Annotated in this window: 45 protein-coding genes and 2 pseudogenes; 18 read left to right on the plus strand and 29 right to left on the minus strand. The window is 39.7% G+C overall.

What is annotated here, in order from left to right:
- Both KI363_RS03290 and guaC read left to right on the plus strand, forming a co-directional pair.
- A partial coding sequence (locus tag KI363_RS03290; protein ID WP_212965569.1) for a transposase occupies positions 1-179 on the plus strand: 179 nt, incomplete at its 5' end.
- A 315-nt stretch (positions 180-494) separates the two neighbouring features.
- Positions 495-1,469: a GMP reductase gene (gene guaC / locus KI363_RS03295; RefSeq protein ID WP_158324264.1), complete on the plus strand. Its 975-nt coding sequence runs from the start codon at positions 495-497 to the stop codon at positions 1,467-1,469.
- A gap of 378 nt (positions 1,470-1,847) precedes the next feature.
- Here the strand turns inward: guaC and KI363_RS03300 are convergent, their stop codons facing one another.
- On the minus strand, positions 1,848-3,104 hold the full coding sequence (locus KI363_RS03300; RefSeq protein WP_158324263.1) for an MFS transporter: 1,257 nt from the start codon (positions 3,102-3,104) through the stop codon (positions 1,848-1,850).
- 430 nt (positions 3,105-3,534) lie between these two features.
- Positions 3,535-4,212 carry a ribose-5-phosphate isomerase RpiA gene (gene rpiA, locus KI363_RS03305; RefSeq protein ID WP_158324262.1) on the minus strand — a complete coding sequence of 226 codons (678 nt, stop codon included), beginning with the start codon at positions 4,210-4,212 and terminating at the stop codon, positions 3,535-3,537.
- Between the two features lie 212 nt (positions 4,213-4,424).
- On the opposite strand from rpiA, the gene KI363_RS03310 reads away from it, so the two are divergent.
- Genes KI363_RS03310 through KI363_RS03320 form a run of 3 tightly spaced genes read left to right on the plus strand, consistent with a single transcriptional unit; the run spans position 4,425 to position 6,913 of the window.
- Entirely contained in the window at positions 4,425-5,147 is a 723-nt protein-coding gene (locus KI363_RS03310; protein WP_212965500.1) for an ABC transporter ATP-binding protein, read from the plus strand.
- A complete protein-coding gene (locus KI363_RS03315) occupies positions 5,144-6,250 on the plus strand; it encodes an ABC transporter permease (RefSeq protein WP_212965501.1) in 1,107 nt (368 codons plus the stop codon). Before KI363_RS03310 ends, KI363_RS03315 begins: the two co-directional genes overlap by 4 nt.
- A 15-nt stretch (positions 6,251-6,265) precedes the next feature.
- Positions 6,266-6,913 (plus strand): TetR/AcrR family transcriptional regulator, encoded by a 648-nt coding sequence (locus KI363_RS03320; protein ID WP_158324259.1) that lies wholly within the window; start codon positions 6,266-6,268, stop codon positions 6,911-6,913.
- Positions 6,914-7,183: 270 nt separating this feature from the next.
- Here the strand turns inward: KI363_RS03320 and KI363_RS03325 are convergent.
- The 5 genes and pseudogenes from KI363_RS03325 to KI363_RS03345 all read right to left on the minus strand — a co-directional run bounded on the left by KI363_RS03325 (position 7,184) and on the right by KI363_RS03345 (position 13,903).
- Positions 7,184-9,057: pseudogene (locus KI363_RS03325) on the minus strand (PTS fructose transporter subunit IIABC).
- Positions 9,058-9,072: 15 nt separating this feature from the next.
- Positions 9,073-9,984 carry a 1-phosphofructokinase gene (pfkB, locus tag KI363_RS03330; RefSeq protein WP_158324257.1) on the minus strand — a complete coding sequence of 304 codons (912 nt, stop codon included), beginning with the start codon at positions 9,982-9,984 and terminating at the stop codon, positions 9,073-9,075.
- Positions 9,981-10,730: a DeoR/GlpR family DNA-binding transcription regulator gene (locus KI363_RS03335; protein WP_212965502.1), complete on the minus strand. Its 750-nt coding sequence runs from the start codon at positions 10,728-10,730 to the stop codon at positions 9,981-9,983. The genes pfkB and KI363_RS03335 overlap by 4 nt, the downstream gene beginning before the upstream one ends.
- Positions 10,731-11,766: 1,036 nt before the next feature.
- The gene (locus KI363_RS03340) at positions 11,767-12,531 is read right to left on the minus strand and encodes a Cof-type HAD-IIB family hydrolase (protein ID WP_158324255.1); all 765 of its coding nucleotides are present in this window, start codon (positions 12,529-12,531) and stop codon (positions 11,767-11,769) included.
- A 148-nt stretch (positions 12,532-12,679) separates the two neighbouring features.
- The gene (locus KI363_RS03345; RefSeq protein ID WP_212965503.1) at positions 12,680-13,903 is read right to left on the minus strand and encodes a PdaC/SigV domain-containing protein; all 1,224 of its coding nucleotides are present in this window, start codon (positions 13,901-13,903) and stop codon (positions 12,680-12,682) included.
- 197 nt (positions 13,904-14,100) lie between these two features.
- On the opposite strand from KI363_RS03345, the gene KI363_RS03350 reads away from it, so the two are divergent.
- A complete protein-coding gene (locus tag KI363_RS03350; RefSeq protein ID WP_212965504.1) occupies positions 14,101-14,832 on the plus strand; it encodes a hypothetical protein in 732 nt (243 codons plus the stop codon).
- Positions 14,833-15,063: 231 nt separating this feature from the next.
- Here the strand turns inward: KI363_RS03350 and def are convergent, their stop codons facing one another.
- Positions 15,064-15,642, minus strand: coding sequence for a peptide deformylase (gene def, locus KI363_RS03355; RefSeq protein ID WP_212965505.1), 579 nt, complete (start codon positions 15,640-15,642; stop codon positions 15,064-15,066).
- Positions 15,635-15,826 carry a helix-turn-helix transcriptional regulator gene (locus KI363_RS03360; RefSeq protein WP_158324251.1) on the minus strand — a complete coding sequence of 64 codons (192 nt, stop codon included), beginning with the start codon at positions 15,824-15,826 and terminating at the stop codon, positions 15,635-15,637. Before KI363_RS03360 ends, def begins: the two co-directional genes overlap by 8 nt.
- A gap of 280 nt (positions 15,827-16,106) precedes the next feature.
- Here KI363_RS03360 and KI363_RS03365 point away from each other — a divergent pair, with 280 nt between their 5' ends.
- A complete protein-coding gene (locus tag KI363_RS03365; RefSeq protein WP_212965506.1) occupies positions 16,107-16,586 on the plus strand; it encodes a DinB family protein in 480 nt (159 codons plus the stop codon).
- Between the two features lie 156 nt (positions 16,587-16,742).
- On the opposite strand, the gene KI363_RS03370 is transcribed toward KI363_RS03365, so the two are convergent.
- The 4 genes from KI363_RS03370 to KI363_RS03385 form a co-directional block, all read right to left on the minus strand.
- Positions 16,743-17,135, minus strand: coding sequence for a DUF3592 domain-containing protein (locus KI363_RS03370; protein WP_212965507.1), 393 nt, complete (start codon positions 17,133-17,135; stop codon positions 16,743-16,745).
- A gap of 228 nt (positions 17,136-17,363) precedes the next feature.
- On the minus strand, positions 17,364-18,404 hold the full coding sequence (locus KI363_RS03375; protein WP_246516733.1) for a zinc-dependent alcohol dehydrogenase family protein: 1,041 nt from the start codon (positions 18,402-18,404) through the stop codon (positions 17,364-17,366).
- 231 nt (positions 18,405-18,635) lie between these two features.
- Positions 18,636-20,018 carry a 23S rRNA (uracil(1939)-C(5))-methyltransferase RlmD gene (gene rlmD, locus KI363_RS03380; RefSeq protein ID WP_212965571.1) on the minus strand — a complete coding sequence of 461 codons (1,383 nt, stop codon included), beginning with the start codon at positions 20,016-20,018 and terminating at the stop codon, positions 18,636-18,638.
- 1,373 nt (positions 20,019-21,391) lie between these two features.
- Positions 21,392-22,276: a LysR family transcriptional regulator gene (locus KI363_RS03385; protein WP_158323317.1), complete on the minus strand. Its 885-nt coding sequence runs from the start codon at positions 22,274-22,276 to the stop codon at positions 21,392-21,394.
- A gap of 115 nt (positions 22,277-22,391) precedes the next feature.
- Here KI363_RS03385 and KI363_RS03390 point away from each other — a divergent pair, with 115 nt between their 5' ends.
- Positions 22,392-23,582 carry a coenzyme F420-0:L-glutamate ligase gene (locus KI363_RS03390; protein WP_158323316.1) on the plus strand — a complete coding sequence of 397 codons (1,191 nt, stop codon included), beginning with the start codon at positions 22,392-22,394 and terminating at the stop codon, positions 23,580-23,582.
- Positions 23,583-23,638: 56 nt separating this feature from the next.
- Here KI363_RS03390 and glgA read toward each other — a convergent pair whose 3' ends face one another.
- The 6 genes from glgA to cidR form a co-directional block, all read right to left on the minus strand.
- Positions 23,639-25,087: a glycogen synthase GlgA gene (glgA, locus tag KI363_RS03395; RefSeq protein WP_212965508.1), complete on the minus strand. Its 1,449-nt coding sequence runs from the start codon at positions 25,085-25,087 to the stop codon at positions 23,639-23,641.
- Positions 25,088-25,099: 12 nt separating this feature from the next.
- Entirely contained in the window at positions 25,100-26,203 is a 1,104-nt protein-coding gene (gene glgD / locus KI363_RS03400; protein ID WP_212965509.1) for a glucose-1-phosphate adenylyltransferase subunit GlgD, read from the minus strand.
- A gap of 21 nt (positions 26,204-26,224) precedes the next feature.
- Positions 26,225-27,379: a glucose-1-phosphate adenylyltransferase gene (locus tag KI363_RS03405; protein WP_212965572.1), complete on the minus strand. Its 1,155-nt coding sequence runs from the start codon at positions 27,377-27,379 to the stop codon at positions 26,225-26,227.
- Complete coding sequence (gene glgB, locus KI363_RS03410) at positions 27,369-29,306, minus strand: 1,4-alpha-glucan branching protein GlgB (RefSeq protein ID WP_212965573.1); 1,938 nt, start codon at positions 29,304-29,306, stop codon at positions 27,369-27,371. The genes KI363_RS03405 and glgB overlap by 11 nt, the downstream gene beginning before the upstream one ends.
- A gap of 467 nt (positions 29,307-29,773) precedes the next feature.
- On the minus strand, positions 29,774-30,796 hold the full coding sequence (locus tag KI363_RS03415; RefSeq protein WP_158323313.1) for a glycoside hydrolase family 15 protein: 1,023 nt from the start codon (positions 30,794-30,796) through the stop codon (positions 29,774-29,776).
- A 221-nt stretch (positions 30,797-31,017) separates the two neighbouring features.
- On the minus strand, positions 31,018-31,908 hold the full coding sequence (gene cidR, locus KI363_RS03420) for a cidABC operon transcriptional activator CidR (protein WP_158323312.1): 891 nt from the start codon (positions 31,906-31,908) through the stop codon (positions 31,018-31,020).
- A gap of 116 nt (positions 31,909-32,024) precedes the next feature.
- On the opposite strand from cidR, the gene KI363_RS03425 reads away from it, so the two are divergent.
- Entirely contained in the window at positions 32,025-32,429 is a 405-nt protein-coding gene (locus KI363_RS03425; protein WP_158323311.1) for a CidA/LrgA family protein, read from the plus strand.
- Positions 32,395-33,075, plus strand: coding sequence for an LrgB family protein (locus KI363_RS03430; RefSeq protein WP_212965510.1), 681 nt, complete (start codon positions 32,395-32,397; stop codon positions 33,073-33,075). Before KI363_RS03425 ends, KI363_RS03430 begins: the two co-directional genes overlap by 35 nt.
- A 141-nt stretch (positions 33,076-33,216) precedes the next feature.
- On the opposite strand, the pseudogene KI363_RS03435 reads toward KI363_RS03430, so the two are convergent.
- The 4 genes and pseudogenes from KI363_RS03435 to KI363_RS21945 all read right to left on the minus strand — a co-directional run.
- Positions 33,217-33,723, minus strand: a pseudogene (locus KI363_RS03435) (DUF3231 family protein); the annotation flags it as partial.
- Between the two features lie 193 nt (positions 33,724-33,916).
- Positions 33,917-34,471 (minus strand): GNAT family N-acetyltransferase, encoded by a 555-nt coding sequence (locus tag KI363_RS03440; protein ID WP_246516734.1) that lies wholly within the window; start codon positions 34,469-34,471, stop codon positions 33,917-33,919.
- Between the two features lie 209 nt (positions 34,472-34,680).
- Positions 34,681-35,352 carry an RNA-guided endonuclease TnpB family protein gene (locus KI363_RS21940; protein ID WP_246516735.1) on the minus strand — a complete coding sequence of 224 codons (672 nt, stop codon included), beginning with the start codon at positions 35,350-35,352 and terminating at the stop codon, positions 34,681-34,683.
- Between the two features lie 35 nt (positions 35,353-35,387).
- Entirely contained in the window at positions 35,388-35,972 is a 585-nt protein-coding gene (locus KI363_RS21945) for a hypothetical protein (RefSeq protein WP_246516736.1), read from the minus strand.
- A 429-nt stretch (positions 35,973-36,401) separates the two neighbouring features.
- Between KI363_RS21945 and KI363_RS03450 the strand changes: the two genes are divergently transcribed.
- From KI363_RS03450 to KI363_RS03460, 3 genes are all read left to right on the plus strand, one after another.
- Positions 36,402-37,448 carry a LytTR family transcriptional regulator DNA-binding domain-containing protein gene (locus tag KI363_RS03450; protein WP_212965513.1) on the plus strand — a complete coding sequence of 349 codons (1,047 nt, stop codon included), beginning with the start codon at positions 36,402-36,404 and terminating at the stop codon, positions 37,446-37,448.
- Between the two features lie 178 nt (positions 37,449-37,626).
- Positions 37,627-38,475: an ABC transporter ATP-binding protein gene (locus KI363_RS03455; RefSeq protein WP_158323304.1), complete on the plus strand. Its 849-nt coding sequence runs from the start codon at positions 37,627-37,629 to the stop codon at positions 38,473-38,475.
- Positions 38,472-39,179 carry an ABC transporter permease gene (locus tag KI363_RS03460; protein WP_212965514.1) on the plus strand — a complete coding sequence of 236 codons (708 nt, stop codon included), beginning with the start codon at positions 38,472-38,474 and terminating at the stop codon, positions 39,177-39,179. The genes KI363_RS03455 and KI363_RS03460 overlap by 4 nt, the downstream gene beginning before the upstream one ends.
- A 56-nt stretch (positions 39,180-39,235) precedes the next feature.
- On the opposite strand, the gene KI363_RS03465 is transcribed toward KI363_RS03460, so the two are convergent.
- Entirely contained in the window at positions 39,236-39,985 is a 750-nt protein-coding gene (locus KI363_RS03465) for a hypothetical protein (protein ID WP_212965515.1), read from the minus strand.
- A gap of 559 nt (positions 39,986-40,544) precedes the next feature.
- Here KI363_RS03465 and KI363_RS03470 point away from each other — a divergent pair.
- From KI363_RS03470 to KI363_RS03485, 4 genes are all read left to right on the plus strand, one after another.
- Complete coding sequence (locus KI363_RS03470; RefSeq protein ID WP_158323301.1) at positions 40,545-41,240, plus strand: response regulator transcription factor; 696 nt, start codon at positions 40,545-40,547, stop codon at positions 41,238-41,240.
- Positions 41,233-42,237, plus strand: coding sequence for a sensor histidine kinase (locus KI363_RS03475; protein WP_158323300.1), 1,005 nt, complete (start codon positions 41,233-41,235; stop codon positions 42,235-42,237). The genes KI363_RS03470 and KI363_RS03475 overlap by 8 nt, the downstream gene beginning before the upstream one ends.
- Positions 42,238-42,337: 100 nt before the next feature.
- Positions 42,338-43,099 carry an ABC transporter ATP-binding protein gene (locus KI363_RS03480; RefSeq protein ID WP_212965516.1) on the plus strand — a complete coding sequence of 254 codons (762 nt, stop codon included), beginning with the start codon at positions 42,338-42,340 and terminating at the stop codon, positions 43,097-43,099.
- Positions 43,089-45,035: an ABC transporter permease gene (locus KI363_RS03485; RefSeq protein ID WP_158323298.1), complete on the plus strand. Its 1,947-nt coding sequence runs from the start codon at positions 43,089-43,091 to the stop codon at positions 45,033-45,035. Before KI363_RS03480 ends, KI363_RS03485 begins: the two co-directional genes overlap by 11 nt.
- Positions 45,036-45,129: 94 nt before the next feature.
- On the opposite strand, the gene KI363_RS03490 is transcribed toward KI363_RS03485, so the two are convergent.
- The 3 genes from KI363_RS03490 to KI363_RS03500 form a co-directional block, all read right to left on the minus strand.
- Positions 45,130-48,336 (minus strand): DEAD/DEAH box helicase, encoded by a 3,207-nt coding sequence (locus KI363_RS03490; RefSeq protein ID WP_212965517.1) that lies wholly within the window; start codon positions 48,334-48,336, stop codon positions 45,130-45,132.
- A gap of 101 nt (positions 48,337-48,437) precedes the next feature.
- Positions 48,438-50,720 carry a helicase C-terminal domain-containing protein gene (locus tag KI363_RS03495; RefSeq protein ID WP_212965518.1) on the minus strand — a complete coding sequence of 761 codons (2,283 nt, stop codon included), beginning with the start codon at positions 50,718-50,720 and terminating at the stop codon, positions 48,438-48,440.
- A gap of 150 nt (positions 50,721-50,870) precedes the next feature.
- Positions 50,871-53,957 (minus strand): efflux RND transporter permease subunit, encoded by a 3,087-nt coding sequence (locus KI363_RS03500; protein ID WP_212965519.1) that lies wholly within the window; start codon positions 53,955-53,957, stop codon positions 50,871-50,873.
- A 96-nt stretch (positions 53,958-54,053) separates the two neighbouring features.
- Here KI363_RS03500 and KI363_RS03505 point away from each other — a divergent pair, with 96 nt between their 5' ends.
- Complete coding sequence (locus KI363_RS03505; RefSeq protein ID WP_212965520.1) at positions 54,054-54,908, plus strand: TetR/AcrR family transcriptional regulator; 855 nt, start codon at positions 54,054-54,056, stop codon at positions 54,906-54,908.
- 201 nt (positions 54,909-55,109) lie between these two features.
- On the opposite strand, the gene KI363_RS03510 is transcribed toward KI363_RS03505, so the two are convergent.
- Both KI363_RS03510 and KI363_RS03515 read right to left on the minus strand, forming a co-directional pair.
- The gene (locus tag KI363_RS03510) at positions 55,110-55,766 is read right to left on the minus strand and encodes a trimeric intracellular cation channel family protein (protein WP_212965521.1); all 657 of its coding nucleotides are present in this window, start codon (positions 55,764-55,766) and stop codon (positions 55,110-55,112) included.
- Positions 55,767-55,907: 141 nt separating this feature from the next.
- A complete protein-coding gene (locus tag KI363_RS03515; protein WP_212965522.1) occupies positions 55,908-57,368 on the minus strand; it encodes a VWA domain-containing protein in 1,461 nt (486 codons plus the stop codon).
- Positions 57,369-57,671: the final 303 nt, after the last annotated feature.

Consider the following 57,671-nt stretch of genomic DNA (forward strand, 5'->3'; position numbering starts at 1 on the left):
CGGTCAATAGTTTTAAAACCGTGACCTCCAGGTATATACGAAAAGAGTTCGAGGAATATCTTAAACCCTATTATTGGAAACCGTATTTTTGGAGTAAAAGCTACCTTCTGCTTACAACAGGGGGAGCGCCGATATCAGTAATAAAGGAATATATCAAAAATCAAGACCGCGAAGGCTAACCCCCACTAAATGCGGCGCATTTTGAAGGGACTGCACCTTCGCTTTTTTGTTCAAAAGGGCGCAGTATTTGGGTTCATCCCCCCCTTTCTAAATCGCATAAAAATTTCTTTAGACAAAAAGATCTGGCACCTTCCATTCGTTACTCCTAGTAGGGAGAAGTGCCAGACTTTTTAAGAAAACAGGAAGTGGCTATTTTTACCAAAGGCTTCTCCTTTAAGCCCTTTGACAACGAAGTAAAAATAATGTACATTATCATTGTACGAACATTTTTAACGAATTTTAAGTAATTATTCGTTTTTAGGGGTGTTTACTTGATGGAAACAATATTTGACTATGAAGATATTCAATTAATTCCGAGAAAATGTATTGTTCAAAGCCGTTCGGAATGTGATACAACTGTCACTTTAGGCAACCATAAATTTAAATTACCTGTTGTGCCTGCGAATATGCAGACGATTATTGATGAGGAGATTGCGTATTACCTAGCAGAAAACGGTTACTTTTATATCATGCATCGTTTTCAACCTGAAAAACGCACTGGTTTTATTAAGGATATGCATAAACGCGGATTCATTGCTTCCATCAGTGTAGGGGTCAAAGAGGAAGAATACTCTTTTATCCAACAATTAGCTGATGATCAGTTGATTCCTGAATTCATTACGATCGATATTGCTCACGGTCATTCGAATGCTGTCATCGAAATGATTCAACATATTAAAAAGTTATTGCCTCAAACCTTTGTGATTGCTGGGAATGTGGCGACACCTGAAGCTGTCCGTGATTTGGAAGAGGCTGGTGCAGATGCCACAAAGGTTGGGGTTGGACCAGGGAAAGTTTGTATCACAAAAATTAAGACGGGATTTGGTACAGCTGGTTGGCAATTAGCAGCGCTTAAATGGTGCGCGGAAGCAGCAAGTAAGCCGATTATTGCGGATGGCGGAATTCGCACACATGGTGATATTGCCAAATCCATTCACTTCGGTGCTTCTATGATCATGATTGGATCACTTTTTGCGGGACATGAAGAGTCCCCTGGTAGAACGATTATGCAAAACGGCAAACTGTATAAAGAATATTTTGGTTCCGCCTCTGAATTTCAAAAAGGCGAAAAGAAAAATGTGGAAGGGAAAAAGGTGTTAGTGGAGCATAAAGGACATTTGCAAGATACACTAACGGAGATGGAACAAGATCTCCAATCTGCCATTTCCTATGCGGGCGGAAATAATCTAAAAGCCCTTCGTGAAGTCGAACATGTTATTGTGAAAAATTCGATTTTTAATGGGGATTAAAGAAAGATGGCCAGGCGTATGAACTACGCCCGGCTTTTTTCATTGCTTAGGAATTTATAAAATCCTAGCTTGTGGATAAGCTGCTTATGTCGCGGTTGACATCCAACTCCAGCGCCTAGCGACTAGCAAATTTACGCCTTCTTCCTACGATAAGTCAACATCGGCTCCTTCGTCGCCGTGTTTCCTTTATCTCAGGCCAACAGGACGTTGGTCACAAAGGCGTTGCGACGTACAAGGATGTACTAGTGCAGACGAAGCGACAGGACGTCGCGATTGAGTCTGCCGCCAGGACGGCGCGTATTTAGCCTTTGAACCTTATGCTCCAAATTTGTATGTCGCTGAACAGGCGCTTGCGCTTTTGTTCTTATCTGCAAGCCATTAATCCACATGTATCGCAGTAGCCACTCCCTCTTGCTTTTCTTTTATAAGTACTCCACCAATTAATCCGAGCAAGGAGAAAATGACCGGAATCATAAATCCATACTGATAGCCGATATTACCAGGAAAGTGGTCTAGTATTTTTCCAAAAATACTCGGTAACAAGACTGCACTTAAAAACCCACCTGTATTAGCAAAGCCTGATACAACTCCTACAACCTTCATTGGAAAGGACTGACGCACAGTAGCAAAAGTTAAGGCACTAGCCCCATTTCCAAATCCTATTAACAAGAAAAGGATAATCAACAAATAAAATGGCGGCTTTCCTGCGAATAAAAACACGGTAACCCAGCTCAAAAAGATCATTAGATGTACAGTTACATAAGGGAATTTGACTGTCCCTAACCGATTCGAAAGCCAAGTTGAAACAGGTGCCCCAATAATTGCCCCCACAAGCCCAATCATAATCAATTGGCTAGCTTCTGATCGTGTCATATCATACATGTGGATTCCATAGGGCACTGCCCAGGACCCGATAAATCCCACATAGGTTCCAACCAAACCGAAATGGCATAAAAAAGTTGCCCAAGCTTGGCGGTCCGTCACTAGCCGGCGTAGTAAAACGATGGTACTTTCTGACTTCTCCAGAGTGGTTTTTTTCTTTTTCTCCTGCTTAAACAGCTGATTCGGCTTTTTCACTAAGACGTAATACAATATGAAGCCGCACAAACATAAAAGAATGCCAATGGTTAAAAAAGCCACTCTCCAACCAGTCAGGTCAATCCAAGCCGAAAAGGGAAAGGTCGCCATTAAAAAGCCCAAACTTCCAGACATTCCAGCAAAGCCTAGCAAACTAATAAATTCCTTCACTTTAAACCATTGGCTTAATATAAGCACTAAGTTCACCCAAATGGTCGCATCGCCAATGCCGACTAGTAGGCGAGCAACCAGCAAAAAGTATTCATTTGGCGCAAGACTATACATGACCGTGCCAGTCCCATTCAACAAAGCTCCTACAATCAAAAAAAGATTGGGACCATAACGATCTGACAATAACCCAATCGGAACTTGTAAACTAGCATATGCCAAAAATTGTACACTTGTTAGTAAGCCAATCGTCGATGCCGTCACCTTAAAATCGACCATCAATTGATCAGTAATTAACCCAGGTGCCGTCCGTTGGCTTACAATTAAAAAATACGCGAATAAGACTGTCGCAAACACAACCCACCGGTAACGACTATTTTGTTTTTCCATTGTTCTCTACCTCTAGTGAAAATTATTTCCTTGGATATCAATTAGAAATGGAAATGATTGGTATCCACCTTAAAGAATATGAATTTCTTATCATTTTTATCCAATAGATTTACTCTATAATCATACCACTTTCAAACAGATCATAAAGGAATGAAGCAACTTTTTCCACGAAAGGAATTTCATTGCTTTAGAAGGATCAGTAGAAAATATAAATGAACTAAAGAGAGAATTGTGTTTGATGACTTAAAAGATTTTTCGGCCAACACAACGCCATACTCCTTTTTGGAGGATTTTCTAAAAACGGGGAGGGCGTGCCTGCTCGCCGTGCTCCTTTTGGGGAATTTGCATAATTACGGGGAGGGCGCAGGCCTTCGCCATTGCCCCTTTCGCCCATTTATAATGTATTACTGGTCCATCCAATTGAGCCTCTTTATTTATTTTTACCTCTGGTCTCGATTTTCACTTCGTCTTGCCCGCCAATGATTACCTGATCAGCACAATTGAGGAAAAGACCATTCTCGACAATCCCTGTCACCTTTTGTAATTTCTCTGCTAAATTCTCTGGATTCTTAATCTTGTTCATATGTAAATCGACAATATAATGCCCGCCATCTGTTTGAAATGGAGAGCCATTGCTTATTCTCAAGACAGGATGACATCCTTCCTCCTCCATTTTTCGTACCACTTGTTTATAGCCAAAAGGGACCACTTCGATTGGAAGTGGGAATCCTCCTAACAATTCCACCATTTTACTTTCATCGACTACCCAAATAATTTTCCGAGAGGTACAGGCGACAATTTTTTCATACAATAAAGCCCCTCCTCCCCCTTTAATGCCTTGTAAATTCCGATCAACCTCATCAGCTCCATCTATGGTTAAATCAATTTCATCGACCTCATCCATAGACACTAAAGGAATATGCAGGGACTGTGCCAAGAGTGTCGTTTCCTGAGAAGTAGGTACACCTTGAATACGAAGTCCTTTTTTCACTAATTCACCTATTTTCTGGATCGTGTAAAATACAGTCGAGCCTGAACCTAAGCCGATCACCATTCCATCTTCAATAAACTCGACTGCTTTTTCACCTGCAAGTTGCTTTTTTAACATTTTCGCCCTCCTCCGCTTTAAAAGATCACTTCCATACCCTCCTGTAATAGTTTTCCCTCTTTTCAAATAAACGAACCGTTAACTAGAATATATACAATTATATACACTCTTGCCCTTGCTTTCCACGCTTTCCCGAATACTATTGACGAATCTCTTCTGAACTATTATGATAGTGAGTAATCACTCACTATTTTGCAAATGGAGGGAATCAAATGACAGCCACCATTGAGTTGAAAAGCATTAGCAAAAGTTTTGGCAAAAAGTTAGTTTTGAACGATATTGATTTAGCGATACAGTCTGGACAAATTTATGGTTTGATTGGGCCTTCAGGTTCCGGGAAAACAACATTGGTGAAATTAATTGTTGGTATGGACCAGCCTACTACTGGAGAAGTCCAGGTCTTAGGAATGGCCATCCCTAATTTAAAAGTATTACAAAAAATTGGCTATATGGCGCAAGCAGATGCCTTATATGCCGACTTAACAGGTGCAGAAAATTTATCCTTCTTTGCTTCCCTCTTTAAGTTAAAAAAAGATGTAAAGAAAAAGCGGATTGCCTATGCGGCTGATTTAGTGGATCTCTCTTCTCATTTGCATAAAAAAGTACAAAACTATTCGGGTGGCATGAAACGGCGATTATCTCTCGCTGTAGCCTTAATTCAAGATCCTGAGGTGCTTGTGTTAGATGAACCTACTGTGGGGATTGACCCTGAATTACGGCAATCGATTTGGGCAGAGATCGACCGACTAAAAAGAACAGGAAAAACCATTTTAGTGACAACCCATGTGATGGATGAAGCGGAAAAATGCGATCAACTTGCGATGATCAGGGACGGGCAAATCCTCACACGTGGTTCTCCACAGCAATTGAAACAACAATTTGGAATTTCGAGTTTGGAAGATGTATTTTTGCAAGCTGGGGGGAAAATGGCATGAGAATACTCGCAGTCGTGAAGCGAATTGTACAGCAAATGGTACGTGATAAACGGGCGTTAGCTTTAATGATGGTGGCTCCCTTGCTCATTCTTACCCTGCTTCACTATTTGTTCTCTAGTGACACCGCCATTCCTAGGCTTGGTGTTCTAAACGCCGATGCATCTGTCATCAACCAGCTAAAAGATCAAGACATCATCGTCCGAGAATATCAACAGCTAGAAAACAAGGAAAAGGTTATATTGGAAGATGATTTGGATGGACTATTGCAATTTGAGGAAGAAAAAATCAATCTGACTCTCACAAATGCGGAGCCTTCTTCCACAAAAGCGCTCCAAATGAAAATTCTCCAAACCGTTGCCGCAGAAAACGCGGAAAAACAAGCAGAAGATTTAACCGAGTTCATCAAGAATATTCAGACTCAATTGCCAAATACTCCTGCAAAAATAGGCCAATTGAAAGAACCGGACATGAATATTTCGTACATCTACGGTGATGAAGATACGACCTTTTTTGATCAATTAAGCCCGATTCTCGTTGGTTTCTTTGTGTTCTTTTTTGTCTTTCTTATTTCCGGGATTGCTTTGCTGCGGGAACGTACGACTGGAACACTAGACCGATTAATGGCTACCCCGATCCAAAGAAGAGATCTCGTGTTTGGCTACCTTTTAGGATATGGTATTTTTGCGATCATTCAAACCTTGATTGTTGTTTTTTACGCTGTTAAAGTGTTAGATATTATGCTTGTTGGTTCTTTAGGAAATGTGATTCTTATCAATTTATGTTTGGCGCTAGTAGCCTTAGCATTAGGTATTCTCTTATCTTCATTTGCCAACTCGGAATTTCAAATGATGCAATTTATTCCGATTGCGATTATCCCACAAGTCTTTTTTGCCGGGATTCTTCCAGTTGATCAAATGGCAGATTGGCTGCAAGTGATTGCCAAATGTATGCCAATGTATTATGGAGGAAATGCCTTGGTAGGTGTCATGTATAAAGGACTAGGCTTAAGCGAAATTCGCAATGATTTACTGATCCTTTTAGGATTTGCGTTTATCTTTATTGTTCTCAATATCATAGCTCTAAAAAAATACCGTAAAATTTAACAAGGGGAGTATACGATGTCTGAAGAAGAAAGGCTTGTCGAACAATTATTTGCCGGAGAAAAACTAACAGATAAACAAAAGAACATCATTTTAGCTGCGATTGAATCTTTTTCTGAAAAAGGCTATTCCGCTACCTCGACAAGTGAGATTGCGAAAAAGGCTGGGGTAGCGGAAGGAACCATTTTCCGACATTATAAAACAAAAAAGGAATTATTAATGTCGATTATTGGGCCGTTTATGACAAAATTGATTGCTCCCTATATTGTGAAGGATTTTCATAAAGTGCTGGATCAAAAATATGATCATGTCGAGGACTTTCTGCGGGCAACAATGGAAAATCGAAGAAATGTAGTCAAACGTCTGCTCCCAGTTATTAAAATTTTACTCCAAGAGATTCCTTTTCATCCCGAGCTGCGGGAGCAATTTCTGAATCAAATTGCGAAGGATACCTTTGACCGTGTTACAGAGTTAATTAAAGGCTACCAAGAAAAAGGGCAAATCATTGACATGCCACCTGCCAGTGTAGCAAGATTAGCTGTCACTTCTCTTCTTGGCTTTTTATTCTCTCGCTATGTACTCTTCCCTGAACTAGAATGGGATGATGAGGCCGAAACAGAGCGCACAATTCAATTTATATTACATGGATTGGGAAAAACTGAATAGCCTCTCTAATGTCTTGCAACTTTTACTGGATTATTCCTATCACAAGGGAATGGGCGTTAGAACATAGAAACAAGTATGGCTAAATGTGCAAATAGACTTTGAGGCATGTTTGTATCCCCCTATACAGAATATATTAGCCACCCCATTAAATTGTTTTCCGGATATTGAGAATACTCTTACTCGAAGGATCAGCAACGTCTTTCCTTACTTCTTTAAAAATAATTAAAAACACCGAGTCGCAGCTAGACTCGGTGTAAACATACATATTAATTATTTTACTGGCTTTTTCAATAATCCTAGAAGGATTGCAGAAACGATAGACCCGATTATAACGGCTAGAAGATACAGCATCCAGCTGCCACTTACAAGTGGGAAGACGAAAATCCCACCATGTGGTGCCTGCAGTCCAATATTAAACATCATGGAAAGACCTCCTGCCACAGCTGCTCCAATCGCGACGGATGGAATAACCCGAAGTGGGTCAGCTGCCGCAAAAGGAATCGCTCCTTCCGTGATAAAAGATAGACCCATTACAATATTCACAGGCCCGGCTTCACGCTCTTGTTGGTTAAATTTGTTTCTAAACAAAAACGTAGCTAGAGCAATGCCAAGTGGCGGTACCATTCCGCCAGCCATAATAGCAGCCATGGGCTCATAAACTCCACTAGCAATCAGTCCTGTACCAAACAAATAAGCGGCCTTATTAATTGGACCTCCCATATCAATAGCCATCATCAGTCCAAGGATAACTCCAAGAAGCACCGCATTCGCCGTACCTAAGCTAGAAAGCCAATTTGAAACCCATGTATTTAATGCACTTAAAGGAGTGTTCACAACAAAATGCATAATAAATCCAGTTGAAGCAATACCAAGTAAAGGAAATAATAAAATAGTTTTGATGCCTTCTAATGAAGATGGAAGACCAGCTAATAGCTTTCTGATGCCAACTACTATATAACCACCAAGAAAACCTGCAACTAATCCCCCTAAGAAACCAGCACCACTTGTTGCTGCCATCATTCCCCCAACCATTCCTGGGGCAAATCCCGGACGATCGGCAATACTCATGGCAATAAAGCCAGCAAGTACAGGAACCATGAGGGCAAATGCATTGCCACCACCGATTGTATTAAGAGCTTCTGCAATGACATTGTACGAAGGGTCTTTTGGATCGTGCGCATTATAGCCAAATAAAAAGCCGAGCGCGATTAAAATTCCTCCTCCAATGACAAATGGCAGCATGTTGGATACACCGCTCATCAAGTGCTTATAAATGGTAGCTCCTATACCACGAGAACCTGACTCTTTATGACCACGATCATCTTTATTGGAAGAACCTTTATATATTGGCGCCTCTTGTTTTAAAGCTCGCTCAATTAATTCTTGCGGTTTGCGAATGCCATCCGCTACCGGTACTTCAATGACATGCTTACCATTGAAACGAGCCATCTGTACTTGCGTGTCTGCTGCGACAATAACCGCTGTTGCTCGTTCAATTTCCTCCCTTGTTAAGACATTTTTAGCACCGCCGGAACCATTCGTTTCTACTTTAATGGCAATCCCCATTTCTTCAGCTTTTGCCTTTAAAGAATCTGCGGACATATACGTATGAGCAATTCCCGTTGGGCACGCCGTTACAGCTACTATAAAAGGTTCATTTTCGGCTACAGAGACTGTCTCTTCTTCCTCTTGCACATCATGCTCGTTAATGATCGCAAGAGCTTCTTCTTCTGTTTGTGCTTCTAAGAGTTGTTTCCGTACTTCTTCTTTTAAAAGAATCGTCGACAATTTGGACAATGCTTGCAGATGAGTATCATTCGCGCCCTCTGGTGCCGCAATCATGAAGAAAAGGTGCGCTGGCATTCCATCAAGGGATTCATATTCGATCCACTTACAGACCTACCAAAAGCAATAGCTGGGGCTTTAACCGCCGCTGTTTTTGCATGAGGAATGGCAATCCCCTCACCTATCCCCGTCGTACTTTGCTCTTCACGATGAAAAATAGCTTGCTTATATTCTGCACGATCATTTAGCTTGCCAGCAGCATCCAGTACTTGAACAAGTTCTTCAATCACATCGGCCTTTTGCGAGCTTTTGAGGTGCAAATGAATCGTGTTCTTGGTTAACAGTTCTGTTATTTTCATGCTTATTCTCCTATACTAGAATTTTTCTATTCTTACTTCTGGCAATAAACTCTCAATCTTTTCTCGGGTGCAAAGCCCAGTCGAAAAGGCTGTAGCGCTGCCTGCGGCTACACCATAGCGAAAAGCTTCCTCAAAGGAATGGGTCTTTTCGTACATAGCCATAAATCCAGCTACCATAGAATCTCCAGCTCCTACTGAACCTTTAACAACACCTTTAGGAACTGTTGACACGTAGACCTGATCTTGGTTCATAAAAACAGCACCCTCACCGGCTAGTGAGACAATGACATTTTCAGCTCCCATGTTTAACAGTTCTTTCCCATAAGGAATTACTTCTTCACAATTCGTAATCGTAACTTTAAATAAATCTCCAAGCTCATGGTGATTTGGTTTAATTAAAAATGGTTTATGAGGAAGCACATTCTTTAATAAGTCCCCTTCCGCATCCACAACGAATTGCGCCCCAGTCTTTCGGCAGATGCTCGCTAACTCCTCATACGTTGTAGTAGACAAAGAAGAGGGAATGCTTCCAGCTAAAATAAGCGTATCTTCATGCGTTAATTCGCGTATTTTATCTTTCAAGGCCAAATAGTTTTCAGTAGTGATTGTAGGTCCCTTAGCATTGATTTCTGTTTCCTGTTCAGTTTTCACTTTGACATTAATCCGTGTTTGTTCATTCACGCGGATAAAATCGGTTTGAATATCCAAGCTGTGTAAGAATGTTTCAATATAATCTCCAGTAAACCCTCCGACAAAGCCTAGTGCTTGATTCGGTGTTTCAAACGTTTTTAATACTTGGGAAACATTTATTCCTTTTCCACCTGGAAAAATAGCTTCATTTTTCGATCGATTTAATGCCCCTAACGTGATATCGTCCATCTCAACAATATAGTCAAGAGAGGGGTTTAACGTAACCGTGTAAATCATTCCGTAACCACCTTCAATTTTGTGATACGCGTAATTTTTCTTTCTAGATCTTCCTCTAAACAAGTTGTAATAATGGTGGCTTCAGAGAGATCCGTAATTTTCGAAAAAAAGATTTCAGAGAATTTAGAGGCATCTGCCAAAACAAAAGCTTCTCGGCTTAGTGAAATCGCTTGCTGTTTAATCATAGCTTCCTCTTGATCTGGCGTTGTAAAGCCATATTCCGAATGAATCCCATTTGTACCCATGAAGCATTTATCAAAGCGATATTGTCTCAAACCTTCCATAGCTCCTCGGCCAATTAAAGCATTTGTTTTTGGTTTACAAAAACCACCGATAAGAAAGGACTTAATGCCCCTGTTTAAAAGAGCCGGTATATGGTTTAAACCATTCGTTACCACTACAATATTTACTGGTAAAAAGGGAATGAGTTCGAAAATAGTTGAACCTGCATCTAAATAAATACTATCGCCTTCCTCGACAAGCGATGCAGCAAATCGAGCAATTAGCTGTTTATCGTGAACATTTTTGGTTGATTTTTCAGTTATGCTTGACTCAAATAGTTTTCCTTGTAGTTGGGAGGCGCCACCGTGAACTCGTTTTAAAAACTTTTTTTGCTCTAACAAGGTTAAATCCCGACGAACCGTAGACTCAGATGAATTTGTTAACTCAACAAGCTCTTGAAGTTTAACCGTCTTTTTTACTTTTAAAAGATTAAGGATGATTTGATGACGTTCCGACTCTAGCAAATGAATATGACCTCCTATAAGTACTAGTATCATTGTAAACGATACTTCATTCAAATTCAATCAAATTCAATCATAAACAATCAAAAAAACGAGGCTATCAGCGAATGATTTTTTCTGTGACAGCCCTTTTCTTTTTTTATATCAATATCCATACAAAAAAATCGTCCCCTCTAGTAAAATATAGGTAACCACACCAACATTTCAGAAAGGACGTGGATTGTTTGCGAGAATCGGACTCACCATTAAAATCCATATTGCGGGGAATAGTATTTATTCTCTACTTCCCTTTTCATTTGATCTTTCAAATTGCCAAATTTCTATGGATCTATGTCATTGCTACACCCTTGTTATGGATATGGGCTCAAATCCTACAACCTGTTCTCCAATTCCTTTGGAGAACCATTTTTCGCCCGATTTGGCACTATGTCATCCTCATTCCTTTCAACTGGTTGTGGCGCTCTTTTCTTCTTCCTATTTTTCAATTCATCTGGGAAAAAGTGCTTGTTCCTTTCTTGCGGATTTTATGGTTTAAGATTTTATATCCGTTTTTATACTATGTCTTTTATTTTCCTATTTATCTCTTATGGAAGTATGTGTTTTGCTGGTTTTATAAGGAGATTATGCTCCCTGTCCTCCATTATTGTAAAATTGTTACGAAGTGGTTATGGCTATACCTCATTTTTTATCCGATTCGCTGGTTTTGGAGAACCTTCATCTTGATCCCGATCCGCTGGATTTATCGAGAGTGGATAAAACCAATCAAAGACTGGTTGAAAAGTATATTTTAGCAGAGTCATCAAGATGAAATGGGAATATTTTTATAGACCATTAAGAAAAAAGACAGGGGTTTTTGCATAGCAACGCATCGCACAAGTTTCCTAGCGGTTAAGACGAGTGTGCACTTTTATATTGATACTTAGGAACCGTCAGTTCAATAAAAAAAACGCCGTTTTGGCGTTTTTTTTATTAAGAGTACTTTAAAAAACCGAAGACAAATATTTCCTATTTCTGCTCCATTAGCTAATCCAGATCCCATTTATACCATCTTCTCATTCAAAACCCAATAGCGAATGGCTTTTGCGACTCCGTCTGCTTCATTCGTGTCTGTTATCCAGTCAGCTGATTCTTTTACTAAATCTTGGGCATTGCCCATGGCGACACCACAACCAGCCTCTTGAATCATCGCTAAGTCATTTAAGCTATCGCCGACAGCAAGCACTTGATCCATCGAAATTCCGATGCGATCGCACACCTTTTTTAACGCATTTGCTTTGTTTATTCCGAGGGCATTCACCTCAATATTAAGTGGGCTTGAATTGCTAATTTCTATTTGTTTATTTTTTCTCAGCTCTGTTAAAATCGTTTCTCTTATTTCCTGATCATCTAAATCAAATCCAAATTTGAGCCATTCGCGTTTAGTAATTTCGTTTGGAAAACCTTCGCGAAACTCTGAATCAGGAGTCATCGCCCAAAAACGAGTACCATGTTGATGACATAACTCCCACATTGTCTGGACAAAATCTTGCTGAAGCGGGTTTCTTTCAATCAGGTTTCCAGAGGGATCCCAAATTTCTCCGCCATTAACAGCCACTAGATAGGAAGAAAGCTGCAAAGAATCCGCATAGTTTTTACAAGATTTAACGTGACGCCCTGTGCTGATAACCACCTGTACGCCCTTTTCTACTGCTTCCGCAATCGCCTTTCGATTTTCATTCGAAATTTCATGATGCCGATTTAATAATGTTCCATCCAAATCAAGTGCAATAAGTTTAAATGACCTACCTTTTTTTGTCGTCTCCATAATAAAACTCCCCTTCTCCCACATCATTCGCTATGTCTTGAGTTTACCATGTCGAATGGTCATTTCCAAAATTGTCTATCCGATGGTTAACAAGTTTCGCTAAAAGCCTTTTCCAATCTATGAGAGAACCGTGATGGCTTTCTATCTTTTATTCAAATGTAAAAGTCTCCATGATCTCAGGGACTTCTTCATTGACCATACGCGCGAATTCCTCTTCAAGTTCTTGTAATTCGCCGCCTTCCAATAATTCGGGTGGCATCTCCATAATCGAGTTCCACACATATGATTTCCCATTATGGTTGGCAATCAAGTTCATAGGACCAGTATCGTCTGCCGATTCGGTATTTATCACACTAATGCTAAAAATATTGCAGATTTCTTTTCCGTTATGCATGAATTGAAAATCATAACTCATTTCTGCTGCAACATTCCAATCTCCTTCTTTGACAACATACTTTCCTTCCCAAGATGCAGGAAGACGAAGAGCGAAATGGTGATCATCGTTTTGATAGACAATATCATTCTTTTTTTCTTCTGTTGCAGCATCAATTTTATCCCAACTTACCGCTACTCCCACAACACCCGCAGAATTGGGGAAGAGACTGTAAAATTGCTTATACAGAATAATGGCGTCTTCTGTTAAAGAAAAAGCATAATAGTTTGTAGTCGTTGGTTCTGTTTCTTTTTTCACATCTTCCTTATATGTAAATGTGACAGGGTCGGGACGATACTCCGCAAACAGATCACTATTAATTAGTTCTTCCGCTACTAATTTAGAGACATTTTGTAGAGTCGTACCTCTTTCACTTAATACATCTTCAAGGTTCATTAACCGATTGTTCTTTAGATCATAATTAAAGGCATAGCTCTGTTCCATCCCATGCACGCCCCCCATATAGATGTATACATCAAAATATATAGAGACAAAGTCATCAGTGACCACTGGTGCATTAAATGATACGTTATAGGAATATTTAATTTTTGTTCCTAAGCCTTCTTCTTCGTATGCTGGATCTTCTATGATCTCTTTCGCAGCTTCTTGGCTATTTTCAAACTGGGGTTGCATTTCTCCCGCAAGAAGCTTGTCTATTGGCTCATACCCAAAAGAGGGATATTCTATTTCAATTTCAAAGCTCTCTTCCTTCTTTTCAAGCTTAACTGTTTCATATTGACTTAAGTCAGGAAGTGGTTTCTCTGTCTCGCTTTCTTTCTCCCCTTTCGTTGCCGTTTCTTTCACCACTTCCTTCACCCTATCCTCATTCACCGTACCAACCTTTTCCTTCTCCGAAACAGTTTCCTTCTGATCTGCTGTTCCTTGTTGACTGCATCCAACTAATAATAATAGGAGAGCCAATATTGTAATGTTTTTCATGCTGTCAGTCCCCAATCTTATGTTTTCAATTCAATTATCGGTAAAAGAAAGGAAATATTAAAAATTACAATAGAAATAAACGCCTTCACATTCTATGAGTAGACTATGACAGCACTGACATCCTACCATTAAACTATGTACATTTTGTAAATATCATGTTAACTTATTCACATACTCAATATAAAAGAGGGGCCAAAATGATAAAGAAAACGCTCATATGGGGAACCGCCATTTTTCTCATAGCTATTTCTGTCTACCCGCTGTTTTTGATTTTACGTGAGTTTATGATCGATACGAAACTCTCTATGCAATATGACATCCATCATGCTTATATCGATGAGTTTGGTTTTGAAGATGTTATTAACACAAAGAAATTAACAATTGGTGATCAAACAATAAAAATAGTGGAGGAAAAGACAGGACTAAAAGCGCCACTAACTCCCTGGGATCGCGATGAAAATGTACCTCCTGGGGATATCGTAAAAATTCATATCTTCCTCCATAACGAGGAAATCACAACCCCAGAAGAAATTTGGCTTTCTAATCGCGATAGAGGGAGTCGCTATTTTTCTTGGCTAGATATTTTATCAATTCAAGATAAATTGACTGGAGAAAAGCAGCTTAAAATCATTCAACGCCTGACAAACGATGATCAGATGGACGATAGAAAGTGGAAAATTATTACAGTCCATTCGGACAATACAGTGGAGGAAGAACAGCTCAATTATGAACAAAGAAATAGATCCCCTTTAGATGTGAGACTCGTTAATTTCTCTGGCACAAGTTTAATGGCAATGGGGTATTATTCCGATATTTCCACAGGGATTCCTAATTTGCTGTTTCCCATTCTGTACCCTTTCGTGACTAGTTTAACAGGGGTAATCTTCCTGCTTATTGGAACCCGACTTTCTTTCAAAGCCAAATCTTAGAAAAAGATGCCCTTGCAAGAGCATCTTTTTTCCATTATTTCTTTAATTCCCAGGCGTAGATCGTGTCACCATAAGCTTGATAAGTTAGATAATATTGTTCCTCATTTGCGAACCCTTTACCAATGGGGAAAACAATATAGACTTACTGTTTATCATCGAGATTAAGGCTAACCGTATCGATCCACCATCCACGTATGGAATATTTCCGATTTCATTTTTAAAGAAAAATCGTTAAAAATATATACCTTTACTGTTTTCAGGAACTTGAAAAGGATTTTTCGGATTGATTCGATCATAAAACATAATGCCGTTTAAATGATCGATTTCATGTTGAACCACGATTGATGGATACCCACTAAGTTTTAATACAACCTCTTCTCCTGATAGGTTATATCCCTTCACTTTAATCCGCTCATACCTTGGAACTAAGCCTTTTATGGTACGATCAACGGAGAGACAGCCTTCCCCTTGTGGTAAATAAATCGTTGATACCGAATGGCTAATAATCTTTGGGTTTATCAGCGTGTACTCATGCTCTTGCCCCTTCTCATCCATTAAATAGGCGACAAACATTCGTTTATTTAAACCAATTTGATTAGCTGATAACCCGACACCAGCACGTAATTGATACTTATTCGCTAAAACAGGGTCCTGGCTATTTTTTAAAAAATTCATCATACAAATAAGCGTCTCTTGGTCTTCTTGTGAAGGCGGGATTTTTACCTGCTCAGTCGGTCGATGTAAGATCGGATTGCCTTCCCTGATAATGTCCTTCATTGTAAGTGTATAATGCGCATGAAATTTACTCATAAGTAAACAAATCATCTACCTTTACTTGTAAAATTTTGGATAACTTAAATGCCAATTCTAATGTCGGGTCATATTTATCATTCTCAATACAATTGATCGTTTGCCTCGCTACCCCACATTCGCTTGCAAGTTGCTGTTGGGTCATCCCCATTTTTTTGCGGATTGTTTTTATTTTATTCTTCATACGCATCCCCTATGTCAAAAAGATAAGACATTTTTATTTTAAAGCAATGCTGAAATACATGTCAATAACTTTGGACATTTTCTCAATTGCTTTATCTATCATCTTTTAATCACATGGGGCCTTGGACGAACCGGAATCATACAAGGACTCCTATCATTATGCCTATCAAGCAATTTGAAAAGGGCCTTTTCCATACACACCTTTTTTAATAAATAGAGGGATATAAGGAAAGAAAGGCGAATGTCATATAAAGTACGACTCTAAATTAGGGGGAGAATGCATGCAGAATAAAAAGGAATTGATCGCTGAATTTTCTGAATTTATCCCGTTTGTCCAATCATTAAAAGAGTTAGATGAGGAAAAATGGAATAGCCCGATTGCGGAAGGAAAATGGACGGTACGGGATGTGATTGCCCATATGATGCTTTGGGATAAGTATTTTCTGGAAGAGGCTATTCAAAAAATAACAAATCATCAGCCTTTGACAGCGAAACATCTTGATTTCGATGAATTCAACAGGAAAGCGGTTGATTATGCAAAGGAACAAGGCCAACAGGAAATCATTGACGCAGCCATTCAGTATCGTAATGAACTTCTTCGTCAACTCGACTCCATTTCTGAAGAAGATTTTGCAAAAGAGCACAAAGATGGGGATGGGAATCCATTTTCTGCTTATTACTATCTAATCGGTTTTATTCCCCACGATCAGCATCATATGGAGCAATTAGGGGCGTATTTCTCGATAGCAGAAAGTTATTAGGGATGTTGGGAATGAAAATCAAATGTCCATGAACATCAGGGATTATTCCATCATATTCCGAAACAAGCAAGTACCTTTCTTAGCCTGAAAGAACAGAACTTAAATGCACATGTGAGCTGCTTATTTCAGGTTGAGAAAGCTTTGGACTTATTTCTTTTAAATCATTAAGATCCATTCGAGTATAATAGACAGTAAACCAATTAAAAGCAAAAGGGTCGCCAGCCATTCCACCCGATGAAATCCCTTGATCGCTACTGTTTTTTTAGGTGCTTTAGGATTAAAGTAGACGCAGCAATACATCCCCAGATTTTTCTTGGGAATATTCTCACTCATCGTCGTCACTCCCTCCAAAGCAGTAACATAATAAACCTCTCCCTTATACTCTAATCTAATTCGATAATTGTACCCAACAAATCCATAAGCTCCCTTTGCACCCCGAACATAGCCAACAATTTCCCCTTCTACTGGTTTCCCTGTGATCATACACTTCAACTTTATAAAAATAAGGAGACCAGCTATAAAGATAAAAAACAACCCAATAAAAATCAAAATGTTTCCCCTTCCTATATAAAACCTAGTAAGCATACCTCTTCATCATGTTTCGTCACCGTCTACAATAATCGTTTACTATTTCATCAATAACGCAATAGAATAAGTGAAATAGCTTATCAAGTCCGTTAGAATGATTCGCTCTCCAGTCCAGGTCCACATTGGGGAAAGAGCCTTATAGCTCTTTCCCCAATAAACAATTGAAAAGGACATCCCTTTTGCCCATTATTATGAATATTGAATAATTCCCTTAATCACATTCTTCTGACGATAATCTCTCATTACACTAGGTAACTCTTCCAGTTTGAAGTAATGGCTTAGTAATGGTTTGATTTGTATTTTCCCTTTTTCAACTAATGCGATCGCTTGCTCATGCGTATATGGATTGATAAAAGAGCCTTTGATGCTTAGTTCCTTTGAGAAAATATCAAAAGGATGTATTTCCATTTTCGTGTCTGGTGCAGATACACCAAATAATAATATTTCCCCACCCTTTTTCGCCATTTTCACCGCCTGTTCCATGCTTTCCTTTCTACCTACACATTCAATCACAATCTCAAAGCCTTCTGTATTTTGATCAAGCTGTTCTGGAGTGACGGCTTCGTCTGCCCCTAACTGAAGGGCAAGTTTATGCTTTGTTTGATCAGGTTCGCTAACGATAATGGGAAATGCGCCATAAACTTTTGCCATTTGCAGCATCATTAAGCCGATATATCCGCCTCCGACAACTAAGACAGAAGTGCCCGGCTGAATATTTATTTGCGAAAAGCCATGTAATACGCATCCAAGCGGCTCAATCATGGCTCCTTCTTCAAAGGACATTTCATCTGAAATAGGATAACAATTCGCAGATGGAACCGCACAGTATTCTCCCATGCCTCCATCCCTTGTAACTCCAACTGCTTGCAAATTTTCACAGAGATGTTGGCGATTTCTTTGACAATACATACATTCTCCACAATAGATATTCGGATCGATCGATACACGATCTCCTCGTTTAAATTTTGTCACCCGTTCTCCAACTTCGACAACTTCGCCAGCCAATTCATGGCCTAAAACAATGGGATACTCTACCGCCGCAGATCCTGGTTGACCATGATAAATATGCTGGTCCGTTCCGCAAATGCCACACGCCTTTACTTTTACAATAATTTCGTCTTCTAGTGGAGAAGGAATGGAAAGTTCCTTGACTTCCAGTTCCAATTTGTTCGTTAATACGGCTGCTTTCATTGACAGTTCACCCACCATTATTTTTTTATTGCTGTACAATCTCTAAGCCTCTTTGTTATTTTTTTATTGATCAATTCTAATAATTTGCCTATATACACTTTAACAAATTCGGATCTTTAAAGATATTTGAATGAATAAAAGTACAAATAAAAAGTAGAAAATAGTGAGACCTCTGCTAGAAAAAATGTAGACTAAAAACCCCGGGTTCCTCTTCCCGGGGTGAGATTAAGCTAAACTGTAAAAACAAATTTGTTCAAAAGGTTTATTTAATTAGACACCCGTATACGTCAGCAACGCACAGCACTCCACATGATAAGTCTGCGGGAATAAGTCCACAGGTTGGACGGTTTCTAATTTATAGCCGAATGGCACGAGCTCTTTTATGTCTGTTGCGAATGTATCAGGATTACAAGATACATAGACGATTCTTTCCGGCTGAGAACGGCCAATACGGCGCATGACTTTTCCACCAGCTCCTGAACGTGGCGGGTCTAGTAACAATAATTCAGGTCTACCGAAACTCTCCAATACTTGATCAATTCCCTTTCGAGCATCCTTGGCTAGAAAGTATGTGTTAGATATACCATTATCTTCTGCATTTCGTTTCGCTGATTGGATCGACGTTTCCACAATTTCAATCCCTGCCAGTTTTTCAACTCGACTTGCAAAAGGTAAAGAAAAGGTACCTACCCCACAGAATAAATCAATCATTTTCTCTGTTGGTTTCGGTTGCCCCATCTCTAAAGCCAATTCCACCAATTTTTGTGCTTGGATCGGATTCGTTTGGAAGAAAGTATCAAACCAAAGACGGTAGCGATATCCGAGCATTTCATCATAGATAAAATCACGGCCAGTTAAGATATGCGTTTTTTCCGATTGTGTCCGATCTGCCCAATCTGTATTCTCCATCCATAGGAGACTCTTCACTTGAGGAAATTTTTGCTCAATACGTGCAACTAAATCCTTTACCGCTTGTTCTAAGTGTAAAAAAGGATCTTCCGTTGCGAAAAGGGCCAGCATCATTTCTCCTGTTGCATAAGATTGTCGCACCATCAAATGACGTAATAACCCTTCATGAGCATCTTTATCATAGCCTTTTAATTGATGTTCCTTGGCCCATTCTGCCACTTCCATCGTTGCTTCAACCATTTCTTTCCCTGCAATTAAACACGTTTCTAAAGAAATGATTTTACGGAAATTACCCTGTTCATGTAATCCCAAGTCCCCGTCGGGAGAAAAGGTAAACTCCATTTTATTGCGATAACGCCAAGGCTCCTCCATCCCAATTGCATCTCTCACTAAACTTGGATCAAACCCTTGTGCTTCCAATGCCTGTTTCACATTATTGGTTTTTTGTGTCAATTGACCCGTATATTGCCAATGCTGCCAAACACAACCTCCACAGCGGTCAAAATGGGGACAAGCTGGTTCGATTCTTTCCGGATGAACTTGGATAATTTCATCCGGAATGGCCTTCCTTCTCCTGCGATGGGGTTGATCCACGGTCACCCGCACCTTTTCACCTGGCAGCGTACGAGGGATGGTTAATTTTAATTTCTTCTTATTCCCATGTTCATTTTCTCGCCAAACGACTGCTTGTCCCGACCCTTTTCCATCTAATTGACGAATCTCTACTTCCCAAGTTTCTCCCATAATATCCTTCAACTCAGGGGTCCCTCCTCTTCGGAAAAGAACAAACGCCCCCAAAATAGGCGCTAGCTCGTCCAAGTTCTATTTATATTTTTAAGCATTACATTACGATTATAAAAGTTAGGGTATGCATTTTTTCATACTTTCTTATTATAACGGATTGTGGTAGAAGAGGAAATTATAAATGTATTTACATCAAATGGCAATTTATGTTCATTTATACAAAAAGGGATTATGGACGGATTGAACCAAGGAAATTTTCATGGATTTCTAGCTCATGTACAGCTCTTCGCGATCAGATAAAAGAGGATATAGAAAAATTTCCATCCATCTTGGGTTTTATGAATGCTTCTATATGACCGTTTTAATACTTTCCAAGATATCGTGTACCCAAACATGTTTTGGATCTATGTTTTGGTATTTGTTCCGTGATTTCGTACACCCAAACACGCTTTGGATCTATGTTTTCGCATCTCCACCATGATTTCGTACACCCAATCCCCCTTTGGATCTACGTTTTCGCATCTTCTCCGTGATTTCGTACACCCAAACACACTTTGGATCTACGTTTTCGCATCTCCCCCGTGATTTCGTACACCCAAACACGCTTTGGATCTACGTTTTCGCATCTCCTCCATGATTTCGTACACCCAAACTCGCTTTGGATCTACGTTTTAGTATCTCCTCCGTGATTTCGTACACCCAAACACACTTTGGATCTACGTTTTGGCATCTCCTTCATGATTTCGTACACCCAAACACACTTTGGATCTACGTTTTCGCATCTCCTTCATAATTTCGTACACCCAAACCCCCATTGGATATACATTTTCGTATCTCCTCCGTGATTTCGTACACCCAAACACGCTTTGGATCTATGTTTTCGCATCTCCTCCATGATTTCGTGCACCCAAACACGCTTTGGATCTACGTTTTCGCATCTCCACCGTGATTTCGTACACCCAAACACGCTTTGGATCTATGTTTTAGTATCTCCTCTGTGATTTCGTACACCCAAACACACTTTGGATCTATGTTTTCGCATCTCCTCTGTGATTTCGTATACCCAAACACACTTTGGATCTACGTTTTGGCATCTCCTTCATGATTTCGTACACCCAAACCCCCTTTGGATCTACGTTTTGGCATCTCCTCCGTGATTTCGTAGACCCAAACACGCTTTGGATCTATGTTTTGCTACTTTCCAACATTTTTGAGGTCTATGAATGCTTTTATATGACCGTTCCAATGATTCCTTAGCTTTTTCAGGCATTATAAACTCCCCTATATGACCATTCCCATGACTTTTCCTTATTTACGGGCATTTAACGGACTGGATTACAAGTCCTACGGTGAGAAATTAGGTATAAGAGCATTCATTTCCCCTCGATCACTTCCACAAACTTCGTCGAAGCTGGTGACAACGGCACACTTTTTAAAAAGCAGACGCCGACACTTCTTTTTGGAATGCTCTCGGATAATTCAATTTCATATAATAAGCCACTATCTAGATAATCCATGGAAAATTCCTTTGTAACACAGGCGATTCCTAGGTTTATTTTGGCAAATTCTAATAATAGATCATGGGAGCCTAATTCAAATTCGGGTTCAACTTGGATTCCTTTTGATCGTAAATAATCCTCCATATATTTCCTAGAATTTGATTTAGGTTCCAATAAGATTAGGGGATATTTTACGATTTCCTCTAAGTTAACTGGCCCCATTACATGCTTTTTATACTCCTGCCCACATACAAAGATATCATGAATATCCATACACGGGATTTGCTCTAAGCTCGGATCCTCAATCGGGAAATTACAAATGGCGACATCGACCCCACCTGATTTTAAAAGAGAACACATTTCCAAGGTCGTCCCATTGACGATTTTAAAGCTAATATTGGGATAGCGATTATGGAAGGTCTCTAAATAAGGAAGCAGAAAGTGTCGAGAAATCGTATCTCCTACCCCAATCTTTAATTCACCTGTTGTCAGATTTTTAAATTCGATTATTTTTTCCTCGCCTGTTTCAATTAGATTGATCGCCGATTGGACATACTCAAAGAGAATACTTCCCTCCTTTGTGAAAGATACTCCTTTCGGTGTACGATTAAATAAGCGGATTTCTAATTCACTTTCCAGCTGCTTCATGGCTTGACTAACAGCTGGTTGTGTCATATACAATTCCTTTGCTGCCTTGGAAAAGCTCTTATCTTTCCCTACCTGACAAAACACTTTATATAGATCTAATTTACTTATCATATAACCACCCCTTATAACCGTCATTCCATATATTAATTTTACTTATATCATTGTATTATTGTATATTACAAGTAGAAAGTATGATTATTAACTTTTATTTTAAGGAGCGGTCATATTGGAAAGAGTTGTTGGAACAATAGCCAGAGGTCTTCGTTGCCCGATCATTAATCAAGGGGATCAAATTGAAGACATTGTTGTCGATAGTGTATTAAAGGCTGCTGAGGTTGAAGGCTTTCAAATTCAAGATAAAGACATTGTTTCCATCACAGAATCAATCATTGCCCGAGCTCAAGGGAATTATGCAACAGTCGATCATATTGCAAAAGATGTTCAGGCAAAATTCGGTGATGAACCGATTGGCGTCATCTTCCCGATTTTAAGTCGAAATCGTTTTGCCAATTGTTTGCGCGGTATTGCGAAAGGCGCGAAAAAGATTATTTTAATGCTAAGTTATCCTTCTGACGAGGTGGGAAACCATCTAGTGGATATCGATCTGCTTGATGAAAAGGGTGTGAATCCATGGACAGATGTGTTAACGGAGGAACAATTCCGTAACCATTTTGGCTTTATCAAGCATACCTTTACAGGGGTCGATTATATTGAGTATTATAAGTCTCTGATTGAGGACTGTGGCACTTCCTGTGAAGTGATATTCTCCAACAATCCAAAGACCATTTTAAACTATACAAAAAATGTTCTCACATGTGATATTCATACAAGAGAAAGAACGAAAAGAATTTTGAAAGCAAATGGCGGAGAAAAAGTTTACAGCCTAGACAATATCCTTTCGAAATCTGTTGATGGTAGTGGCTTTAACGATGTTTATGGTCTTCTAGGTTCAAATAAATCAACAGAGGACAAGGTGAAACTTTTCCCGCGGGATTGTCAACCAATTGTCGACCAGATCCAACAGACGCTAAAAGAGAAGACCGGTAAAACAGTAGAAGTAATGGTATACGGGGATGGAGCTTTTAAAGATCCTGTCGGGAAAATATGGGAACTTGCCGATCCAGTCGTATCTCCAGCCTACACAAAGGGACTTGAAGGAACGCCAAATGAAGTAAAATTAAAGTATTTAGCGGATAACAACTTCGCCGATTTAAGAGGGGAAGAACTCCAGCAAGCAATCAACGAATTTATTGATAATAAAGGTGAAGACCTTATTGGTGCGATGGAAGCTCAAGGAACAACACCAAGAAAATTAACCGATTTGATTGGTTCTCTCTCTGACTTAACATCAGGAAGCGGTGATAAAGGCACACCGATCGTCTTTATCCAAGGGTATTTTGATAATTATACAAGTTAATAATAAGGACCGAGTAAAGGAAGCATATCTTACTCGGTCTTTTTTGCATTGATCTATTATCCCACCGGAACCCCTTGATGAGATAACAATCTCTCATATATTTCCCGATACTCCACAGCCGAAGCATTCCAACTAAAATCAAGCTTCATGGCCCTTTCCACTAACATTCCCCATCTTTTAGGCTGAAAGCGATATAGCCAAATGGCTCTTTCAATCGTATAGAGCATGTCATGGGCATTATAATTCGTAAATGAAAAGCCATACCCCTCATTCGTAAATTCATTGTACGGCATGACAGAGTCACGCAAGCCTCCTGTTTCCCGGACAATCGGCAAGGTGCCATAGCGTAAGGCTAAAAGTTGACCGATCCCACAAGGTTCAAATTGTGAGGGCATCAGGAAGAGATCAGAACTAGCATAAATTCTCCGCGCTAACCCCTCATCAAAATGATTTTGAAAGGAAACCTTTTCTGGGTACTGTGCGGCTAATTCCCTAAAGGCCTGTTCATATTTCTCTTCTCCTGTTCCGAGCAAGACAAACTGAACGCCGATGTTCATGATTTCATGAAAGACGTGGAGGACAAGATCCAAGCCTTTTTGCTCGACCAAGCGGGTGACCATGGAAATAACCGGAATTTCCTGATCTACAGATAAACCTAGATATTCTTGCAACCTTTCCTTATTTTCCCATTTTCCTTTTATTTCTTCATAATTTTCATCAATAAACGGGTCTGTCACTGGATTATAAAGATCTGCGTCGATCCCATTTAGGATCCCTTTCAGTTCATCCTTTCTTTTTCGTAAAAAACCATCAAGCTGTTCACCATAATAGGGATCTTGAATTTCCTGAGCATAAGTCGGACTCACGGTCGTGACAAGATCTGAATAAGCCAATCCAGCCTTTAAATAACTGACATTCCCATAAAATTCTAGACCATCCATATGAAAATACAATTCACTTAAATCCAATAAATTGGCTAAAACCGACTTTGGATACACTCCTTGATAACGTAAATTATGTATCGTGAAAATCGTGCGAATGTGCCGATAAAACGGGTGATGATGGTAGTGGGCCTTTAATAAAACACTAATAGGACCTGCTTGCCAATCGTGACAATGGATAATATCTGTTTCATCCTCTAAATGAGGCAAGGCCTCTAATACCGCTCTGGAATAAAAGGCAAAACGTTCCCCATCATCGAAAAATCCGTAGCTGCCATGCCGTTTAAAATAGTATTCATTATCTAAAAAATAGTAGTGAATCCCTTCAATGGTCATCCGCTCAATCCCACAATATTGTGATCGCCAGCCAACAGGTACTTCGATGCTTGTTATAAATTCCATCTGCTGTTTATATTCAAAGGGTAGATCCTCATATTTGGGTAAAATCACACTCACATTCACTTCTTGATCTCGCAAAGCCTTTGGTAATGCCCCAATGACATCACCAAGTCCGCCTGTTTTTATAAATGGCACACATTCTGAAGCCGCGAATAATACATTCATAAACGTCCTCCATTAAACGATTTCTGCCTTTTTAATTACCTTTGGCTCTACTTCCCCAACCAAAGCTTTGTTCTCACTAATTTTTGCGTGTTTATCCGCAATAATATTTTCTACATAAGCACCTTCTTCAATTGCCCCCTTTTGCATAATAATACTATTCCGGACAATCGCTCCTTTCTTCACGGCCACTCCGCGAAAAAGCACGCTATTTTCTACTGTTCCTTCAATTTCACAGCCATTGGCAATAAAGGAATTGGATACATTGGATGTCGCAGAATATTTAACAGGTGCCTCATGTTTGACTTTTGTGAATATATTCCATTGTTCATAAAAATAAGAGCGGATGACGTCTGGATTTAAAAATGCCATATTGCTTTCATAATAGCTTTCCATTGAGTGAATAAAGGGCATATGACCTTGAAAGGAGTACCCTTGGACATGAAGCTGATCAAGATTAGCCTTAATGCCATACTTTAGGAAATCATGTTCATTATTTTGATAGCATAACTCAATCATTTCGATAAATAATGACTTTTTCAGGATATAGGTTTCCAAACAAATCGGGTCCCCGCTACGCGGAACTGAATACATCTCAATATCCGCCAGACTCCCGTCCTCCCGTAATCGGCATTTATGATAGATTGGTTTTCGAATCGAGTCCCCGTCATAATGTTTGTATAGGACCGTTATATCTGCTTGGCTGTTTTCATGATGTAGAATCGCGTCCTGATAATCGATTTTACCAACATGATAACCCGGCGAAAGAACAATGACTTCTGCCGGCGAACGACGGAACATTTCAAGGTAATCATAGAAAGCCGGAATATCTCCGTTTGACTTTTGATCTGGATGAACGGGAGGCAGCAAAAACAAGCCACCATTATGCCTGTCTAAATCCCACTCTTTTCCCGAGCCCAGATGATCCATAATTGAACGGAATTTTCCATTCGTAAAAACAGCCACCTGCTTGATCCCTGCATGCGTAAAATTGGACAAAGTAAAGTCAATCAACCGATAGCGACCAGCGAATGGAACCGAAGCCAAACTGCGCTGTTCTGTTAATTCCTTTAAAAATGGCTTTTCATTTATTAAATTAATAACCCCTAAAACGTTCATCTCCAACTCCCTTTCCTTATATCACACGTTTTGAACTTTTGCTGAAACCATTTGGCAGCTCCCAAAAAGAGTAATTTCCTGCGACTGATTTTCGGGCCCAATGACAGCTCCATCTTCAATCACTGCCCCTTTTCCAATAATGGCTCGCTCGATCTTCACGTTTTTCCCAATTCTTACATTTGGCATAATCACGGAGTCCTTAATCAAGGAACCCGCTCCAATATAAGCATTGTACGATACGACCGAGTGCTCAACCGTTCCGTATATAATCGATCCCTCATTAATAAGGGACTGGCTTACTTTCGCTCCCTGAGCAATATATTGAGGGGGATGATTCGCATTCCCTGCATAGATGCGCCAGTTAGGATCATCTAATTCGAATCCAGTATCATCATCGAGAAAGTCCATATTGGCTTCCCATAAGCTTTGGACCGTCCCTACGTCTTTCCAATAACCGTTAAAACGATAGGCATATAGTTTTCTTTGATCCGCAAGCATTTTCGGGATAATGTCTTTTCCAAAATCATTTGATGATGTCTGATTCCGATGATCCTCAGTTAAATAATGTTTTAGCCATCCCCAGTTAAATAAATAAACCCCCATAGACGCGAGATTGCTCTGCGGAAAGGATGGTTTTTCTTCAAATTCAATAATTCTATCAGTTTGGTCTAGGTTCATAATGCCAAAGCGATGAGCTTCGTTCCAAGGTACTTGGATGACCGCGATCGATGCATCAGCTCCCTTTTTTATATGAGCTTGAAGGAGCTTGTTGTAATCCATTTTGTAAATATGGTCGCCAGATATGACAAGGACATACTCAGGATCATATTGATCAATAAAATGAGAATTATGGAAGACTGCATTGACCGTCCCTTTATACCAATGATCGCCATCTTGGCCTTTATAGGGAGGAAGAACAGAGACACCTCCAGAGCGGCAATCTAAATCCCACGCACTTCCCTCGCCAACATAATGGTTCAAGACATGGGGCTGATACTGTGTTAACACCCCAACCGTATCAATGCCAGAATGTGTACAGTTACTTAAAGTGAAATCAATAATACGGTATTTTCCACCGAAGGGAACAGCAGGTTTTGCGATTTCCCTCGTTAATCCTCCAAGTCGAGTCCCTTGTCCACCTGCAAGTAACATAGCTATCACTTTTTTAGACACTATAAAAACCACTCCTCCGTCGTTTTTTTGTTTGCTTCATTAAGATGATCATTCCTAGTGGGGGAACGGTAACTTTCATACTATATCGTTGGTTATGATATGGGTCCTGATCCACCTTTATCGCTTTTGGATTATGCTGATTGGAGCCTCCAAACACCGCTAAGTCACTATTGAAGACCTCTATATAACTACCACAGGATGGCACGCCAATCGTATAGTCCTCATAAACATTCGCACTGAAGTTACAGAGGACAATACAGTAATCCCCCTTTTTCTTCCCCTTCCTCATAAATGTGATCACACTTTGTGTAGCATCATCTGGATCAATCCATTCAAATCCTTCCTGTTCATGATCTAATCGCCATAAACAACTTGTTTTTTTATAAAAACGGCTTAACGTCTTAAAATACGTAGAGAACTTCTGGTGATATTCAAATTCAAACAGATTCCAGTCTAGCTGTTCTAAATCTTTCCATTCGTCAAATTGGGCAAATTCACTCCCCATAAATTGGAGTTTTTTCCCAGGATGTGTAAAGAAATACCCAAATAATAAGCGTAATTGCGCGAATCTCTGCCAATAATCCCCTGGCATTTTATTCAGTAATGAGCGTTTACCATGCACCACTTCATCATGCGAAAAAGCGAGAACAAAGTTTTCCGAGAATGCGTAAAAGAAGGAAAATGTTAGTAGATGATGATGAGCTGGACGCGCTGATATGTCCATCTTCATATAGCGGAGGACATCATTGGTCCATCCCATATTCCATTTGTAATTAAAACCAAGACCCCCAACATAGGTTGGAGCACTCACCAACGGATAATCTGTTGCCTCCTCTGCCATCATCAGAATCCCGGGGTATTGTTCAAAGACAACTTCGTTTAATTTTTTTATAAACGCAATCGCTTCAAGATTTTCTTCTCCTCCTAGATGATTTTTCAAAGGGATAGACCCCGCATTATCATGATTCAAATAAATCATCGACGAAACAGCATCAATTCGGAAACCATCTATATGAAAAACATTCAGCCAAAACATCGCATTCGAAATAAGAAAGCTCGTTACTTCCGGCTTACTAAAATCAAAATTATATGTCCCCCAATTTCTGCGTTCCGCTTGATCAGGGTGGATGGGTTCATATAGTGGGGTTCCATCAAAACGGCCAAGTCCGTGGGCATCTTTACAAAAATGAAGAGGAACCCAATCCATAATGACTCCTATTCCGTTTTGATGGCATTGATCAACAAAATACATAAAATCCTCTGGAATGCCGAAGCGACTGGTGACCGAGTAATACCCCGTAATTTGATAGCCCCATGAACGATCATATGGATGTTCCATTAGCGGCATGCACTCGATATGGGTATACCCATGCGCCTGCACGTATTCAATCAGCTCAGCTGCCAACTCACGATAGGAATAAAAACGGCCATCCTTTTTCTTTTTCCATGTTCCTAAATGCATTTCATAAACGAGCATGGGCTGATGATAATGATCTTTTTTCTTTCTTTGTTCCAACCATTTCTGATCTTTCCACTGATATGTATCCAATTGATAAATAATCGATGCCGTATTCGGTCTCCTTTCTGAATAAAATGCATAGGGATCAGCTTTCAGTATCATTTCATTGGTTGTTTTCTTGATTTCGTATTTGTACAGAAACCCCTCTTTTAATCCGGGAATAAATAATCCCCATATCCCTGAATGTTTGATCCTTTTCATGACTGCCTGAGAACCATCCCATTGGTTGAAGTCTCCCACAACGGACACCGATAGGGCATTGGGAGCCCAGACGGCAAAGCGCACACCCTTGACCCCATTTATGGTCACAACATGCGCCCCCAACATTTTATAAGATTCATAAAGCGTTCCCTCATGAAAAAGATAGCGCTCGTAATCACTTGGGAGCCATTCCTCTACACCACCTATCATTGCTTGCAATCTGACACCTCCACTATCCTATTTAACTTTTCCTGGAAATATTCCATATTTATTTTTATGGCGAAAAAGTCCTTCCACTTTAACGCAGGAGAGCTCAGGAAAATTAGGTTTTATTCTTTTGTAAATATGATTCCGTATTTTCTAAACAGAACCTACATAATCTATTTCGTTGCGAAAAATGCGAATCCTTCGATGAAAAATCACTAGTTTTGTCATTTGATTGGGGAAATGCGGCGTGTCTGTGATAAAAGCTATCGTTACCACTTTTGACTCTCTTTCCTAATTTTGGTCTCAATTAGCGCTTATCGTTACCACTTTTACTCTCTTTTCACAATTTTGGTCTCGATTAACGCTTATTCGTTACCGCTTCTTCTGATGAACAGATCATTTACGCACACAAATAACCCTGAATCTCTTTTGTAAGATTCAGGGTTTTATATCTTTGCATTAATAAATGTTTACGAATTCCCACTTGGTATAGCCGTTTGAAAAGATTGTACTCTCGTTAAAAATAAATAGGAGAGGGCAACGGACCAAGCAAGTGGTGTATTTCCATTGGGTTCATTTTTTCCGCCAATATATAATTCGGGTACTTCCCAATTGTCAGGTATATTTCGGATCGTTTTCTCCGCATATTCATTGACTTTATGGCTCATCCCTAACTCACTGTAACATAGGCCCAGCCATGGAAATCCAAAAGACCATTCCGCTTCTTTTCCCTCATTGTAATATTGATCATGTTCGTATCGAATACAACCTCTTTCCCTCTCCAGACGCTCCGATACTTGCTGAACAATGGTAAGGGCTGTTTTTCGGTCGACCAATCGATACGGGTAAATTAAGGAAAGTAAGGCTAAATCTACTTCTTTTGTTTCACTTTCTCGCGGTAACAAAAAGCGTAATGTTTCTTCTCCTTTACGAATAAGGTCTGCTTTTACATCGACCAACATTTTAACAGCTTTTAATCCTGCCACACAGGCACCTACACTGGAAGCATGCAGTTCAATGTTTTCTTCCCACATACCGTTATCTTCTGCTTGCCAATACTGTAAACACTCTAGATAATCAACAAGCTTTTGCACAATCCGTAAATCTGCCTCATCCCTAATGACCTTTCGCCCATGCTTCATTCCTTCTCCTACTCCCCATAAAAAGGCACCAATGGCATCATTCTGAGCGTGACCCCACTCCACATCGATCTCCTTTAAATCCGTTGAATACCGAGAGTGAATATATTCAAATAAATAAACTGGCTTCTTTTCTGTATGAATATCAATTTTCCATTCATAGTCTTTGAATAAATTGAACAAAGCATGATAGGCTTTTTCATAACGTCCCGATCGGTCATGTAAAAACGGTAATACCGTATAAACAACATCACGAATCCATACATAATTGTAATCTTTGGAAAGACTGGCCATATAAGCACCATTGGGCAGACGCATTTTATCAATGACTTGAAGGGCCATTTCCATATTCATCGTGAACCACCTCCAATGAGTTCTCATGTAGCTCATTGTTAACATTTCTCCATTTTATAAACCCTTATTTAAAGTTTTTAAACTAGGAGTAGGGAACCCGCTGATGAAAACGCTTTGTATTATATTCTATGTATAAGCCTTCATTTTGGGATTCACAATGGGAAAATGGGCGATCAATTTGCAAGAAGAATTCATCTCAAAAAAAACTAAACTAGTGAAAATCAATCCTCTATCCCCATAAACCTTTTGGTATAACGAATCCACTCCCTTGCCGCAAAAGATAAATAGCGATCTTTTCTCCAAATAATCCCTAAGCGCCAGGGAATAACTGGTTCAATAAGCGGGATGACCGTGACCTGATCTTCATTCACCTGTCTACAAATCGTTTCCGGGAGAAGGGCGATTCCAAGATTCGCAACGACCATTTCACTAATCAAATCCCACTGGGAGCTTTCGCAAATAATATTTGGGTGGAACCCTGCTCGTACACACTCTGTAATAATCCGATCATGCAAAGTAAAATCTCTTCGAAAGAAAACAAAGGGTTCTTTCTCTAATTCAACTAGTTGTACTACTTCCTTTTGACTAAGAGGATGATTAGGGTGGGCTAACAACATGAGCCGTTCATTGACAAAGGAAAAAGAGTGAAATCGTTCCTGATTCACAGGCAAGACGACAACACCTAAATCAAGCGTACCATTTTGGACATCCTCTTCTATCTTCACAGCCCCATCCTCTACTAGATGAATGGAAATATTCGGGTAATCCTGATGAAAGGCTTGAATCACATTGGGAAAATAACGTGAGCCCACCATAGGTGGTAAACCAATATGAATGGAGCCCTTTTTTAAATTCATTAAATCGTCTAATTCAGCGGATAAATTTTGAAAGGATTTAATAATATTCTGTGCCTGAACAAGAATGATTTCTCCGGCATCTGTCAATTTAACTTGTTTTCCTGATCGATCGAAAAGAGTAACACCTAGTTCCTCCTCTATATTTCGAACCATTTTACTAATGGTTGGTTGGGTGACATATAACTTATTAGCTGCACGAGTAAAATTTCCCTCCCTTGCCACAGCCACAAAGTACTTTAAATGCTGTATATCCAATCTACACAAACCCTTTCATTACTTTTATGAATAGTAACCATTCTAAATATTCATTTTACCTATAATGGGGCTCCTTGTATACTTATGAAGGAAAACAACTTAGAAAGGCAGTCATCATGAAAAAAATGCTCATCGGTATTACGCAAATTTTATTATTATGTAGCTATACTTTAATCTTGGAGAAAATCTCGGTCCTTCTTCATCTAAAAGTACCTGGAAGTATATTAGGTTTAATTCTTTTATTTATTTTACTACAAACGAAAGTGGTGAAATTAAAGTGGATTGAGTTAGGAGGGAGTTGGTTGGTTGCCGAGTTACTCCTATTTTTTATTCCCTCTGCCGTTGGGGTGATTCAATATAAACAGCTATTATTAACCAATGGCTTTAAAATTATTGCGGTGATTTTCGTCAGTTCCTTAGCTGTGATGATGGGTTCGGGTTTATTAGCTAACAAATTAACACGTCGTAAGGAGGTCAAAGTCAAACATGCTGACACCGCTCTTCCTCCTGCTCACCATTAGTGCCTATTGGGGGGCCAAATGGTGTTATCAAAAAACCAAAAAGTCTTATTTAACACCGCTATTAATTGCTCCCCTAGTGATTATAGCCGTATTATTTCTATTTCAAATTGAGTACACAACTTATCATCAAGGAGCCCAATGGCTAACAAAAATATTACAACCTGCAACAGTGGCCTTAGCCATTCCGCTTTATCGTTATTTTCCGATCCTAAAAAAACATTTGCCTGCCATCGTGCTTAGTGTATCCCTAGGGTCTATATTGTCTATATTCGTGTCCTTCTCTATGGCCAGTTTGGTCCATTTAAATAAAACATTAATCCCTAGCATTCTCCCTTACTCGATTACGACCCCAATCGCAATGAGCGCTTCTGAGAAATTAGGCGGCGTCCCCGCCATAACAGCTGTTTTTGTGATTATGACGGGGATTTTCGGGATGATATTTGGGCCTTGGGTCATTCGCCTGTTTCGGTTGAGAAGCGATATAGCGAAAGGAATCTTGTTAGGAACAAGCTCACATGGATCAGGTACAGCGAAAGCCTTAGAATTAAGTCCGATCTCAGGTGCCGTTTCCAGTGTGTGCATGGTGTTAGCCGCCCTTCTCACTTTTTGGCTATCTCCATGGGTTTATTTGAACCTAGTGAACTAAAACAAGCGGTGCTTGTCGCCGCTTGTTCCTACTTTCATCGTACATGGTTCTGAGTAATGCAAAATTTTGGTGGGTAAAGCCGCCATGCTTTTTGTTCTCATCCGAAAGGGGCTTCCCCTTTTATGGAAGCCCCCATGTCTATCAACAATCAGCCGGAGTCTGATGAAGGGGTGGAGGAATCAACCAGCCCTTTTCCTTATTCAGACGAAGAACTTTAGCGCCAAATGCTGCCTTTTGAGTATGCATTTGTCCAAACATCATCGCAATATCCTCTCGAATCGATTCGCCCATGATCGTACTGCATGCCACCAAACCGGCAGCCACATCTGCCGCTAATGAAGCAGCAATCTCTTGATCCATGAATCGCGCACCCACTGGAATACTTTCCAAATTTGCCTTAGGGCGCTCTGGTGGAGTTGGTGGCAAACCAACACCATTTTCTTTTAATAATGCTTCGATCTGTTTGACTTCTTGTTCTTTCTGCTTGAGAGCTTCTTCCAGTAACTCATGAAGATCCGTATCTCCAGTATGATTTAAATGTGTTTGGTAACAAGCAATCATTCCTTTTGCTCCAACTAAAAAGGACCATATACCAAATACCTCTCCATAATGCATCGGTTCATTCTGTGGATTCCCATTGTAGCCTCCTCATTTGTGTTACTGTGCCTTTATAATAGGCGCATCCTTATCTTTCCTCCAGTTTAAAAAATCCATTCATCTTCAAAAAAACTTCTCATTCAAAAGGAGACTAAATTAGTGCAAGTCCAAAATATATGAGGTTCATCCGTGAAAATAGTCCCATGCAAACAACGAGTGAACAAGGTAGTCACTCGTTGTATTTTTACAATTGATCCGTTTTCTTCCATTCATCCTCTAACAGACCATAAATCACCCTGTCATGATACTTACCATGGAGAAGCTCAAAGTCTCTAATCATACCTTCCCTTTTAAAACCTAATCGCTCCGGGATCGCCTTACTTTTTTCATTTTTAGTTGCCATCTTGATTTCAACTTTATGCAGACCTAAATCAGTGAAGGCGTGATCTATCAGTAAGGCACAGGCTTTTGTCGCGAGACCGAGCCCTTCAAATTCCTTCCCTAACCAATAGCCAACTTCTGTCTTTTTATTGCCCCAATCTATATATAAAAAACCAATGGAACCAGCGATTTGCCCTTTGTACCAAATGCCTGCCCAATAGCCATCGCTAGAGGCAAATCTTTTTAGGGATTTCTCTATAAAAATCCTCGTATCCTGTACTTCGTTTGTGAAAGACGGAAACGAAAGCCACATTCCGATACTTTCTCGACTTCTATCGATTAAAGCAAATAATTCATCCGCATGCCTTGGTTCTAATATCGCGATGTACGTATTGGAATCGATCACAGCTTTATACAATTGTTGTCCTCCAAACATTTACACCTATATTAACATTTGACCACTCCCATGTCTAAAGACCATGGGATTCTTTTTCGCAAACATTTCCCTTACAAACCTCCAGGGAGGGTGCAGAGGGGAAACTTGGGGCGAACAACACTGGATAATCCTTTCCAGTGGGCAAGGTCTGTGCCGACTACGCCATCCGTATGGCGATACTTTTATCTCTCTTAGCTTATTCTTTGGATTTCTTGCTTTTTCTCTAAAGAGAGAAAACGTTTGTACCAAATCGGTTGTTTATAGACAACCGAGATAAGCGTTTTAACTGCCATCGGATGCTTTTTACGGGCAATGTTTTGGGCACCGTTAACATCACGATGGATTTCTGTTTGATGAACAGAACAAATAAATCTTCTTCCTTTTGCTTGATGTTTCCCACCGCAAAATGGACAGGATTGCGAAGTATAACTCTCCTCAGTTTCTTCGACTTTGATCCCTTTTTGTTGTGCTTTATACGTTAGTTTCTGTTTGATTTTCCCTTGATTCCACAAGGAAAGCTGTTGTCTTCTTGTTTTGTTATGCTTTCTTTTTTTCTTTGGATCCTTTTTGGTCTTTTTCTCTATACCCGACACATTCCCAATCACGAAATGAGTGATTCTTTCTTCCTCCAGAAAGGAGACAATTTCCTTGGTCGTTTTATGTTCCAATGCCTCAAGCTGATTCTTACTCTTTTGACGAATACGATTTCGCGCTTGCTTATACTTCTTCCACTGCCGGGAACCTTGTTTACAACGAGACATTTTCTTGTTCAAATCGGCTAGTACCTTCGCACGATATTGCGCAATACTCCTCATCGCTCGCCCTGATACCAATAAGGCTTTGTCCTCTGTAGCAGCTGCCACCGCATGGATTTCACCTAAATCGCCGCCAGCTACTTTTAGTCATACGAAGAAAGATCTTTCTCGGGTACATGGATTGTATAACAAAAGTGATATTGTCCATTCCGCCATACGATTTCAGCATAATTACATGCACTAAGATCTTCTGTGGCAAGATTCGGAATATAAAGCTTTTTATTTTGTTTCGGAAACTTCTCCTTCCAGTTCTTCTTTTGCTTTTTTGTTAAAAGATCGGATAATCTGAGTTCATATTCTGATCTTTTAATCGCAATTTCATCATCCGTGATCGACAAAGATGCTTTCTTTAGAGGAACACAATAATAATACTTTTTTCGCCACGGATATTTTGCCTTTTTATTAGTCTTTCTTAACTTCCGGATTGTTTCACGATTCGCCTCATATTTATCCACAATCGCTTGCACCGTCTGCGAATGAAGATTATAGGTTTGTTTTCGAACAGATTGGATCTCTTTTTTACTTAGCCATTTCTTAAACGAAAAAAAATAAGACGTTGCCTCCCTGACAATATCATTCCAAACAGTGGCTGCTTCACGTTGCATCGTTCTGAGTTCATTGTATAGGCTTTCATCATAAGGAATGGGAAAAGAGTGCGTGACGATCATATTGGCTAACCTCCTTTCTGTTTACTTTATAGTTCCATTATACCGGAACGTGTATTCCTACACAACCCAACTGTTGAATTTATTTACATTCCAAAGCCTTGCTAATTCATCCTCACGTTCATCCCACCTCTGAAGAAGTGGGCTTTCCCGTTCGGAAAGATCTGTAATTCCAAATTATCACCCTAATACTTTTATTTCCTTCTCTTCTTACCTTGTTTTTCTTCCAAAGCCTGCTTACCTTCTATATCGAATTAAAAATCAAGAAAGTGATTTTCATTTCCCAGCTTATTTTCGACAATATTTCCCGGGAAAAGATTGTTGTCTACAAAATAATCACGGGAAAACAATATAGGTTATAATAAATATAGTGAAATTTCATTAGAAGAAGAGCTGATCTTTTTCAATCTTGATGAACAAGGTGATTTTATTGTGAGTATCTTAACTATAAACAACTTAGAAATGCATGAAGGCCATACCTTGATATTCCCGGCATTTAGCTTAGAAGTTTCTGAGCAAGAGGTGTTATCCATATACACTAATACAAATGTACGAACGGTTTTAATCAAAATGTTTATGGGAGAAATTCCAATTTCCAATGGGGAAATAAAGGTCCAGGGTATTTCCATAGAGTCCTCAAAAAGAGATTTTTTCGTCTCTGTCGGTTTTTGTTGTTTGGATGATGGTCTATATGAAAGATTAACCATTAAAGACCATCTTTCCTTTTATCAAAAGTTGTATAGTTCTCCTCTTACAGTTGAGGAAGGCCTGCGAATCATTCAATTGGAAACAAAGAAAAATAAACCTATCCGTCATTTATCATTATCGGAAAAAAGAAGAATTCAGTTTGGTCGCTTACTATTTCAAAACCCGATTCTATATATTTTTGAAGAACCTGATCAAAATGCGGATTTAGAAACAAAACGAGTATTTATAAAGCTTATACGAGAATTAAAGCAGCAAGGCAAAACAGTGCTGATCTTCACAAGTAATATGGAATCAGCCCTCTTTGTGACAAGCCAAGTGTATCGATTAGATGAAACAGGCTTACAAAAGCTTGAAGTTTTATCTGAAGAAGAGGCGAACCAAGAAGAAACGCACACCATGGAAAAGGAAGAGGAAGTCATCGTTCAGCCTGTTCATTTTGAAAAGATTCCAACAAAAGTGAATGACAAGATCGTCCTATTTGATCCACCTGAAATTGATTATATCGAAAGTGGACAGGGACAATCCCAAATTTATATTAAGGGAGAAGCCTATCCAAGTGTGTTTACCATGGCAGAATTAGAGAAAAGACTTCACCCTTATGGTTTTTTCCGCTGTCATCGTTCTTATATTGTCAATTTACAAAAGGTTCGTGAAGTTGTGACCTTCACACGGAATAGCTTTTCTTTAGTGCTTATGGATGCAAAAAAGTCCTCTATTCCATTATCGAAAAACAAAATGGTGGAATTAAAGGAGATTTTAAGACTGAAATAAGTGCCAATCGACCGATAAAATACTCCATTCCCCCTTAAAATAGCTCTTTTCATCCGGAATATAATGTGAAGCTCTCGTTTGTTTACTATGATGGAGACATCACAAAAACAGCAAACGTCTTGATGGGATAACGGCTAAAAAAGTGACGTCCTGTCGGCTCGTAATGGAGGATGAAAAAGTGGAGAACATTATTGAAGTAACAAAGATTGCCAAAATGTTTTCAAACCAGTCTGCATTAAAGGATGTTTCCTTTCATGTAAAAAAAGGAGAAACATTTGGTTTCTTAGGACCAAGTGGATCAGGGAAAACAACGACAATAAAAGTATTAACAGGTCAGTTAGCGCAAACCGATGGAGAGGCCCGTGTCTTTGGCGTTCCCGTTTCAAAACTGAAAGAACCAACTTATAGAAGAAAAATTGGGATCCTTACAGATAACAGTGGATTATATATGCGACTCTCTGTCTATGATAATTTAAAACTTTACTGTGATCTGTACGATGTACCGTATAGCCGAATAGAAGAGGTACTCGAAATGGTCAATTTACGGGAGGCAAAAAAGAAAGTCGTTTCCAAACTTTCAAAGGGAATGCTTCAGCGTGTCACCTTGGCACGAGCCTTCTTGCATAAACCTGAGCTATTATTCCTAGATGAACCGACATCAGCGCTTGACCCTGTGAACACAAAGCATATTTATCGTGGTTTAGAAAACTTGAAAGCTCAAGGAACAACAATTTTCCTAACGACCCATGATATGTATGAAGCGGAAACACTCTGTGATCGTGTTGCTTTTTTAAACAATGGAATCATTCAATTATTAGGAGCCCCCCAAGAACTGCGACAATCATTTGCCGATCACACCTTAACCGTCGTGTTAACGGATGGCCGAAGGGAAATCATTGACAAGGGACCTAATGGAGCAACAGCGTTATACAAGCTCATGTCTGAAAATAAAGTGGAATCCATCTATTCAAACGAACCTACACTTGGCGATATTTTCGTAGAAGTTACAGGGAGGAAATTAACATGACATTTTCAATTAAACGCTCGATGGCAATTTTTCAAAAAGATTATAAAGATGTAATGAAAAACTATTTTGTGTCCATATCTGCCCTTATGCCGCTGTTTTTGGCTGCTTTGTATGGGCGCATGGGGGTTGAGACGATTAGTGGACATTATATAGTGTTCAATTTGACCTTTTGTTTAGTGGCCGCCTATGTACAATGTGCCTTGATTGCGGAGGAAAAAGAGAAAAATACATTGCGTGGGCTTATGCTTTCTCCGGCAAGTACACTGGAGATTTTAGCGGGAAAAAGTCTATTAAGCTTTATCGGAACGATTCTCATTGTCCTTGTTTCTGCCTTTTTAACAGAATATAAACCTACAGATCTACTGGTTATTTCCTTGGCAATGGTATTATCGATTCTGTTTTATATCGGCTTGGGGACACTGCTTGGTCTATTAACAAAGTCTGTTATGGAAGCATCAGTCGTGATTTTACCATTTTTTGCCTTATTCTCATTTGGTTCTTCCTTAACGAATTTCGCTGATCAATATCCGTTTCTAAAGATGGCAGAATATCTCCCAAGTACCCAATTAATCAACTTGGCGACGGATAGTCAAGCTGGTGCAGGTCTTCTAGAGGTTTGGCCTAATCTTCTCGTCATTTCCGGATGGGTTTTGATCATTTTTGCCCTTGTTGTGATCGTATACCGAAAGCGAATGGTCGACTAATAAGACTTCTCTAAACAAGCAAATGGAATAGTCGCTTCCCTATTCCATTTGTGTATTTAATAGGCCGCTATTGTTCTATGATTTCCCCTTGTCATAGCCTGCTCCATGTCTAATGTTTCTGTAAGAATGCGGAAAAAAGCTTCATAGAACGATGATTCCTTTATATATGGACGATAGTTTTTCTGAAGGTGGACCATAATTTCTTCTCTTACGGAAAAGTCAAAATGATAAAAGTCGACAATCGGAAAATACATCGTATTGCCGATTGGAATTAATGTACCCATCACGATTTCCCCGGTTATAGCAGGAATAGCATAGGTATCTTGGATCCTCACTTCGACGATTTCATCTGTTAAAAGATTCGTTACTAACCATTCTCGGTGATTATACTTAAATTCAATCCGATAAAAGTTAGGAACAGCCTTCTCCCATTCTCTTAACCAATGATAAATAAGTGGAGATTGCTGTCGATCCTGTTGAATATTTCGAGCGATGAAATGGCGTATGTAGTTTAAGTCTTCATGATGGCATGCTGTATATAGAACTTTCGACCAAAAAAGATTAAATTCCAATGCATAAGATTTTTCTCCTTCGAGATCGTAGCTCTCCATAAATTCCCTTAAAAAAGGTTGAGAAGCCATATATTCCTCTCTTAAGACAAAATTAGTAAATTGCGTATACACATCACCTAATAACTCGTTCCGTAATTCATTTGTCAGGGGATAATCATGGCGAAATTTACTTGCATTTGATCTAGATTGAGCAAAGGCAACGACCTTTCCATCCTTTCGTTGAGTTGATTGCACAAATACCCTTCCTTTCCTAAAAGACATAACAGCCATATTCGCTACCGATTCTATAATCACGTATTAGAGAATGTTCAAAAGTAAGGATCAAATGGATGCACAAAGGATAAACGGCTAAAGGCGCCACTTCAAATCGCCACGCCGTTTTGACCAACATCCTGTTAGCCTAAATTCGCAACAAAAATCGTCACTCCTTTGTGACCCGCGTCCTTCAGACCCCATGACTCCGCTTTCACCAGACGCTATCTCATAATCTTACTATGGACATTTTTATCAACAAGTGGAAAAATTAAATATATACTGTAATAAATCCACAAACAAAACACTCTTCGTACAGAAAAATGAAGCCTTGTCCAAACAGACACGGCTTCCATTCATTATCCGATAATGGGGAGAGACCATTTTTAAACTAGATTTATAAAACGGTCAATCATTGCCCACTTTCAATATAAAAGGAATAATGCAACTATGCAGTCATCCCTTTGTAAGCTCTTTTTGATAGACAAACCATAATGTCTTTCTATACAATTTAAAGCAAAGTAAAAGTGTGGTGAATCGAGTGTTTAAGCTCTTACTTATTGAAGATGATGCAACTCTTTTTCGGGAAATCAAAGACAGATTATTACAATGGTCTTATGATGTACATGGAATTGCTGATTTTAGTACGGTTATGCAAGAATTTACAACTTTAAAACCAGATTTAGTCATCATCGATATTCAGTTGCCGAAATTCGATGGGTTTCATTGGTGCCGCATGATTCGCTCCCATTCGAAAGTTCCCATCATCTTTTTATCATCGCGTGATCACCCTACAGATATGGTGATGTCCATGCAGCTTGGTGCAGATGATTATATCCAAAAGCCGTTTCATTTCGATGTGTTAATCGCAAAAATCCAAGCCATTCTCCGTCGTACCTACAATTATAATACGGAAGAAATTTCGCTTAAGACATGGAACGGCGCAACGGTCGATTACGAAAAAAATATGATTCAAAATGAGAGCGGATCAATTGAATTAACAAAGAATGAAATGTTCATATTAAAAGTGTTGATCGAACAAAAAAATAAAATTGTCACTCGAGACGAACTTATCAAGAGCTTATGGGACGATGAACGCTTTATCAGTGATAATACATTAACTGTAAATGTGAATCGGTTGCGGAAAAAGCTAGAACAACTTGATTTAGGACGTTATATTGAAACAAAAGTGGGACAAGGATACCTCGCTGTAGAAAAGGACCTTTCATATGATTAAACGGTTTTTCATTGAAAGGTGTAGCTGGATTTTTCTTGTTCTTTTTCTCCAACTACTCCTTGTCTTTGTTGCTTATATTGATCCAGCCATTCCGTTAACGCCCATTCTCTATATCGCCTTTTTATCCTGCTTGGTCTTTATTATATTTGTGATCGTTCGCTACCAAAAAGAAACAAAATTCTATAAAAGCCTGCAGGATTGGGATCCCAATCTTGATTTAACCACGATCATTCATGCGGAAAGTCCGTTTGAACAAATCATTGAAGAAGTACTGTCAGATCAAACAAAGCAACTAAAAAAAGAAGCAGCTGTTCATTTCATGAATTTAGAACAAGAAAAAGATGATCTCTTGTCTTGGATCCATGAAGTAAAAACCCCATTAACAGCGATGCAGTTAATCATAGACCGTTTGGACAATGAGACAATCAAAACACAATTGACTCATGAATGGCTGCGAATTCATTTACTACTTGATCAACAACTTCACCAAAAACGTATGCCCTTTATTGAAAATGATTTGCATATTGAAAAAATCGCCATAAAATCAATCATTTTCGCGGAAATTAAAGCCTTACAATCTTGGTGTCTGCAAAAGGGAATTGGCTTTGACGTAGATTTAGAAAAAAGAGAAGTCCTTAGTGACAGTAAATGGTTAGCTTTTATCATCAGGCAATTGCTGACAAATGCGATTAAATACAGCGAATCAGCCGATATCCTTATCAAGACCTACCAACAAGACGAGTATACACATTTAGAAATTCAGGATTTTGGACGTGGAATTGACCCAAAAGACCTGCCAAGAATTTTTGATAAAGGCTTTACCTCTACATTTCAACATCGAGATAACGGAGCAACAGGTATGGGACTATATCTAGCTAAAAAAGCAGCACAGTCATTATTCATTCAAATCCGCGTTACCTCTAAACCTCAAGAGGGCACAACTTTTACACTCATATTTCCTAAGGCAAATGAATTTCATCACATTTCAAGCATGTGACAACAATGTCACATGCTTTCCTCATTTGTTCGCCAAATCGAAGGAAAACTGTAGTTACACTATTTATAATGAAATTATTGATTCAAAGGAGTGTGGCTCAATGAAGATATTAGAGGCGACCAAACTATACAAAAGCTATGGCAATAAATTGAATAAGCAAGAAGTGCTCAAAGGAATTGATCTTAGCGTGGATCAAGGAGAATTTGTCAGCATTATGGGGGCATCTGGATCAGGAAAGACAACCTTACTGAATGTACTGTCCTCCATCGATAAGGTCAGTAATGGCACGATTAAAATTGATGGCAAAGAAATGACCAACATGAAGGAAAAACAGTTGGCAACCTTTCGGAAGAATCATTTAGGGTTCATATTTCAAGAATATAACCTATTAGATACATTGACGGTCAAAGAAAATATTTTATTGCCGTTATCCATTACAAAGGTAGCAAAAAAAGCAGCCCAGCAAAAATTTGAAACAGTTGCCAAAGAACTTGGGATTTATGATGTAAAAGACAAGTATCCAAATGAAATTTCGGGTGGTCAAAAACAGCGCACCTCCGCAGCCCGATCCTTTATCCACCAGCCAAGTATCATCTTTGCGGATGAACCAACAGGGGCACTGGATTCAAAGTCCGCCGCTGATTTGTTAAACAAACTAAGCGAATTAAATCAAAAAAGAAAAGCTACTATCATTATGGTGACGCACGACCCAACCGCTGCAAGTTTCTGTAGCCGAGTGATTTTTATAAAAGATGGACAAATCTATTCGCAATTAAATAAAGGCGAACAATCAAGACAGCCTTTTTTCAACGACATTATGAAGACACAAGCTTTATTGGGCGGGGTGCAAAATGAGTATTAATCAACTCATCCTCCGTAGCCTTAAGAAAAATATAAAAAATTATTATCTTTATGTGTTTGCTTTAATTTTTAGTGTGGCTCTTTATTTTGCCTTTGTCACCCTACAATATGATCCATCTATGGATGAAACGAAAGGGTCTATCAAAGGGGGAGCCGCGATTAAATCGGCCTCCGTTCTTCTCGTGTCCATTGTCGCCATCTTCCTTTTATACGCAAATAAACTCTTTATAAAACGTCGTAGTAAGGAAATAGGCCTGTTTCAGCTGATCGGAATGACAAAAAATAAAATTTTCCAGCTTCTGAGCACAGAAAACTTTATTCTCTATTTTGGCTCCTTACTTTTTGGAATTTTTGTCGGCTTTTCTAGTTCAAAACTCATCATGATGATTTTATTTAAAGTGGTGGGCATTGAGGCAAGCACCGAGCTTCGCTTCTCTACAGAAGCCCTGATTCAAACACTGATTGTTTTTGCCGTCATCTACCTTTTCATCCTGCTCATGAACTATATGTTTATAAAGAGGCAAACGATTCTATCCTTATTTAGAGTGGTTTCATCAGCTGAAGGAAGGATAAAGAAAATCAGCCTATTTGACATCGTTTTCGGGGCATTGGGGATCATTTTTATCCTGTCAGGTTATTATATTTCATCAAAGTTGTTTGATGGGGACTTTTCCGATATGATTCAACTCTTCTTAGCGATGATTTTTATTCTTGGGTCAGTGATCATCGGCACATACTTGTTTTATAAAGGATCTGTTACATTCATTACAAATATTATCCGAAAAAAGAAAAAGGGGTACTTAAATATAAATGAAGTGTTATCCCTCTCTTCCATTATGTTTCGCATGAAATCAAATGCCCTTTTACTAACGATTATCACAACCGTCTCTGCACTTGCTATTGGCTTATTATCTCTAAGTTATATCTCTTATTATTCTGCAGAAAAGAGTGCCAAAAGTAATGTACCCACTCATTTTTCATTGACAAGTGTTGAAGATGCGGAACGATTCAAAGAAGCCTTAATGGAAAAAAATATAGATTATCGTGAGACACAAATCGATGTCCTTCAAGCGGAAGTGAATGTGGAGGAAATAATGGATGTGAATATGGATGAGGTAAACTTTAATCCAAATATCATGATCCTCCCCGTTGTTAGCGATAAAGACGTCAAGGGAGTAGATCTAAAAGAGGACGAAACGTTTTTCACAGGGTATAGTGATGTCCTAAAGAAAATGATGTCCCTTAAGGATACAGGCAACATTGAATGGGTAGGACAAAAGGAAACGATTCAGCAGAGATATATCGGATTAGAAGATAAAGTCACCATTCCCTATAATTTCACGAACGGAGGACTGCCTACTGCCATTGTCAATGATGCCATTTTTCAACGTTTGAAGAACGACCTTAACCCAGATATCCAAATGGATTACTCACTATTTATCGGAATCGATCTTAAAGACAATACGAAATTGGCGGAGGCCAATGATCTGTTTCAGAGCCTTGATTTTAGCAAGAATTCTCAAAACCTTTCTCAGCTTCAATTAAGCATCGATCAGAAGTTGAACATGGGACTAATCATGTTTATCGTTGCCTTTTTGGGCCTCACCTTTTTAATTACATCTGGTTGTATCCTTTACTTTAAACAAATGGATGAAAGTGAAGACGAGAGGCCGAATTATACGATATTACGAAAACTAGGCTTCACCCAAGGAGATTTAGTAAGAGGGATTCAGGCCAAACAACTCTTTAATTTTGGTATTCCTTTGGTTGTCGGTCTATCTCATAGCTATTTCGCTGTCCAATCAGGTTGGTTTTTATTTGGCACAGAGTTGTGGACTCCCATGTTGATTGTCATGGTGATCTATACCGGCTTATACTCGATCTTTGGAATCTTATCTGTTCTTTACTATAAAAAGGTCATTAAAGAAGCATTGTGAAAAATCCCCCCACCGAGCAACCACTGAAGTTCACTCGAAGTGGGGGGTCCTCCGCAACTGTAGAGTCATGCCTTTTCATTTTATGGAGGATGCCCTAGTTTACGACATCTTCCTTCCCCTTCTGAATCGCCAATATTTCCCGAATATCCTCTTCTGTAAGCAAGGAGGAGAATTTCTCCTTTGAATCAATGACTTCATCAATGAGGTGCCGCTTTTTCTCTTGTAGTTCATTCATTTTTTCCTCAATGGTGCCACGCGCGACTAGTTTGATCACTTGAACAGGCTTTGTCTGCCCGATTCTGTGGACACGATCGGCCGCTTGTTCCTCAACGGCCGGGTTCCACCAAGTGTCGTAAAGGATAACCGTATCGGCACCCGTTAGGTTGAGGCCTGTCCCACCCGCTTTTAAGGAAATGAGAAAAACATGACGTTCTCCTGCATTAAATCGATGACATCTTTCCAATCGTTCTTCAGCTGGCGTTTGTCCATCAAGATAGAAATACGACTGTCCTTGCATCGCTAGTTCTCTCCCAATGAGTTGAAGCATCTTTGTGAACTGTGAGAAAATCAATACTCTTCTTCCAGCAAGCCTAGCTTCCTCCAAAAGTTGGAACAGTTGTTCAAACTTCGCTGAACTCCCTTTATAGCCGTCCACAAACAAGGCCGGGTGACAACAAATTTGCCGTAGGCGTGTCAAACCAGCAAGGATTCTGATCTTATTTTTACGAAGCGTATCTTTGTCCAAGTGCTTTAAAGTATCATGCCTCAATTTGGCTAAATAAGCAGCATACAGCTTTTTCTGATCTGGAAGGAGCTCCACTGATTCCTGTGCTGTTGTTTTCTCGGGCAATTCCGCGAGTACGTCTGCTTTCGTCCTACGAAGTAAAAACGGACGAGTCCGACGAATAATCTTTTTTCTTGGAAGGTTACTATAATCCTTTAGGCCTTGAAATAATTCAGGAAAAACAACATGGAAAATCGACCAGAGCTCCTCTAATGAATTTTCAATCGGTGTCCCCGTAAGCGCAAAATAATGATCGGCTTGCACTTTATTCACCGCTTTTGCCGTTTGGGTAAAAGGATTTTTGAAAGCCTGTGCCTCATCAAAAAACACTGTATGGAAAGACTGTTTTTCGTACCATTTGATATCTGCACGTAATAATGGGTAAGAGGTAATTACCACATCGTGATCAGCTACATTTTTCTGTAAAACGATTCGTTTGGCTTTTTGACCATCGATTATCGCTACTTTGAGATCGGCCGCAAAGTGATTGATTTCCTTTTTCCAGTTATAGGTAAGTGAGGAGGGGCAAACAATCAGAACGGGTCGCTCCCGTTCACGAATATCAGGCACTTCTGATAAGATAAACGCAATACTTTGTAGCGTTTTCCCTAACCCCATATCATCGGCAAGGATCCCTCCGAAACCGAAACGGGCAAGTGCCTTCATCCACCTGTAACCATGCTTCTGATACTCATGTAAGATCGACTCTAACGATTTCGGCACTTTGAAGTCCAATCGATTCGGATCTTGGATATCTTTCACAAATTGCCGGAAAGATTTCTCTAGCTTAAATACATCCGGATCGTCTGTCGAATCCATAAGCTGAAAGCCACGAACAACAGGGACATGGAGGCCGCTTTCCAGATCTTCATCTTGAATCGGAGCGGCGCGAAGGAAACGCTGAATTTCTTCAAACTCCCTCGTTTCAAGAGAAAGAAGAGCCCCACTACGTAAACGGTAATACTTGCGTTTCTCTTCAAGTGCCGCTAAAACTTCACGAATCTCCCTTTCAGGAATGCCATCCATCTCAAATTTGAATTCCAACCAATTTGTCCGTTCCTTTTTGAAGCCTACTTTAATCCGCGGATGAGCATTCTCTTTAAAAACTCGACTCCGAACAGCCGTTGTCGCATATACTTGCACAAGTTTTTCCAATTTAGGGAGCCTATGATACAAAAAGTCATATTCCAATTTTTCATTGTGCAAAAAATAGCCACCCTCTGTTTGGGCAAAAGAACTTTCTTTCATAAATTGAAGAATTGCCTCTTCTTTATCCAAATCCCTAATGAGCACGGGTCCAATCTCTAACTCCTGCTCCAACGGATTAATAACAATCCCATCATAGCGAAATTCTAATCCGGCGAGGAGGCGATTTTTGACACGATCCAAGTATAATTTAGCGACCAGTGGTGTTCTTGAAAAACCTTCAGAAATATTCCCTGCTAGCTGGACTTCCCCTAACCTTTTCAAACCGGGCACAACTTTTTCTATAAAATCATGGATTTGCCTTTGGGGAATGAAGATTTGATTAGCATAAGAAGAGGCAAGCATTTGCTTTAACGCAGAAAGACGTGCACAATCCTTTCGATCAAGTACAATCACCTTTCCTTCTGAAAGAACGGTTTGATAGGCATTTAACACTAACATTTCTCGCAAGCCATTCATTTTGAGCTGATAATCCCCGTCTTTCGTCCTCGAAAGATCAAATTGTAGAGGTAGCGGCTCATCGGAAAGGCGAAAGGTGTCAAACTGCTTCTCACCATATGCCAATTTCACCAAAGGGGCATTGGATAGTAAAGGGGCTAGTCGTTCCCAAGAAGAGGGGGGAATGAGTAAAATATCGTCGCTGCATGCCCACTTCGTTTTGTCTGGTAGTGTGTCCACATACATCTCTTCATCTCGCGTCACTTGGATTAACTGTTGAATAACAGCATCTGTTTCCTTCTGAAAGCAGTGGCGCCCTGGATCATAGGTGAAGGTAGGGGAAAGTTGGCTCAGATTTCCCCTTTTTACATCTTCCAAAAATGTCCGAAGATTGGGCACATGATTCGCTCCTACCAACACTTCAATGCCTAACATACTCTGTCCATCCTTAACCGTGACAGACTTGCAGAGAAAGGTGACGTCCAGTACTTGCCTATTCTCAAAATGAAGCTGATGTCGACTTGATTGTTTTTCCTCATGATGGAATACGTGAAACAAATCTTCCGTAAGATCTTGATTTTGGCCAAGGTGGGTTGTCCCATTATGGATCGCAACTAACACTGCCGCGATATGCTGACAATCGTGTTTAAAAGAAGGCAGTGGCGGACAGCTGCATTCCGTTCGAATCTCGCCACTCTCATCCCTTTCGATTGTGACATGAAAGTCTTCTACTCCGGTAACGGTCGCTTCACAACGAGTGAAGTCGTCTTTTTGAATGGTTACTTTATTCGCCTCATAATAAGCTTTGCCTCTTTTGAAGGAGGCTGTGCCACACATTTCGATGATTTTATCTTGAGTTAATGGAATATTCAAGTGTTTGCCTCCTTCTTTGGATTTTGCTACTTAGTAAAGTTTGTATTGAGTATGCGAAATAAAAATTTGCCTCTGTTCATTGCCTTTAAAACATAAGTCTTTCATTTCCCGACTGTGAAATGTTGCCATTCATACGGCAGCAACGCTTGATATTTAGGTTGCAAGAATCGATCATCAATTAAAGCAATAATACCATGATCAGATTCTGTCCGAATTAATCGTCCGCCCGCTTGCAATACCTTATTCATTCCAGGATAAACATATGAGTAATCATAACCATTATGGCCAATCGATTGGAAATAATCTTTGATAATATTGCGTTCTAAGCCAATCTGTGGCAATCCAACCCCGACAATCATCACACCTTGCAGACGTTCTCCTTTTAAATCAATTCCCTCAGAGAAAATCCCACCAAGAACGGCAAAGCCGACCAGCCGATCCATTGGGTCCTCATTTTCTCGGAAAGCTTCCAAAAAGTCTTCGCGCTGTTCCTCTGTCATGCCCCCATCTTGGACAATCGTTTTAATATCTGGCGCCATAGTGATAAAATACTCATATACCATCCGCATATATTGATACGAAGGGAAAAAAATGAGGAAATTCCCTGCCTTTTTTTGTAAAGTGGTCATCATAAACTGCACCATCGGTTCCAACGTACGCTCCCGATCACGATACCTCGTTGATAATGGTTGAATCATAATTTCGACATTTTCTCGGTCAAAAGGCGACGGAATAGAGAGCACATAATCGTTTTCTTTCCCACCTAGTAAGTCCATATAATACCCAGCAGGAGTCAAGGTAGCTGAAAAGAAAACCTTGGAGCGGAACCCTTTTCCCATTTGTTCCAACTGAGCCGATGGGTCTAGGCAAAACAACTTTAATTCGACCTCGCTACCATTGACAGTCAAATAACTGGTAAAGCGTTGATCATACAGGCGCGCAATTTTCACAAAGGCCTGGGCTTCAAAATAGGTTTCCAATAAAAGCTCATCCACTTCTTCGCCTTTGGCTAATTCTTCCTCAGCTTTAAAAGCAAAGGCATCCACTACTTGTACAAGTTTGTCATCCAATGACTTCTCGAGCATTTGGTTTTGCTTCTTCTTTTCTAGCAAATGATCATTCACTTTTTTGGCCTTCTTGGCAATCTCTTTATGATCTTCTTTGTATAAACGATACAAATCAAGAAAATGAGATTTGACGACAGTGGCTGAGTACATTTCCCTTGCACGATCGACTAGATTATGGGCCTCATCAATTAATAACACGGTCTTTTTCTTTTCTTCTTCAAAGAGTCGTTGCAACGATACCCTTGGATCAAACATATAATTATAATCACAGATGACCGCATCTGCGGCATATGCCAAATCAAGCGAAAATTCGAAGGGACAAACCATATGTTTACGAGCATACTTCTCAATCACGGGTCTCGTAAGCATTTTTTCATGTTCCAATATATCGGACACAGCACCATTAATCCGATCGTAATAACCATCCGCAAATGGACATTCTGTTTTGTCACATTTCACCTTTTCCTGAAAACAAATTTTTTCCTTTGCGGTAATCGTCACGACGATAAGTTCTAGCCCCTTTTTTTGTAAAAAGCAAAACGCCTCTTCGGCGGCTGTGCGCGTAATCGTCTTCGCTGTGAGATAAAAAATTCGCTCCACATGTCCCTCACCTACCGCCTTCACTGCTGGAAAAATGGTTGAAATTGTCTTACCAATCCCTGTTGAGGCTTTTGCGAAAAGGGTCTTTTTCTCCTGAATGGTTTTATAAACTGAACCTGCAAGTTTACGTTGCCCTGTTCGATACTCGCCAAAAGGAAAGGCCAAAGCTTTCGCGCTCGTATCCCTTTTTTGCCGAAGGGCCATCCTTAGACGAGCAAAAGCAGCATAGCGGGATACGACATCAATGACAAAGGCCTCTAAGTCTTCCCTCTTCATCATGCGTTGGAATCTCTTTTCTTCCTCTGTTCGTACCTGAACATACGTAAGCTGGATATTGATTTCCGCTAGGTCATGACCCTGTGCATAAATATAGGCATACACGATCGCCTGTGCCCAGTGAACAGGATGGGTTTCCTCTGTCATTTGTTCCAATGGCATGGAGGTAGATTTAATTTCGTCGATGGTGATCACTCCATCCTCATCCAGTAACAAACCATCACAGCGCCCATCAATTTGAAAAGTGAGATCATCAAGCAGAACTTCTGTTTTTAAATACACTTCCTTTTGATCTGTTTCACGATAGGTTTTTTGAATTTTTTGATGAATTTTTGTGCCTTCATGTAAAGAGGTAGCGGTACGGAATCCCGTTTCAATACTCCCACTTCGAAAGGCGTATTCTACTAGCGTCCTGACCGCTATTTTGATGATTTGTGTCATGTGATCACCCATTCGTTATTCTTCATTTCATTTTAGCATAAGAGGGGCATAATAGAAACATACGTTTCACTTAGGAGTTTTTTCAGTCAGACATGTGAGAATCACAACAATGGCCCTGCAATATGTTCACCACATTGCAGGGCCATTTTGTTAATTCTCTTCAAGCTCTTTCCGGTTTTTCTTAAATAGTTTAGACAAGATTTCATACACAATCGGTACAATAATTAAGGTTAATAGGGTGGAACTTGTTAAACCGCCAATAACGGAAATGGCTAGGCCTTTCGAAATCAGACCACCGCCGCCTTCTGCACCAATGGCTAATGGGATTAACGCGCCAATGGTTGCAATGGCCGTCATAAGAATTGGCCGTAGGCGCGTAACGCCCGCTTCTAAGATCGCTTCGCGCATGCCCATACCATCGCGTTCCATCCGCACAATTCGGTCGACCAGCACAATCGCGTTGGTGACGACGATGCCAATAAGCATTAAGAGCCCCATCATCACGGATACGGAAATCGTTTCGCCTGCGATAAATAATCCAACAAAGGAACCAATTACCGCAAATGGCAAGGAGAATAGGATCGAGAATGGCGCTACTCCCTCACCAAATGTCACGACAAGAATAAAGTAGACAATCGCAATCGCCGCAAGCATGGCTACCCCTAATTGTGTAAAGGTTTCTGTCATATCTGCAGCCACACCGCCAACATCTACTGTGACCCCTTTAGGTAAATCTAAGTCTTCAATGGCTTTATCGACTTCAGATGTAGCTTTAGAAATATCATCATCAAGGATCGTTCCCGATACCGTTGCGTAGTATTCGCCTTTACTACGTGCCAATGTATTTAAAGTCGTTCCCTCTTCCACTTCGACAAGCTCTGATAATGGCATCGTGGTGCCCATTGCAGTCTCGACAGGTGTGTCCAAAAGATCATCGATGGAGTCAGGGTGTTTCTCTTGCTCTTGTTGCACAATTACTTTTATTTCATTACCATCTTTTTCAATGGTTGTTAAGACTTCCTCTTGTGTAGTTGGATTTAACAGCATCACAAGTTGGCCAGCTGTTAAACCATACTGCAATAATTCATCTTGTTCGACCTTAAAAGTATATTCAACATAAGGATCTTCGGCATCAGAAGAAACGTCTTCTATCCCATCATTTTCCTTCATCACATCTTCTAGCATGGCTACAGATTCATTTAGTCTATCTAGATTTTCACTATAGAGTGAGTAACTAATTTCATTGGTAGACATTCCCATAGAAGAGAAATCTTGACTCTTCCATTCACCGGATTGACCAATGTCAAACACATAGTTTTCAATTTCTTTGCGGACTTCAGGGAAGTCTTCCATATCCGGATCAAAGGTAAGGAACATTAATGCACCACCTGATCCACCGCCCATCATAGCGGACATGGAGTCCCCACTATCGGTGATTGATAATTGTAAAATATCAATATCGTCCCGTTTTAATAACTCTTGTTCTACTTTTTCAACGTTCTTTAATGTATCTTCTTTTAACTCACCTGTTGCAGGTGTATAGGTGAGATACATGACTTTTTCTTCCTCACTACCTAAGAAGCTAAAACCAATGAATGATGTTAAGGTTAAACTACCCAGTAATAAAACAATGGAAATAGTGGAAGTAATGACTTTATGGTTCAGTGTCCATTGAAGGACTTTTTTATACCCATTGGCTAATTTACCAGCCTCTTTATGACGACTTTCTGACTTCTTACCATACAGTTTTTTCCTAAATAAGAAGTGAGATAAAGCAGGTACGATCGTGATCGCTACAATGAGTGAGGCACCAAGTGCAAATGTCATTGTTAAGGCAAATGGTACGAATAATTCGCCAACCATTCCCCCCACAAAAATAAGTGGCGCAAATACCGCAACCGTGACTAAAGTAGACGACATAATCGGTTTGAACATTTCAATCGTCGCTTCTCTAATTAGGGCTCGCCCTGTTAACTTCTCTTCTTTTAAATGAAGTCGCCGGTAAATATTTTCGACGACCACAATCGAGTCATCGATCACCCGCCCAATCGCAACCGTGATCGCACCTAATGTCATAAGGTTTAACGTAATATCCATCCAATGTAAAAGTAATAGCGCCATGAAAATGGATACGGGAATCGACACAATTGAGATAATCGTAGATTTGAAGTCACGTAAAAATAGTAGAATAATCAAGATGGCGATCAGTCCACCAAATAGAGCTTTTTCGATCATCGTTGCAACTGAATCTTCAATTGGCTCTCCTTGGTCAAGTGATACATCCATGACAAGTCCATCAATATTTTTCTCTTCCTCTTTGATTAACTTCTTCACTTCATTTACAACATCAACTGTATTCGCTTCTTGTCCTTTAATGACTTGAACACCGATTGCATCTTCCCCATTTGTGCGTGAAACCGATTCTACCTTACCTACTAATTCTACTTTGGCAATATCGCTAAGTTTGACAAATGGAGATGGGTTCGTTTCTGAAGGGGTAACAGGAATGAGCATATTCTTCAATTCATCAACCGTCATGAATTTCCCGTCAACTGAAACAGCTTGCTCCCCTTCTTCAAATTCATACAGTCCTAATGAAACAGCCATATCACTGGCTTGAATCATGTCTTTGACTGTATCCTCTGTTATATCCAGCTCAGTCATTTTCTTATCATCATATGTAAGATTGACTTCCTCAATATGCTGACCCGTAATCGAAGCAGAGGCTACTCCATCTAATTTCTGGATTTTTGGAAGGATAATATCCTCAACAGTGGATGTCAATTCCACAATATCTTCTTTTGTACTACTTACACTGAGAGCTACAACTGGCATCATATTCATGTTAATCGCCGTAATTTCTGGAGATTCTGCTCCATCTGGCAATGTAACATCATCTAAAGCGGATCTCAGCTCCCGATTCGCCTCATCCATATCAATTCCATAATCATATTCTACTTGAATACTAGACATGTTAGAATACGAGTTGGAATAAACAGCTTTTACATTCTTAAGATTTTCTATTTTCTTTTCTAATGGCATGGAGACTTCTTCCATAACCTTTTCCGGAGTGGCCCCAGGATAGACATCCATCACCATTAAGTACGGAATTGAAATATCTGGTATGGTTTCCGTCTTCATACGGCTTCCTGAATAAAGTCCAAAAACAACAATTATAATGGTCAGGAGCCATACGGCTAATTTATTTTTTATCACAAAATTGACTAAACCCTTCACTACAATACCTACCCCCAATTGACTTTTCTAACTTATTTACTTATACTAAATGACTAATCAGTCACTTGTCAATGAAATTAGAGGAGAAACATGCAAATGCAAAAAAAACAATTGATTATGGAAAAGTCATTAGAGCTTTTTGCAAAACAGGGCTTTGAAGCTACTTCAATCCAACAAATCACGGATCATTGCGGCATCTCTAAAGGGGCTTTTTACCTTTCTTTTAAATCCAAGGATGAGTTAATTTTAACATTAATTGACCATTTTATGATGCAAATCACTTCAGACATTGACTACTTGGTCAAAAACTCACCTACTGATAAACTTCTATATGAATTTTACTATACTATTCATACTTATTTTCACAAACATATGAACTTTGCGCGAATTTTTATGAAAGAGCAAATGCAAACCGTGAACCAAGATCTGATTGTGAAAATGCATGAATACGACAAATTACACGAAAAAGTTATCTTGCACATGATTGAGCGATTGTACGGCGACGAAGTCAAACAGACAAAATACGACCTCATCTTCTGTATCAAAAGTTTTATGACAATGTACGCGGAACTATTTTTATTTGAAGATATCCAATTAGATTTCCAGTTACTTTCGCAATCTCTTGTGGAAAAAACAAATTTGTTAGCCAAACATACGACAATTCCTTTTATCTCTCAAGATTACGCTCTTTTAATTAACCATGGAAAAAATCTAGAGATAACCAAGGAACAGTTACTTAAGATTATGGAGGAAAAAATCGGCGAAATGGAGGATTCCCTTGAAAAAGACTCCTTACTCCTACTCAAACAGGAACTGACAACCCCCTCTCTAGGACGAGCCATTGTCAGCGGATTAATCAAAAATATTCTTCATCATCCTCATTGTAAATGGGTTGCTTATTTATTGAGAAATTACTATCAAACAATGAAGGGGCAAAACAACAAAGAGTGAAGCATCGTGAACACCACCCATGTAATCGGGCCATTTGCAACAGTAATGGGGCCGATCTACCATGTAAACGGGCCGATTGCAACAGTAATCGGGCCGGTCGCATGAGTAATCGGGCCGTTCTCCTACATAATCGGGCCATTCGCATGAGTGTTCGGATTTACAGTTGTTAAGAAACTTATGTCCCGGCCCTTTTCCTTTAGTTTATACAATCGTCTTTTCCTGTTCCTTCGTTTTATTATTCCGTATTTTGATTACTCGATTCCAATTTCCTTTTCGAGGCAAATTCCATTTATAGTAGACAGATAACATTCTGAAAAGAACTATGCAAGCGAGTAATAGATAAGTTGTGGTTGGATTTCGGATCAAACCTAGGCCAATGGCGAGACCTGCTAACGCTGCCCACAAAGCATAGATATCTGAATGAAAGATCATCGGTTTTCGCCCGGCAAATACGTCCCGCAACATTCCGCCCCCTGCTCCTGTTATCGTCGCTGCTATAATGACAGCAATAAGGGGCGCGTCAATGGAAACTGCATATCTAGCCCCTTGAATGGCAAAAGCCCCTAACCCAATCGCATCAAAAAAGACGACCCATCTTTGCCAAAGTTTCATCCATTTAGCAGGGAAAATAAATACAATCGTAATGACTAAAAAGGCAACAACAAATAACAAGTTCTGTTGCCATATATTTTCAATCGGGATTCCGATTAAAAGATTCCGGATCAAACCACCACCAAATGCGGTCGTATAACCTAAAATAAAAACACCCAATATATCATAATCTTCTTCTATGGCGATCAGTGCGCCACTGATCGCAAAAGCTAGCGTCCCAATGATGTTAAGAATTTCCCATGTCAAGGTTATTCTTCCCCCTCTAATAAGTTATCATTCCCTTATTATAAGCAAATGAACAACCATTAGGCTACGTGATTAACCACACTTATTTCTTCTATTTCTTGGAAAAAGGGATTTTACTGAACTACATGAGAATGAACAAGTTTATTTCTTGCTCTTTAATTCATTCATCCGCTCTTGATAGTCATCTATTTTTTTCACGATACGGTCTACTTCTGAATCAACCAAATCCAATTTTTCGTTCGCTTGTTCTTCTATCAACCTTCTGTAACTTTTCGCTTTTTCATCAACTAGAGATTCAAGCTCGGCTTGCTGTTGTTCATCAATAAGTTCTTCCTTTTTTAATAATGCAACAGCTCCAGAAATCCGCAGTTCTTCGACCCGAATGGCGTCTTTAATCTTTTCATGGTATTTATGCACTTTATCCCGAGCCATTGTGTGCGGCCACCCGATTGGTTTCTGATAAATAAGTGATACCAAATCCAAGTCAGATGGGAGCCATAATTTTGTCATTTGTCCAGTCATTTCTTCTAATGTATCAGCACCAAGATAACTACCATTACCAGCTTTTGCTACTGCTTTTAATTGAGATTCTGCATTGTTGTCAACTTGAAATCCAATTACATTTACTTTGCCATCAGGATGCTCTTCAGCAAATTTCTTTGCTTCCGCAACGGGATCGCCTCCACATGTCTCTTCCCCATCACTAACAATATAAAGAGTTATATCTTCCTTTGTGGCTTCATGATCTTTTCTAGCTGCGGCAATCGCCCCGGCAAGTGGTGTCCATCCCTTTGCAAGTACTTTATCAAGTGTTTTTTCGAAAGAGTCCTCCTTATATTCCCCAAGTGGATATACTTCCTCAATTCCTGTACATGATAATTCTTTATCACGATCATCTTGTGTACCCTTATGGCCATAGGCGTAAAGTGAAATATCACTTTTTTGTCCCATCGTCTGAGCAAAACTACTCACGGCACTTTTCGCAACATCCATTTTCAATCGTCCGTCTGTAGGGAGTAGCATACTGGAGCTGGCATCTAGTAAGATTATTGCATTAGTAGGAGCCACTTCTTTCTCCCCTCCATCGTTCACTTCATACGGCTCTGGTAAAAGTGGCTCCTTAAATGTTGGAGAATATGTATACAGAGGTTCCACTAGATTCCCATACTGTGAACTTCCTAAATAAGTGATCAATACTTCATGAATGACTTGCGGATCCTTCTCATTTTGTAAAAAACGGCCCATCACTTCCAAAAATTCAGGGCGAATTTTAGAAGGTACTTCCTTCGAAACCCACATGGACGTTTCTTGTTCAACAGTAAAGTCCTCTGTCAAACGCCCAACCGGGAGGTCTATCATCTCCTCTACCGACGTGGCGATAATCAATTCAGGAAGTGGCGGCTCAATCGTTACAGTCTCTTTCTCGTTTTCTTGCGCTAACCCAGATTCAGACTCTTCCATTCCCTTCTCTTCGACAGAAATTGTCTCTTGAACAGGAGACTGTTTTTCGATATCTACCTCTTTCTTACTTTTTACCTCTTTCGAAGCACAACCACTGATGATTATGGAAATTAACATAAACCCTAAAAGATACCGCTTCAAATCTAGCCCCCTCCTTATAACTAAATAGCACGACTACTATACCACAGATTACAAAAGGAAGACCTCACCGACATTCTGGATTTCATGCTTAAATAGTTAATAATATGGCCGTAAAGAACAGGCGCTGTAGCCGGAACAAACAGGATTAATTAACTATTAAAAGCAAAACGATCAAATAAGATGAAAATTTCCATCCTACTTGACCGTCCACTATATTTTTCTATTGATTATCCATTTCCTTGTTGTTTTTCACTTTCGTTTCTTCAAAGCAATACAAAGTGGACATTGATGGGATGAGCTTGA

It is taken from the genome of Lederbergia ruris (assembly GCF_018332955.1).
Taxonomy (GTDB): Bacteria; Bacillota; Bacilli; order Bacillales; family Bacillaceae_C; genus Lederbergia; species Lederbergia ruris.

What these genes read in the sequence shown, in the direction of transcription:
- guaC (WP_158324264.1), top strand. Translation starts at nt 495, where the DNA reads ATGGAAACAATATTTGACTATGAAGATATTCAATTAATTCCGAGAAAA.
- KI363_RS03300 (WP_158324263.1), bottom strand. Translation starts at nt 3,104, where the DNA reads ATGGAAAAACAAAATAGTCGTTACCGGTGGGTTGTGTTTGCGACAGTC.
- rpiA (WP_158324262.1), bottom strand. Translation starts at nt 4,212, where the DNA reads ATGTTAAAAAAGCAACTTGCAGGTGAAAAAGCAGTCGAGTTTATTGAA.
- KI363_RS03310 (WP_212965500.1), top strand. Translation starts at nt 4,425, where the DNA reads ATGACAGCCACCATTGAGTTGAAAAGCATTAGCAAAAGTTTTGGCAAA.
- KI363_RS03315 (WP_212965501.1), top strand. Translation starts at nt 5,144, where the DNA reads ATGAGAATACTCGCAGTCGTGAAGCGAATTGTACAGCAAATGGTACGT.
- KI363_RS03320 (WP_158324259.1), top strand. Translation starts at nt 6,266, where the DNA reads ATGTCTGAAGAAGAAAGGCTTGTCGAACAATTATTTGCCGGAGAAAAA.
- pfkB (WP_158324257.1), bottom strand. Translation starts at nt 9,984, where the DNA reads ATGATTTACACGGTTACGTTAAACCCCTCTCTTGACTATATTGTTGAG.
- KI363_RS03340 (WP_158324255.1), bottom strand. Translation starts at nt 12,531, where the DNA reads ATGGAGACGACAAAAAAAGGTAGGTCATTTAAACTTATTGCACTTGAT.
- KI363_RS03345 (WP_212965503.1), bottom strand. Translation starts at nt 13,903, where the DNA reads ATGAAAAACATTACAATATTGGCTCTCCTATTATTATTAGTTGGATGC.
- KI363_RS03350 (WP_212965504.1), top strand. Translation starts at nt 14,101, where the DNA reads ATGATAAAGAAAACGCTCATATGGGGAACCGCCATTTTTCTCATAGCT.
- def (WP_212965505.1), bottom strand. Translation starts at nt 15,642, where the DNA reads ATGAGTAAATTTCATGCGCATTATACACTTACAATGAAGGACATTATC.
- KI363_RS03360 (WP_158324251.1), bottom strand. Translation starts at nt 15,826, where the DNA reads ATGAAGAATAAAATAAAAACAATCCGCAAAAAAATGGGGATGACCCAA.
- KI363_RS03365 (WP_212965506.1), top strand. Translation starts at nt 16,107, where the DNA reads ATGCAGAATAAAAAGGAATTGATCGCTGAATTTTCTGAATTTATCCCG.
- rlmD (WP_212965571.1), bottom strand. Translation starts at nt 20,018, where the DNA reads ATGGGAGAAACTTGGGAAGTAGAGATTCGTCAATTAGATGGAAAAGGG.
- KI363_RS03385 (WP_158323317.1), bottom strand. Translation starts at nt 22,276, where the DNA reads ATGATAAGTAAATTAGATCTATATAAAGTGTTTTGTCAGGTAGGGAAA.
- glgA (WP_212965508.1), bottom strand. Translation starts at nt 25,087, where the DNA reads ATGAATGTATTATTCGCGGCTTCAGAATGTGTGCCATTTATAAAAACA.
- glgD (WP_212965509.1), bottom strand. Translation starts at nt 26,203, where the DNA reads ATGAACGTTTTAGGGGTTATTAATTTAATAAATGAAAAGCCATTTTTA.
- glgB (WP_212965573.1), bottom strand. Translation starts at nt 29,306, where the DNA reads ATGATAGGTGGTGTAGAGGAATGGCTCCCAAGTGATTACGAGCGCTAT.
- KI363_RS03415 (WP_158323313.1), bottom strand. Translation starts at nt 30,796, where the DNA reads ATGAATATGGAAATGGCCCTTCAAGTCATTGATAAAATGCGTCTGCCC.
- KI363_RS03425 (WP_158323311.1), top strand. Translation starts at nt 32,025, where the DNA reads ATGAAAAAAATGCTCATCGGTATTACGCAAATTTTATTATTATGTAGC.
- KI363_RS03430 (WP_212965510.1), top strand. Translation starts at nt 32,395, where the DNA reads ATGCTGACACCGCTCTTCCTCCTGCTCACCATTAGTGCCTATTGGGGG.
- KI363_RS21945 (WP_246516736.1), bottom strand. Translation starts at nt 35,972, where the DNA reads ATGATCGTCACGCACTCTTTTCCCATTCCTTATGATGAAAGCCTATAC.
- KI363_RS03460 (WP_212965514.1), top strand. Translation starts at nt 38,472, where the DNA reads ATGACATTTTCAATTAAACGCTCGATGGCAATTTTTCAAAAAGATTAT.
- KI363_RS03475 (WP_158323300.1), top strand. Translation starts at nt 41,233, where the DNA reads ATGATTAAACGGTTTTTCATTGAAAGGTGTAGCTGGATTTTTCTTGTT.
- KI363_RS03480 (WP_212965516.1), top strand. Translation starts at nt 42,338, where the DNA reads ATGAAGATATTAGAGGCGACCAAACTATACAAAAGCTATGGCAATAAA.
- KI363_RS03485 (WP_158323298.1), top strand. Translation starts at nt 43,089, where the DNA reads ATGAGTATTAATCAACTCATCCTCCGTAGCCTTAAGAAAAATATAAAA.
- KI363_RS03495 (WP_212965518.1), bottom strand. Translation starts at nt 50,720, where the DNA reads ATGACACAAATCATCAAAATAGCGGTCAGGACGCTAGTAGAATACGCC.
- KI363_RS03505 (WP_212965520.1), top strand. Translation starts at nt 54,054, where the DNA reads ATGCAAAAAAAACAATTGATTATGGAAAAGTCATTAGAGCTTTTTGCA.